The sequence below is a fragment of the Vibrio sp. 1167 genome, assembly GCF_033340375.1.
In the GTDB taxonomy this organism is placed as follows: Bacteria; Pseudomonadota; Gammaproteobacteria; order Enterobacterales; family Vibrionaceae; genus Vibrio; species Vibrio alginolyticus.
Genome location: NZ_JAWOWK010000014.1, coordinates 1 through 57,671 on the forward strand (window position 1 = coordinate 1; position 57,671 = coordinate 57,671).

Here is a 57,671-nt window from a genome sequence, read left to right on the forward strand (position 1 = left end):
CGAGGTCTGCCGCGCTTGCCTTGTTTGTTTTGCTTCCACTCGGCTATCGCTTCCTCATCAATCCAAAAGGTCAGAGAGCCACGGTTTATTAAGGCTTTGTTGTACTGCGTCCAGTTAGTTGTTTTGTAACGAGGTTTAGGCATGAGGCTACGACGATTAATGGGTGTAGCCGATCAGATCGTAGCTTCTTGATTTAGTTCCATCGATTTAAGCAACAAAGCCGATATCAAAAGTCAATTTGAAGGTTTGGAACGTAGTGGATATCGAATCATAAAGTCGGGAAAATCAGTAAACATAGAAACACCATTACCTCAAATATCAATCGCAGAACAGAGTTTTGACTCAGTATTGGAAGAAATTAGTATCGCACTAAATAAAGCCCAGCAGTTGCATTCGTGGATGGTAAATCACCCTTCTGTGTGACGTTAAAGAAACGATGCTCAGGAAAACTTATATCTAGAGGCTTGCTGATGGGGCATGAAACACAGAAATGCCCCATTATTGGTTTCGTCTAACAAATTTGCGATTTCAATCAGTCGTAATTTACCCAAATATAACTCATGTGACGTTAATAATAGTTATGCGGTGAGAGTGAAATTTTAATTGGATTGGTAAGTCGCTTCTGGACAGAAGTGGTTTAGAGTTTGTGTCCTAAATCGTGCGGTTCAGATTAGTTGAGTTTGGGGAAATCTAATCGCTGACTTTATTATTCCCGATCTTTTGGCTGCGTCAACAGCCAAAAGAATACTATTTATTATTTATCGCATAAGGACTCTTATGTTTTTAAAGCTTCCCTTCTACTATTTGACCGCTACACAGCTTGTCAGCAACCTTTTTCATGAGTAACGCTCTTTCCGTTAAGAACTCTTCATAGTTATTATTCATTAACTTCACGACCGGAATTAAATGTGACTCGAGGCGCCTCTCGACTTCTGGTTGGCCAAGTGAAGATGCCTCCATTCTTTCTGAAATATAATCTGACGGCGTTTTTGCAGATATATTTCTATTTGTTCTCCACGAAATCAGTGCACAGTTTAGGGCTCTGTTGATTTGATAATCTTTGTAGTCCTTATCCTTAAGCCAAGCCTGTGGAAAGACATGGTGATACTCTCTTACTAAAACGTTTTCATACGAGGCAGGAGCACCATCAGCAAAATCAAAACCTCCAGATTTTAATCCAACAGCTAGAATAGCTCTAGCCAAACGATCTTTCCTGTACGGCCAACCCGCTGACTTAATTTCTTCTTCGCCAGCTATTGGATACAGTGCTTCGTCAAATATTTCTGGTGCTCCCTTACCAGTAGTGATGACATTCAATAACTCTTTATAATCGGCAAATGCTCTACTATTGGTTGTACGATCATATCTTTCTGTAAAAAAAGAGCGCCAAATATACTTTCTAAGAGTCGAACGAATTTCCCCTTCTTTATCTAGTCCTTCATCTGCTTTTCCCCATAGAGCCGCAAGTACGTAAACTACGACATCACTAGGGAGGCGCCTAGAATCCAAAATCTTTTCATCAGTAAGAAATGAGACCGCCTTTTTGATTCCTGTTTTAATCGTCAACCAGTTTTCATCGAACGAAGTCGCAAACTCACTCATCAGGTAAGTACCTTTGGAAGGTAGCTTATTGCTCACCAAGGCAGCAACTGCGAGAACAATATCTTCGGGTGCGTTATATCGGCTCAAATAAGGAACATCTTTTTTAAGTTCTTCTATATAACCATGAAGAGATTTTCCGGACGCAGCTTCAATTTGTGCGACAACTATATCAAACGGTGTAAGCGGTGAAGATGATGTGTTCATTTGAATAAACACATCTAACGCGACTTCTGGCTTTGTTGATACAGGTAAAGACAGGAATGGAATGTTGAATATTGAGAATTTGCTACGAAGCTTGTTTCCAAGATCATTGATTTCAAGAAGTGAGTCCATGTCTCCATTTGAAGCTTCTTTGGCCCAACCTTTGAACAATTTTTCCGCGTCGGTATCAGGGCGCAAAAGGTATACTGGTATAAGCCTTCTACTCCACATTTCGCTAGGGGAGTTTGCCCACAAAGGGTATCTCTCTCCATTCTTCTCGTATCGAGATATTGAGGTCGCAAAAAATGGAAGTTCTAGCTCCTCATCTTCCTCAATTTTAATTAAATAAGTTCTATCTTCGTATAGATCGTTCAAAGCCCTCCAAAAGGAGGTTAATCGTTGCTGGCCGTCCAAAAGATGCTCAATAATTTTCTCACCTTCCGCTGGCGCACCTACAATCGGTCGAGATATGAATGGTTCTTTCTCGCCAATCTCGAGAGTTAAAATTGCGCCGGCTGGAAGCTGTTTTAGAACGGTGTTTAGTAAAGAAGTAATTTGCCCATAACTCCAAGCTTCAAATCTTTGAAAGCGAGGAAGGACAATTTGCCTTGTTCGAATTCGTGTCATCCAATCGGGGAGTGCTCTATTTCTTGCTTCCATCATTTTTCCTTGTCTAATCGTCAAGCAGGATGCTTTTACTCTATTTATCACCGATAATGCCAAATTGATTGCATAAGACAATGATTTAATCAGCGTATCTTCAAATTTGAGCTACCCAAAAGCAGGAAAAATGACAAAACGTATATTCCTATATACGTCGCATTTAGCATTAGTAAATCTATCGAAAACTTTTGAAATGAGGCTGAAGAGGTTTGCTTTCCGTAACGCAAAACGGGGCAAATTTGAGTTGCGCTGCCCTACTAGTGCTTGTGCACTGTGAAGGGGCTGGACAAAACGGGTTTGATGATTTGCTAAGTTAGCATTTGGAGCATTAACTGTGTCCAATTGCAAAATAGTATTCAACGTGACTAGATTATAAAAACTGGGATGCATCACGTTCCAAATTGGCATTTATTGATTATTTCTCCAATACAGACTTGATTGCGACCATTTTCTTTTGCTGTATACAAAGCCTTGTCAGCTAGTTTGAAAACCTCATCAGCACTATTAGCTTGAGATAAACTAGAACAACCAATTGATACCGAAATGTGTGTGTGTGAAGTTACTTCCAAGATAGGACTCAAGTTTTTTTCAAATACTTTCTTTCTAAGCTTCTCCGCTATCTGGGCAGCTTTATGTAATTCGCATTTTAATAACACTACGACAAACTCCTCACCACCGTAGCGATATACAGCATCTGTATTACGTATATTAGCCTTTAAGGTCTGAGCAACTGTTTTAAGCACGTTATCACCGACTAAGTGACCATATGTGTCATTAAATGTCTTAAAATGATCGACATCTATCAATAAAACTGAAATTTCCTTTTTTTGCTCTGGACGCCTGTTTACGAGAAGGCTCATATCTTTATCTAAGGCCATTCTATTATTTACATTCGTTAGCTTATCCGTAATAGCGCTAACAGAAAGCTCTTCTTCTAATGCTCTCCGTTGCTTGTCATACTGCTCATATGACACCGCACTTACTAACATAATGAGAATGAAACAAAAACATACTGAAACGACATATAGAGCAATCGCCTTTTCTTGTTCTTGTATATGAGTGATTGTGTACCCACCAACTAAGAATATCCCCCCACCTATAATCAATTGCCAACGAACAATACGGGCACCAAAAGTAGGAGCAAGCAATGCGTGTACAATGCCTTTGTTAGACTCTAAGCATATGGTTGAAATACTCAGCACCATTCCTAATACAGTCGTTGTAGGAGACATTTGGCCATAAAAATTATCAACGTTGTAGAGGTATCCGATCACCGATAGTAGTGGTAAAAAAATGGAGCAAATCGCTATCACTTGTGTGAGGTAGCAAAACCGTCGCCTTAACATGAAAACCAATGCAATGAAGATGGAGCTAAGCATGTATGTGGTGTTACTACCCATTTTCATCGGTGCAGACATGTTTAGTAAGTGGGAAAAAGTAGCATTCAGGCTAAGGATTTCATCGACAATGTTATTTCCCGTCAATTCTTGCTGAAGACGTGTAACCAAACAAATACCAGCAAAGACTAATAAAAATCCAGCCCACTTAGTCGATGTTCTTATTAAAACACCAGCTAGTGACAACACTAGTAGCATTATAGTGGTCAAGGGATGAGTCGCGGGACCATTAGCGACTGGACGATAAATCCATTCCAACTCAAGAAAGTAAGAAAGGATAAGTAGAGAACAAACAAGCAATACGCAACCATACCCAATAATACTGAGCTTCAACGCTTTGCTAATAAGATTCTGTTTTTTGGACTGCATGTGTAGTCGCTCGTTTAGTGTAAGCTGCATTTTAAGTAGCTTAGTTTAATAATTAGCCCACGATATGCAACCAGGCGGAACATACCAATGTGCTGTTTCACCCATTGTGAACGAATTTATGAGTCTCATTTACAACTCATCAAAGATCATTATGACATTAGGAAAAGTAAGCTGAAGAGCGACTGGCGGCATTATTTAAGAAACAAGCTCTGACAAACTTTGGGGCATAAGTGATTTATGAAACAAGCTGTTTCCCAATTGTGCAGTAGCATGCTGCACAAATAGGTTTTGGACAATTTGGCAACAAGCTGTTGCCAAAATAATTCTCATGATGGCTTCATGTGTTCTAAACACGTTTTGGGGCGTGCGACGTGAAGTCGTATGAAGCGCTGTTCACCGCTTAATGTGTGAACCATCTGTATCACCAGATGAACCTAGGACTCTGAATAAAGTAGCGAGTCTGACAATGTAACGAAGACTGGTCATGTACCAGTCGGGATCTAAATCGTGAGAGGACGATCCTCCTGATAACCACAAAATTGGGTGAGTGCTAGGTAGTCAGCATGATGAACATACGTGAATTCGCATAAGGTGCGTTATACGTTGAAACAGCGGAAGTGGTTAATACGCTGTAGCCAAAAGGCAAGAGAGTCGGAAAGAGATTGCCCCATGCTCTTTCGTGATCATTGAACTCTCCGCACCATAGCGAGCATCTACCCTGACATTGCGTAACATACGGAACACGGTAAGCCTGTATTACTCCCTCTGGGAAAGCCTCTGTGGCCGATAGTGATGCAGGTAGAGGATGTTGGAAAAAGCGAAGGCTGCATTGTAACGATGCAGATACAGATTCATATCTGATCACGAAAGTGGGCTGACTTCCGACTGGTCTTCCATTGCAAGATAATTTGAAGAACTTTATTCAAGGAGAAACGCAAATGATGATTTCAAAAGAGATTAGTGCCTCTCCTGACAGTGCTCAATGGCAATCCATCAATTGGAAAGCCGTTGAATCCCATGTTTTAAAGCTTCAGATGCGTATTGCAAAGGCAACACGAGAAGGTAAACACGGCAAAGCGAAAGCATTGCAGTGGATATTGACTCACTCGCGTTCAGCAAAACTTCTTGCTGTTAAGCGAGTATCACAAAATAAAGGCAGTAAAACGCCTGGAATAGACGGCGCTATCTGGAATACGGATACGCGCCGCATGAAAGCAGTCAATCAATTGAGCAGGAAAGCTTATCAAGCCAAACCACTCAAGCGTATCTACATCCCCAAGAAAAACGGTAAACTCAGGCCGCTGGGTATCCCGTGCATGGTTGATAGAGCACAGCAAGCGCTTCATCTTCTTGCACTGGAGCCAGTATCAGAAACACTTGCCGATCCCAATAGCTACGGTTTTCGACCCAATAGAAGTACTGCTGATGCAATTGCTCAGTGTTTCATCTGTTTAAGTCAAAAGAGATCCGCGCAATGGGTGCTTGAGGGAGACATCAAAGCCTGTTTCGATAAAATCGGACATCAATGGCTTATGAATAACATTGCCGTAGATAAACGCATGTTGGAACAATGGTTAAAGTCTGGTTTTATGGACAAAGGACTGTTCTATCGCACTGACGAGGGAACACCACAAGGCGGGGTCATATCTCCGACCTTGATGTTAATGACACTTGCAGGGCTTGAACAGCGCATAAAGTCTACCGCACTAAAAAAGGGTGCGAGAGCCAACTTTATTGGATACGCCGACGATTTCGTCGTCACCTGTGCTTCAAAGGAAGTGCTGGAGAACGATATCAAACCGTTGATTGCTGATTTCTTAGCAGAAAGAGGCTTAACACTCTCCGAAGAGAAAACGCACATTACCCACATCAGCCGTGGTTTTGACTTCCTAGGTTTTAATCATCGGAAGTACAAAGGAAAACTGCTCATTAAACCGAGCAAATCCAACACATTGATGCTCTTGAGTAACTTGCGCGAACTCATCAAGAAGCACGCAACCATCCCTGTTAACGATCTAATCAAGTTGATAAATCCGAAACTCAGGGGTTGGTCGAATTACTATCGACACTGCGTTGCTAAACAGGTATTCGGATATGTAGGTCACAAGCTATTCCATGCGTTATGGCACTGGGCTAAAAGGCGTCATCCGACTAAGTCTAGAACTTGGATTGCCCTTAAATACTTCATCAACCGTCAAGGTCAATGGCAGTTTCACGGTTGGCAGAAGATCATGGATATGGATTGTCAGTTCAATCTGTTTCAAATAGCTAAGGTGCCGATTGAGAGGCATGTGAAAATCAGGAGTGCTGTAACGCCTTTTGATCCTCAATACCAAGAATACTTGGCAAAGAGAAAATCAAAGAAGTTATGTCGTAACTCTTGGCGTGAGCCTACTCTCGCTGCTTTATAAGTTGCTGGGTACCAACTGGTGCCTTCGTGAAGGCTTGAGCCTAGTGCGGTGAAAGTTGCACGCTGGGTTCTTAGAGGGGCGACACTTGGTAACAGGTGTCGTCTACTCGACAAAATCGTCTCAGAGAAGAAGGCAAACTACGACAAATGGCACCGAAAAGTTTCGTACTTTATTGTCATAGTTCTAATCTTTATTGTTCGAGTTTCAAACTTTGTTGTCCACCGACAAATGATGCTCTTGCCATCGCTAATGCGGCGCTCCAGATAGGAATAAAATACAGCAAGCCCAAATAAATGGAGCAACAAACCTTGATGTCTCTTGAAGCAAATCGCCAGTTTCTATCAAAAACCATAGTGTCATTGGGGGCTGCACATCCGAGGCATCATTAACGAGTACGGTATCGTCAAAGCAAAAGGTACTAAAACACTTTTGTCCATTTCCGGTAACCGTTCACCCTTGATGAGATGATGAACAACGAAAAGATAAACCATGTTAGTAACAGTCCAAATAGGACTGTCGTGTGACTTCTCACCGCCTTATCAGGCGATGCTTCTTGTTTCGCAGGCTATAGCTCAAAATATCGAGTCTTACGTAAGCCTCCACAAGCAGACACGACCGTCCAGCCGCGTTGATAACTTTAAACTGCTGCGCCATAACGGTTCCCTTGCCACAATCTGCTACTAGGCTATGTGGGGTCTTCTTGGTCAGTCAGTTGAAAATTGGTTTTATCTTCTGCACTTGGTTTTCGTTACAGATAATTAAGAGTATAGCATTTAAATTGCTATCGCAATTTCGACTTATATCACCGCCCGTACTGGGCGATGGTTTACGTCGATTTTGCTAAAATTTTTAAATTCCAATTACGCTATCACGACATTTAAAAAATCCAAAACTTTGGAGTTTAAAAAAGATAATCGAGTCATCGTCTGCTGTATATTTGATGTGTTAATAATTAACACAGGTGGTTTTATGGGCAGAACAACAAGTGTCACCATTGGCGGATCGCTCGATGGTTTTATTGAACGAATGATCGCAACAGGCCGCTACTGCTCAACAAGTGAAGTGATGAGAAGTGCATTACGATTGCTTGAACAACAAGACTTATTGAGAAAAGCTCTTGATGAAGGCGAGGCAAGTGGAGAGTGCTCTTTGTCTTTAAAAGACATTGCAGCAAAAAGAAAGGCTCGACTGCATGTATAAACTCTCCCAGAAAGCGGCAGATGATTTTGGAGATATTTACGAATACATGAGATTTGATATTTATTCCACATTACAGGGAGAAGTACAAAGTCATAAACTTTATTTAAGTGACAGTGTAACCAGTGAGTGAGTTTTACAAATAAAAATGATTAAGCTAATGCGCTGCGCTTGTAGCATCCATACACCAATAAAAACGACTGTATCGATTTTTTCCTGATGTGTGGATATCCAGTTTGGAAATTTAAATCTCATGGTACGTTAGATGATAAAACCAATGACAAAGAGGCTTGTATGCTTTTTCGAATTATTTTTATTGTACTTTCATGTAGTGCGCTTTTCATCGTGATCAGTGACAACGTGGCCAACTGGATGAGTGTTATGGCTTGGATATACATTTTTGCAATGATGGCTGTCGGTGTAATGACATTGAAAGCAGATAAAATTATTACATGGTGTGATAAACTGCTTACTAAGAAAGATGACAAAAACGCTCCTTAGATGGCAATATCGATCTGTTAAGAAATTTTCGAGAGCATTTGATCGATCTTTAAAAGACTTAAGAATCCGATATTAGCTATCTGATATCGGATTTTTTATGCGTTTTGAAAGATAGTTAGTTACACCTTTCTGAACAACCATCTACACCATTCGTTTCAAATGATTCGTATGAATCGAATGATTCGTTTATAATGAACAAAAAAGGAGCACACTATGCAATCGTTAACCGCAAACACAGCAAAAACCAAGTTTGGTGATTTACTGATGAAAGTACAGCGAGAACCTGTACAAATTAGTAAAAATGGATCACCGGTGGCCGTCGTCATGTCATGTGAAGAGTACGAACAACTTGAAGCTTTGAAGATGGCAATGGTGAGATCACGCTTTGAACAAGCTGAGCGAGATATCGCAAATGGTGATTTGGTCGATGGCGAAACATTTATGAACGACTTGGACCAGGGCAAGTTTGACTAATGGCACAATATAAACTGGCGCCAGCCGCACAAACTGACCTGGTTGATATTCGTCGTTACACCCTTGAAAATTGGGGTAGTGTGCAGTGGACTAGTTATTTCGGGGAGCTAAAACGTTCAATGACGCTGTTGGCCAACAACGAGTTGATTGGGATCGATATGCCCGAGCTGGGAATTGGTTACTGCCGCTTTCCATTAAAACATCATGTGATTTACTACATTAAAAAATCTGACCATATCGTGATTGCTGCGGTTCTTGGCCGAAATATGTCTCCTGCTAAACATTTCCAGCAACAGATATAGCTTTTATCCTTTTTCGCTTAATCTAAATACGACACTTTCACTTAACTCAAATGTATTAAGCCGAGTTTCCTTGTGGTTTGCTTTTAAGTCGCACAGTGCGCTTAGCCAGATTCTATCTGATCTGCTCCAGCCAGACTGGACACTCCATTAAGCGACATTTTGTTGTTCAAAGTTAACTGGGCTTAGATACCCGAGAGCACTGTGCCTTCTCGTCTGATTATAATCAACCTCTATGTATTCGAAGATCGCTTGGCGCATCTCGTCTCGCGTCATGATCGGCTCATATTGGATCGCTTCAACTTTCATTGAATGGAAGAAGCTCTCAACACAAGCGTTGTCCCAGCAGTTTCCTTTTCTACTCATACTTTGCTTTAGATTATAAGCGGTCATGAGGTCTCGATAGTCTTTTGAGCAATACTGGCTACCTCGATCACTGTGAACGATAACTTGCTCAGGGAATCCGCGACGGAACAAGGCCATTGATAGCGCATCGCAGACCAGCGTAGCAGTCATTCTGGTATCCATAGACCAGCCGACTACTTGTCTTGAGTAAAGATCAATAATTACCGCCAAGTACAGCCAACCTTCGCTTGTGGCAACGTAGGTGATGTCACCCGCCCACTTTTGATTCGGAGCCGCTGCGTTGAAGTCCTGAGCCAGCAGGTTCGGAGCAACAGGCATTTTATGCTTGCTGTCTGTTGTACACTTAAACTTGCGTGCGGCTTTCGGAGTCAAATCCTGACGCTTCATGCTGGCTGCAATGGTTTTAACATTATGACTATTACCGTTCTCAGCCAGTTCTTTTTGAATGCGCCTCGCACCATCTCGGCCTTTGCTGCTGTCAAACGCCTCCTTGACCTTGATATCAAGCTCTTGGCGACTTGCCTCGCGCTGGATAGCCTTGTGGCGGTGCTTAATCCAGTAATAAAACCCACTTCGAGATACCCCGAACACCTTAGCCATACGGACAACATTGAAGCACAGCAGGTGTTCGAGCATAAATTCGTAGCAATCTACTTTAGATTTTTCGCGATGTATGGAATCCACTCATTCTCTGCAAAACTTAAGCATAGGCAGGAACATGAAAACGAGGTGTCATCATGCTAAGAACGAACGTCATCGGTATAGATTTAGCAAAAAACGTGTTACAGGTTTGCCATATTAGCCGCCAAGGAGAACTGCTCAGTAACAAAGCAGTAAGCAGGCAGAAACTTAAGGAGTTACTCGCTAAATCCAAGCCATCTCTTGTTGCTCTAGAAGGCTGCGCTAGTTGCCACTACTGGGGCAGATACGCTGAGTCTTTCGGACACGAAGTACGGATAATCAATCCGAAAAAGGTAAAGGCATATGTTGATGGCCATAAAACTGATGCCAATGATGCTCTTGCCATCGCTAATGCGGCGCTCCAGATGGGAATAAAATACAGCAAGCCCAAATCAATGGAGCAACAAACCTTGATGTCTCTTGAAGCAAATCGTCAGTTTCTATCAAAAACCATAGTGTCATTGGGGCTGCACATCCGAGGCATTATTAACGAGTACGGTATCGTCAAAGCCAAAGGTACTAAAGGGCTGGCTGAATTGGTCACTTCAACACTCTATGAAAGTGATGTTTTGCCAGCAAGCTTGGTCACAACCTTGTCGATGCTATGGCAGCAATACCTTAACCTGAAAGATGAACTGAGCAAGCTCCAGAAATCCATGAACTCGACAACTCGTCAGATAGAACCTTGCAAAAGACTCATGGCACTGGAAGGTGTCGGTGAAACAACAGCTTCCATGCTCTACGCTACTTTAGGTAACGGAACGCAATTTACCAATGGACGGCAAGCTTCAGCGTTTGTTGGGCTAACACCGAAACAATACAGTTCAGGCGGTAAAGTGACGATGCTGGGCATAGATAAATTTGGCGGTGTCAAAGATCTCCGTTCAATGCTATACCTTGGTGCCATGGCATATATTTACCGATTGCCCGAATCGCCAAAAAACCAGAAGCAGGCATGGCTTATCAAGTTGGTCGATAGGGTTGGGTTCAAAAGAGCCTGTATCGCTTTGGCAAACAAGACGGTCAGGACAGCTTGGGCAATGCTCCACTATGAAACGGCTTATCAGCCAAAGCCATTATCTATTTAGCTATATGAATTAACAGATTACAAATAATGATGTTCAATGGTTAGACCAGCCTACTGAGACCCTGACTACTTCGCAATGCTTTTAAAAGCTTCTTTCGCGACAAGGACAGTAGGTGCGTACACATCAAAGGTTAGAAGGTAGCTTTCAATAAGAAACCGAATATACGACCGCATCTTATCCATTGCACATTTTTATCTTGTAAAACCCGTGGATTCCATATACGAAGTAGGTGGCGGCCTTTTTTACTATATCTAGCTCTTCAGCTTGCTCAGCCAATTGCCTTTTAAGCTTGGCGACTTCAGCGGCTAGATCTTTTTCCCGCTGACTGGTACTGGTGTCTTTCTTCGCGGCCTTACGCCAACCGTAGATCTGAGATTCGTGTAACGAGAGTTGCCTCGCTGCCGCAGCGACTCCCACTTTATCTGCTAGCTTCAGTGCTTCTGCTTTAAATTCAGGAGAATGGATAATACGTTTTTTCTTGCTTGTCATGCTTCACCTCGTTAGTGATTGTACTCACTTAACTCGGTGTCCAAAACTGCTGGTGCGGATCAAAATTGGCCAATGCAACGGAGATTGCAACCAGTAAGATAACGGACAATAATAAGGTCCTTTTAATGCCATGTTTTTCATTATTTTTTCCATCTCAGATGGTGATTTATGGCAGTACTAACTGGGTATTTTTTATATTAGGAGAGTTTTATATCCAATGGAAATGACCTAAATCATTTTCTTGGAAAAAGAGAAGCACTCACATTATCTGAGTGCTTAGCTTCTCACGACATCTAGTGAATTTTTATAACCAACAATGGAGAGAAAATGAGTAGCGATAACGGTGGTGTTCCCCACCCTAGTGGCAAAGCAAACCCAATCGATACGGATTATACCGTTGGTCAGGACAACGTCGTTCTTTCCGCCGGTCCGTTTGGCCTGGACATTCATAACCGGGTTTTCGCCGTCTCAGGCTTAGCGATTGTCATCTTTGTATTTGCAACCCTAATCTTTCGCGAACAAGTCGAACCCCTGTTTCTTCACTTAAGATCTTGGCTCACCTCAAGTCTTGATTGGTTCTTCTTGTTATCAGGTAACATTTTTGTTGTCGTCTGTCTCGGACTGGCCATATCACCGTTAGGCCGGGTCAGAATCGGCGGTACCGATGCCACTCCGGATTATTCCTATTCAGGATGGCTGGCGATGTTATTTGCGGCCGGCATGGGGATTGGCCTGGTCTTCTTTGGCGTTTCTGAACCCATGACCCATTTCACTACCGCGCTGGGCGGCACCACACTGGAAAATGGTGTGCGTACCGACTGGGCACCACTGGGTGGTGCGATGGGTGATACCGAAGCCGCACGTTCGCTCGGTATGGCAGCGACGATTTACCATTGGGCACTTCACCCTTGGGCAATATACGCATTGCTGGCTCTGGGACTGGCTATTTTCTCGTTCAACAAAGGGTTACCACTGACTATGCGTTCAGTGTTCTATCCGCTGTTTGGCGAACGAGTCTGGGGCTGGACTGGTCATATCATCGATATTCTGGCAATTGTGGCGACGGTCTTCGGTCTGGCGACATCTCTGGGCTACGGCGCGTCTCAGGCTGCGACCGGGTTAAACTTCCTGTTTGATATCCCATTGACTGACACCACGCAAATTATTCTGATCATTGTGATCACTGCATTTGCACTGCTGTCTGTACTGGCTGGCCTTGATGGCGGCGTAAAACGCCTGTCAGAAATGAACATGCTGCTGGCTGCACTGCTGCTGTTTTTCGTGGTAGTCATCGGTCCGACAGCCGCGATTCTGCTCGGATTTTTCGATAATATCGGTGCTTATCTGACCAACTTCCCTGCACTGTCGATGCCATTTGGCCGTGAAGATGTGAACTATTCTCAAGGCTGGACATCGTTCTACTGGGCGTGGTGGATTTCATGGTCACCATTCGTCGGTATGTTCATTGCTCGTGTATCACGTGGCCGAACCGTACGCGAGTTTATCGTCTGTGTGCTGATTGTTCCGTCAACCGTGTGTGTGTTCTGGATGACGGCGTTCGGTGGTACCGCGATCAGTCAATACGTCAACGATGGTTATAAAGCCGTGATGGACGCAGACCTGCCATTGAAACTGTTCGAAATGCTTGAAGTTATGCCTCTGCATGAAATTACATCATTCATCGGTATCGTACTGGTCGTTGTGTTCTTTATCACATCATCGGATTCAGGTTCGCTGGTTATCGATACCATTGCTGCCGGCGGTAAAGTGGATGCACCGACACCACAGCGCGTGTTCTGGTGTACCTTCGAAGGCTTAGTAGCGATAGCATTGCTGCTGGGTGGTGGTTTGGCTGCGGCGCAGGCGATGGCGGTAACAACCGGCTTCCCGTTCACTATCGTCTTGTTGATAGCGACAATATCGCTGATTAAAGGCCTGATGAGTGAACCGCGGGTTAAGAAAGCCAAATAACGGTTTACTTTAAAAGACAATGGGTAGGCTCCGTGTCCGAGTTTGTGTAACGGAGCCACTCATTGACAAAGTGACTATTCAGTCTCTCGTCATCAATATGTAAACACATTTCAGGACGAGACACTGATACGAAAAAGCCTCGCAGTGATAACTGCGAGGCTTTTTTATGTAGCATTAAACGCTAATGGCTGAGCATCAGGCCTTGTTCTGACCCAGCAATTCCTGCGCTTGAGGCTGAGTCATCGTAATGTGCAGATCACGTTGCGGGAACGGAATGGTCATACCCGCTTCCTCAATCTTACCTTTCACCTGACGCTGAATGCTCCAGTAGGTTTCCCAGTATTTATCCGTGGTACACCAGGCGCGTAGTTGCAGATTCACTGAGCTGTCCGCCAGCATCTGAACCATCACCTGCGGTTTCGGATCCAGCATGACTGCTTCATGGCTGAGCGCTAAATCCTGAAGCACTTTCAGGCCGGTTTCAATTGAATCCTCGTAAGAGATACCTACCACGATTTCCATACGACGACGGCCGTTACGGCTGAAGTTACGAATGGTTGCGTTCCAGACGGTGCGATTCGGGCTGGAAATATACAGGCCGTCACCGGTTTCAAATACTGAGGTGAACAAACCAATATCTTTTACCGTACCGCTGTAACCGGCAAACTCAACGAATTCACCTTTTTTTATCGGTTTCAGGAACAAAATCATAATCCCCGCAGCAATATTGCTCAGGGTATCTTTTAATGCCAGGCCAATCGCCAAACCGGCTGCACCGACTAAGGCAACCAAACTGGTGGTATTGACACCAAACAGGTCGAGAATAATGACCAGAGCGAGAATGTAGACAATATAACCACCGACTTTAGACATCAGAGACGCGACAATCTCATCACCATTGCTCACTTTCATAATGGCTTTCTGAATACCGGCACGCATCAGTTTTGATGCGATAGAAGCAATCACTAAAATAAGCAGGGTTAAAATTGAGTTCTGGATGATATCCAGAATCAACGCCTGATGTGTCTCGTAAAAGCTGACGAGTAACTCCATTTTTATCTCCGTAACGGGTTATGGATGTTGTAAAACGGTACCCGGATATCTCAACCAGGCACCAGCATTAAGCAGCGCTAACCAACACTGCCTTGAATCAAGTAAATGTTATAACTTAAATAACACAGAACGAACACTCCCCCTTCCAGGCGGGAAATAGTTTTTGCTTTACCAATTTTTACCGCAGTGAAGAGCAGCAAGGCCGTACAGAACAGGACCGATGACCAGTCACGCCAGAAAATTTCCGCTCCAACATCGGAAATCGGCTCAATGGCACCGGCAATACCGACCACGGCCAGCGAATTAAACATGTTTGAGCCTACCACGTTACCGACAGCCAAGTCATGCTCACCTTTACGCGCTGCCGCAAGCGATGCCGCCAGTTCCGGCAATGAAGTCCCCAGAGCGACAATCGTCAGACCAATCGTCAGTTCACTGACACCCAGTTCCTGAGCAATATTGACCGCTCCCCACACTAAAGTGTGAGAGCTCGCGACCAGCAACACCAAACCGGTAACGAGCCAGAAAATAGCGCGGGATAAGGTCATAGATTGCGGCATCACCTGTTGTTCTACTTCAGGCGGTAGCTGGCTTTTCCGTGGCATTCGTTCACTGGATGAGCAACAACAGAAGTTTATTACGCGTGTTCCAATGACCATTAAATCAGCCAAAGAGGCCTTAATGAACCTTGAGCCAGAGCAGCTGAGCCATATCGGCAATGGCTACTCGGGTTGTTGGGTTGACGCTGATTATGGCTCGGTATCTCAGAAGTGGCTGTTGATTCATAGTGAACAAGCAACCAAGCGAGAACAGGTAACGTTTTATAAGAACTTAGACAAAAATATCACCAAAGAGCTGAAAGCGCTGGGACAACTAAAGAAAAAGCAGTTTGCTTGCGCAGTGGATGCCGAGCAAGCAATGAGCGACTTCGCCAACCAGTGTCATTTGCTTGGCTTCGCGCAATCAACCATCGTTAAAGAGCCAATTTATTCAGGTCGTGGTCGGCCGAAGAAAGATGAAAAGCCGACGGGATACCACTATTTGATAGATGCTACGCCTTATACCGATCTAGAAAAGGTGAAACTGGCCAAGCTTAAAGTAGGTATGTTTATTCTCGCCACCAACGATACTGACAACACCGACCTAACAATGGTTGCATTGCTTGAACATTACAAGTCTCAGCAAAAGGTCGAACGCGGCTTTCGCTTTTTGAAAAGCCCTGAGTTCTTAACATCATCAATTTTCCTGAAGAAACCTCAGCGAATCGAGGCACTACTGATGATCATGACGCTGAGCCTACTCGTCTACGCAAGCTTAGAGCACAAAATCCGAGAGAGTCTCACTAAGACCGAGGAATTCTTTCCTAGCATGGTAAAGAACAAGACGACAACTAAACCGATGGCACGTTGGGTATTCTTAAAATTCGAAGGTATCGACACACTCGAATTTGGCGGCCAAAGCTTCATAACGGGTGTTCAAGAGCATCAGACTCGGCTGCTTAAGCTTCTTGGTGTTCTGTATGAAGCAGTTTATTCCTATACCGAATCAACTTGAAGATGCAGGCTTGAGAACCTGAAAATTATCATTAATTCGAGATATCAAAGAGCCTGCGATCTCTGGAAGAGTCACAGCAAAAAATTGGTCTATTGCCGCCTTGAAGTCCCGTTTTCTTTTGAAGTAAACGTTGTTCCTCGACTTCTCATCCATTACTTTCCATAGCCGCTCTATTGGGTTGAGGTTTGGACTGTAAGGTGGAAGATAATGCAGTTCAATATTCAGGACAAACGCCGCATCTTTGACTAAGTCACTTCGGTGATATCCCGCACCATCTAAGATGATATGAAGCTTATGGGTTAACGGATAACTCTCTCTTAACTTACAGAAAAAACGAACAATCGATTCACTGTTAATGCTCTCATAATCGTGAACAATGGTTGCTCCAATATCCGAAAGGTTCAGTGCGCCAATAATGTTCAATCGGCTACGATTACCCGTTGTTTCAATCACTTTATCCTGACCAGTTCGTATCCAGCCATGAGATATTTTTGTTGATAGTGTTGGGTGAACTGCGTCGATAAAGACTATCGATTCATCCTTGCCACAGCTTGCCTTTAGCGCTTCATAAGCCTTTATGAATGCTTGCTGTTTTGTCTCATCAAACTTGTGTGGGATACCTTTTGGTTGCTTGTAGCTGAAACCATTGTGGTGAAGCCATTTATTCATGCCTGAAACCGTATAGCTAAGACCAAATTCCTCTTTAACATAAGCGACAATTTGATGAGTGTGAGAATAGGTATGCTCAGTCAAATGTTCGATAAGGTGCATGGTTTGAGTGGCTGAAAGTTTGCTTTGGCTGCCCCCATTTTCAGGCTTAAGCTTTTCTGAAAGCACATAGTCGCTGAGATGGCGAGCGACACTCGATTCATGAATACGAAGAGCTTGAGAAATCATAGCCTGACTCCAACCTTCAGAAGCAAGTAAAACTGCTTTAATGCGGTCACGCACTCGACCCCCCAATTTTATAGCCCAACTCCTGATAATCGAACGATAAAATGAGTAACTGATAGGTTGACCTTTGCGACGACGGCTTGGAAACAAAAAACTGCTTGATTCTAGGGATGCAAAGTAAATCCATCGACTGATGCTTTGCTGTGTTCGAGGAGTGATTTCACAGTGATTTAATCGACATGATTATTACTCATGTTCTTACTTGTTGCACCATTAGTTTGGTACATCGGAGCTAGAAGGGAGGAGTGTCCATCACATCAAAGCCTAAAAAATTACAACGCACAAACTAGTTAAACTTACGCAAAAAGCTGCACTTAAATGATAATGATAATGATTATTGATTAACTAGTGTAACTATGTCAATATGACGGCATCATAATCATAACACTGCTAAATGTTAACATTTGTTAAATGGATCAATGCTTTATTTGTATAAATAATAGTCATTGATGAGTCTTAATCGGGGGAAGGGATAATGTAACAACATTGAGGCTAGAACGGCATAACAGTTGAAATTTTATTGTGTTTCGCGCCTTTAAATAATACCTAATTTAATTAACCGTATATTATATCATTAATTTTTAAGTTTAAGTAATATTTCCATAATAAAGTTTTTAATAGATTGATATAATCCGTACGAAATTACACGGTTTCAGTTTTGTATCTAAATACTAATTTTACAAATGAGGAGGACGTCTAAAAACTTCTTTTTTTGAAGATAGATGTCAGAAGTTTAATGAAAAATTTATTATTTATTTTAGTGCCTTTGAGTTTTAATCTTTATGCAGAAGATGACAGTCAATTTTCCGAAGTTTTAGTTTTAGGTGCAAAAGATGCTGTTTTAAAGGAGTCTGATGTTAGCATTGGACAAGATGAAATCAATGCTAATTTAGTATCAGATGTAAATGACCTTGTAAGTAATGAACCTGGCGTTAGTGTTGTCCAAAAGTCTAACTCTGGAACAAGTGGATTCAATATTCGAGGTGTTGAACAGGACAGGGTCGCAATTCTTGTAGATGGTATCCATCAAGGTGAAACCTTCGAAAATGACATTTACGTTGGATACGGATATTTCGATGGTTCGATTAATGAAATAGAATTGGATTCTGTTAAAACTGTCAATATTAACAAAGGGACTGATTCTCTCTTCACCGGTTCCGGTAGTTTAGGTGGTGCAGTGTCTTACGAAACCAAAGACGCGAGTGATCTTATTTCATCTGATAAGGATTTCGGTTTGTATAATAAGACTATTTACAGTAGTAGTCGCTCGGAGTTTAAAACGACTTCAGGTATTGCTCTGCAGCAAGATTATGGTGACTTACTGCTTCTGTATACATATACAAAAGGACGTGAGCAAAAGACGAAAGATAGTGGTGATGATATTTATGGAAGAGCACGTTCGAAACCTGATCCACTCCGAAAAAAATCTGACAATATTTTAGTAAAGTCAAATATCATACTTAACGATAATCATATCTTGAAATTAGCTTACGAAAACTTCTCTGTTGATAAGTCTGTTGATGAACGTTCTTGGGATTTATTTGGGTTTAACCATAGGCTATATACTAGTGAAGGAGAACGAACGAGATACTCTATAGATTGGAATTATGATAAAGATGGTAAATACATACAAAACATTGACACAAAAATCTTTTATCAAAAAATAAAACAAAAAAAAACAAGCTCTGTTTATGAATTTGATAATGATGAATTAGAACAAATATACGACCGTTCTCAAGACCAAAAATCGATTGGATTCAATCAGAATTTTGAATTTTCTAAGATGAACGTTATATCATTACCGTTTACACAAACATTGATTTACGGGTTCGATAAAAAAAACTTTGAAAATAATAATACGGATATTTTATTCCTGGATAAAACTTACGTTACAAATAGTAGTATTATTGAGCCAGTGGATACGAAACATTATCACTTTGCTTATCTAAATGAGTTGGATGTTTCTGACTTTCAAACGTTTTCGATGGGTGTAAGGTACGACAACTACAGAAACAAAGTGAAAACTAACGGAAAATCAATATCGACACGTCATTACAGTAAGTCTTTCCCCAAACCGGAAGATACTAGTTTTGATGGAATTAGTGCTTCAGTGAGATATGATTTACAGGTAAACGATCCTTTGCGATTGTCATATAAAGTCAGTTCTGGATTTAGAGCACCTAACCCAAATGAACTGTATTTTTCTTTTGGTAATGAAATTGCCGCCAATAGAGTTGAGCCAAACCCCGATCTAAAGGATGAGAAGGGGATCACTAATGAAATACTCATTCGATATAGCAAAGAGGATCTTGCTTGGTCGGTTAGTCCATTTTATACAACTTACAAAGATTTTATCGACTTGAAAGCAGAGCAAAAACTGGTGCCTAACCCATGGTATGATCCAATTACTTTCCCAAAGAAGTACCTCGAACAAAATCATCTCCAGTACAAAAACGTTGACTCTGCATACATTTACGGCATCGATCTGAGATTCAAAGTGGATCTATCGACATATTTGCTTTTAGACAATCAACTTTGGTTTAATTCCGCGTTTAACTACAGTAAGGGTAAGGGCAGCGATGGTGATTCATTAATTAGTGTACAACCTTGGCAGGTCAATGGCAGCTTTAAATACGTCTCCAATAACTATGATTTGAATTTGCGTTCAATGTATATAAGTGAGAAGAAAGCGGAAGATACCATCCGAGATGGAAAAGAGTGGGGCTACGTTAACGACAGCGTCTTTCTGCTTGACTTAATCGCAAACTACAGAATAACTAAAAACTTCACTATGAACGCAGGCATTTTTAATATCTTGGATAAAAAATACAAGACTTGGGATTCAGTACGTAGCATACCAAAGTTCGGTTCTACCAACATGGTAGATCAGGATGGACTTGGCTTAAATAGATTCACTGCCCCTGGCATAAACTGGAAAATTGGACTTGAAGTTAAGTTATAGAGTTGTCGTAATTTGGGGCTCAGAAGTGGCCCCCAATTTTCGGACATGACTTTAAGTGATTGATCTGTTTTGATAGTACCTAACAATACTGGAACAGATTATGACTAGGGCGTGTTGATCTTTGCTGTACATTTCGTGTTCAACAATACATCGGTAGCCACATTAACATGAATGCCAGCGATAACATGCTGGCATAATTCCTTTCTAGCTTGTCATATCTACTTGAAATAGCTCGATAATGCTTAATTCTCCCAAAGGCATTTTCGACCAAGTGACGATACTTGTATAGACACCAATCCATGCTGTCTTTGTCTATATCTTGTCCGTAATTGCGTTTAGCAATTACCGTTTCTCCGCCACGTTCTGCGTTCCTTAACAAAAGTACGGAAAGGTTCGCTGTCATATCCTTTATCACAAACGATGGTATTAACTTCATCGAGTTGCTCAACTAAGCTTTCGGCATGTAATGGGGTCTGAAGCCCAATGGAACGAAAACGTACGCTAAGCAAAATCTTCCTGTTCTGACGGCTGTTTAAGCGGTCTTAACTCACCATTTAAAACCTGTTCGGTCAATGTAAATGAGTAATGCCCCAACATATTCACATGTTTATGGCTGAGTGGTGATAGTCTTGCAATGTCTTCATCTTTTAGTGTTTCACCTTGTCGTTCTACGTGCTCTAATGCAGCTTGCATATAGATGGTATTCCACAGCACAACGGCATTAGTGACTAAGCCAAGCGAACCCAATTGATCTTCTTGCCCTTCTCGGTAACGTTTGCGGATTTCACCGCGTTGACCGTGACAAATAGCTCTGGCAACGGCATGACGACTTTCGCCTCGGTTTAATTGGGTTAGTATTCTGCGTCGATAGTCTTCATCATCGATGTAATTCAGTAAATATAATGTCTTATTGATACGACCAGCTTCGATAATGGCCTGAGCAAGACTCGATGGTCGGTCACTTTTGAGCAACGACCGAATCAGTTCTGATGCCTGCACTTTTCCCAGTTTAAGAGAGCCTGCTATACGCATCATGTCATCCCAGTGAAGCTCTATTTTTTGTGGATTTACGCAGTTTCGTGCTAGCTCATCGAGTACACCGTAATCCGCTTCTTTATCTACGCGCCAAAATACCGATTCGCCTGCATCGGCTAACCTTGGCGAGAACTGATATCCCAATAACCAGAATAAGCCGAAGACCATGTCACTGGCTCCTGCTGTATCTGTCATGATTTCAGTAGGGTTTAATCCGGTTTGCTGTTCCAATAACCCTTCGAGTACGAATATGGAATCTCGTAGTGTTCCTGGTATAACGATTCCGTGAAATCCAGAAAACTGATCGGAGACGAAGTTATACCATGTGATACCACGGCTGGAGCCAAAGTATTTTCGGTTCGCACCTGAATTGACGGTTCTTATTGGTGTGATAAATCGCATCCCATCAGCAGAGGCAACTTCACCTCCGCCCCAATGCTTAGCTAGTGCAAGAGTAGACTGAAAATCGACCAGTTTCGCGTTGGCTTTTACTAACGTTTCAGCACGTAAATAATTTTGTTTAACCCAACTGAGTCGGTGTCTGGTTAAAGCAGGGATATGAGACTTTATCAGTGGCTCAAGGCCGATATTGCAAGCTTCGGACAGTAACACGGCGCAGATACTTACCGTTAAATCATTGGCACGTGCGTTAGATTCGCTAATATGAGTGAATTCATCGGCAAAGCCAGTATGAGCATTGACTTCAAGTAGTAGTTCTGTGAGGTCTACGGCAGGAAGTAACGCCTCAACTTGTTTGGATAATCCCTGTAAGCTCGGAGGGTTATCTAGTCTATCAATATTTGTGATGGTCAGAGCTGGTCGTTTCCCCGAGATATCAATATCCACCGAACCATTATCGTCAAAATTTGCGGCAACCTGATGATAGGTTGTATCCAGTTGCCTGACTAACGCATCGATGGCTTCTTTTGCGTTTAGCGGATGTCCCAGTGATCGACAGACCTGAATTCGGTTGGACTGCCACTCTTGCCCCTGCAAAAGTTTGGCTCTCGGATCGCCCCAGCGATCGCTGTTTTCGACATAGATATCTCGTCGGCGCAAGCTATCCTGTAATTTATCCAAAAAACACAGTGTGTAGCCTCGTTTAGTCACCCGACCACCTTTATCTAATACCAATCGCTTCCATGGATTAGATACGATATCCACTGGCGCATCATCAAGAATTTGTTTTTTTGAGTCGAGTAATTGCGCTAAGTACTGGTGAACTTCAAGCGTTTTGTCTCCCGCAGGAGCGGCGGAAAATTCGATATCACGGAGCAGTTTTGGTAGAAAACGCCGAACTCGCCCGTACTGTTCAACCATCTCTTCATGAAAATTGTCATCATAAGGTCGGGCTAACTCGTGTACGGTAGAAATAGATTGCGCTAGCTTTTCCCGTGAAAATTTAGCAAAGATTGACGGACGTAGCGACTCATCATCTAAGTTGTCGTCTAGCAGCAGAGCACAAACTTTAGCTAAAGCCAGTGCAGATTTATCCAAATCTTTTAGAGTACGAAGACGCTTTTTCTGTCCTAATTTCTTCGCTTCGCCAGCGATATTTGTAATCAAAAGATCCAGTACATCCAACGCTTCATCTAATGCAATAATTTCATAGGCTTTCACAAAAGCCACGAGTATCGCAGTACGCTTAGTCTCCGGCATACGGCCTATTTTGTATGCCGAGATCATTCCAGCATGACGGGCAATATGTTTAAACCGGACGGGAGGAATACCAGTAAAATCCAGTTCAGTTATTCCATAGGTTTGAAGTGCTTTGTAACGTTCAATAGCCTCATTAAATGCAGGGCCACTGACATTGACCGGCCCCTTACGAAAACGGTCGAAGTGTGTTGTTCTGGCTGCTTCAGGAATTTGTAGTAAGGAATCCAACCTAGCTTGCTGATCCGAATTTGGGAGACTGGATAGTTGCTGCCACAATCGGTTTTCTGCTCGGTCTCTGATTTGTGAAATTAAACGGGTTAAAGTTGATGCGCCTGGTAAAAGGATTTTATGTTGGATCAGCCATCCGGTCGCTAAATCAAACAGTAAACTCGGGCGTTCATTACTGATCCAACTCCGGCTATAGAGAAGGCGGGATAACCGGAATGACCACGGCCAAACAAACTCACGATAACCATACTGATTGCGGATCAGAGCGGTATGCTCGCGGCGTGTGGTTTCGCGCTGAGAATAGTCAGACAAAATACCAATATTGGTTATATTCAGTTGCCTTGCGACAAACCATTGGGTATTCGTTGGGATTTGATTTAAATCGATCAAGAAAGTACCAAGAAAGCGAACACAACCTAATTGCAGCGCAACTCCAAATCGATTGTGTTCACCACGTCTTTGTGTAACAAAAGCTAAGTCAGCCTCGTCCAAATGGAAGTACCGCGCCAATTGAACATCATTCGGCTCCCCATTAAATTGCCCGTAACTATTTTTTTGTTCAGTGGTTAAAAAATCTACGGGCATAGCCAAAACCTCTTATTGGTTACACAAACTCAAATCAGTGACGTATTGTTTTCCCATTTCCGGCATGTAAGCCATGAGGAATTTTAATAAATATCTGGATGGAAATGCCGCAATGGTTCCATCTGCTGATGAAGAATACGGATTATGTAAATACTATGAGGTTGTGGGCGATAAAAAATAGCATGTTTATGGTGATCGTGGCGGCGAAGCCCTTCGGCAATTTCGGGGCACTCGTAACCCATCAAAGGTTGTTCTGCAAGCGTTAGCAAAACGTCATGCATACTGTCTGTATAAGCATCCGCTTGCTCTATGCCAAAGTTCAATAGGGTGTATTCAAAGATATGCTCAAAGTCTTCTGCGGCGAGGTTGGAAAGTTTATACATTGTGTCTCTGCTTTACTTTAGTCGCAATGTCATGAAGTGATAATGAGCATTGACCACTCTGCTCTCCGGCTTCAATCGCCATTTTTAGAGCCGTGGTTTGTTTCTCTTGCCTTTCGAGTAGCCGCAATGCAGAACGAACTACTTCGCTTGTTGAGCCATAGCGACCAGTCGCTATGAGTTGGCCGACAAACTCATCTAGCTGAGACCCAATCGTAACACTAGTTGTGCGTGACATATTTCCACCTACATGTGTGAATAATTAACACACCAATAATAGGTCAACTAAAATTCAAAATCAAATCACGATCTTCGTATGACAATGAAGTATACTTATAAGTCACACGTAAAAATTGACACGAAAAGTAGATTTGTCATAACCTATTTGTCACACTTGTTTAGATCATAATCTAAATGTCACTTTGAGGGGCTTATGTACATCTTTGGATACTTAAGAGCATCAACCTCTGATCAGAATGCAAAACGTGCTCAAGGTGCTTTACAGGAGTTTGCACAGCAAAAGGGCTTTCGAATAGCAGGTTGGTATATTGAGAATGAATCGGGAGCCTCATTACAAAGACCTGAATTACTCCGATTACTTGATGATGCTGCAATTGGTGATGCGATCATAATAGAGCAAATTGATCGTCTTTCTCGACTTGATGAAGAAAGTTGGTTCAAATTAAAAGAAATGCTGAACCAAAAGGAACTTAAGGTAATCAGTATCGATTTACCAACTAGCCATATCGCTTTTGCGCCACACATTCCCGACGAGTTCACTCGTTCGATGATCAGGGCTATTAATGGGATGATGATGGATATGCTCGCTGCAATTGCACGAAAAGATTACCAAGATCGACGGCGGCGGCAAGCTGAAGGGATCATGAAGGCTCGAGAAGAGGGAAAATATCGAGGAAGACAAGCAGATCTCCAGCTTCATGAAAAAATCTATCAGTTAAGAGTTATCAATGGGTTAAGTATCAGTGATACCGCTAAATTGACGAATGTGTCCACTAGAACGGTAATTCGGGTGGCTAAGAAGTTAGCAAGTGAGCGTTCATTGGGATAAGAAGCTTAACGTTTCTGTTCCTTATGGGCTCTAGTCCCCTAAACAAGAAATGCCCCATTCGGTGTTAAAGTAATTACTCAGTGGCAAACCAGTTCCACTGAAATTACATTACTTTGGTTAATGGTTACCAGCAAGCTAATAACAAACTGCGCTGCGCCGATGCGCATAACCTCCAAAAAGTGTTCAATAAACGATGTTTTGAACGAGTTATTTCTGCCTGCATGGTTAAGCTAGTTTGTTTGTAGTTTCTTCTCACTTGTGGACATTTCGAGTTAGAGATTGTAGTCGCCAACACCTTCAGTAAAATTACATTTTCGGTAAAGCTTGAGCTATAACCAACAGAATCAGCCAACCAACTATTGTCCAGCCAAACGCTAAATTTAATATAAACATGACTGTTGGCAATTTCGCTCCTGGCCAATGTTCTCTTTTTTTAGCCACAATAGCGTATGGCAAAAAAATAGCTGAAGCCCAAGCAAAATGATCACAATTGGCAGTGAAATGATAAACTTAAGAAACTTCATTTTAACCCCCTTAAATACAAATGACGATTCATATTAATAGTCAATTTTTTCATTTGCTTGTGTTAAGCAGTGTTCTAAAATGCCTAATATTTTGTATATACTCAAGCTCTTACAGATTTGGCAATATGAGCGCAGCGTAATTCTGGTTCTTACTATAACTACAGTTATCATAAACTCAGCTATTAGTTCCGTAATTGAGTAGTAATTGCACTAAGGCTCTTTCGGAGCGAGTAGTTAAGAGGTTGTTCGTGTTTTGCATGTATAGCGAAAAATGCCGCATAAAGTGAACCAGATATTTCAGATCGATGATGAGCAGTTTTGTCCAAAGTTTGCACCTTGAGAAGTGGAGACGCATTGCCATACGAACGATGAATATCTCGCTCATGGGTAGATTTCGACCAACAAGCAAAAAGCAGTGACCTTTTACTCGGGTTCTTTAAACATATTAGCCATACTTTCATTACACCTCATCGCAGAGGCAAACAAGAAGTCAGACTGACTGGTGGCAGCATTGTGCGCTAGATCCATTTCACTATCCGTGCTGAGCTTGTTTCCTGACATGCACATACTAATAGCTTCAGCCGCTAAATCGGAGTGGCCGAATATATCCAAACACAAGGTAGCCACTTCGCTATTTGTTAGCTGTCGACCTGCTATCTGGTATCCTCTGAGCGCAACATATGCGACGCTCGCGGCTGTTATGGCACCAGAATAATTCAGATATACACCATCGTTGGTGCTCAGTCCTGAGTTAAATTTTTGCTGAAGCGCAGCAACGTCAGATGCCAGTAGGGGCTTCAGCTCTGCTGATACATCTCCGATAGTGGCTTTCTTTTTGAAGATTCCTAATATTTTGCTAATCATCGCGTTATCATCTTTTTGTTTATTGTCTACTGAGTCGCTATAAAGCTGTTAATCAATACTATTACGGTAGCCATTCGATTGATCTTCGACGGAGTTATTGAGCCTTTAGGCATGTAGGGTCCAGAAGAGCTTAGCGGCTTTACCACTACAATCATATTCATTTGCTTGCATTAAGCTGAAGTTTTCTAGCTTAACTCGTGCTGAAACACTTTTGAACAAAATCTTTTTAGATCATCGACGAACCTGCTCATTCGATATGAACTTCTAAAGCATATGTCGTGAGGAAAATGCACCTTCTATGATTAATTTTAAACATAGAAGATAATTACAAGTAACTTTTAAGTGGCTTGAAAGTTTATTTAAATTGAGGTAATATAATTCGAAAGGTATACAATTGAATTAGAAATCACTTCTGTTTCACTTCTATTTCTTTTGTTCGGTTTTAGTTTGACCTCTAGGGGTGTTATATGACTATTGAATTACTTATTAGGTTTAAAAACGAAGATTTGTCTAACGCTACGTTAATTGCAGATAAGCTAGGAGTATCTATCGAGGATGCACTAAATGTATCTCTTAAAAATCAGGTGAAATTTTTAGATAAAAAGGAAGATGAGGATAAAAAAATGGAACAAAGTAGATTAATGAACAGCGCATTGCATAATGCATTTATGTTAGAGGAAGGGAGCGAGTTCTCTCTTACTGATTTACTTGGTGATGCATGGTCTCAGGTGGAGAGTCCTCGTGCATTTGGCCGCTACTTCAGGAAAGAGCTTGAGTCATTAGAAATTGGCATTTTATCGCATAAAACAATTGAGAATAAAGCTATTTATAAGCGAACAGATAAAGGTGTAAAACCAGATTTAAATTAAGAGCAGTTGTATGTGCTCACACGTCGATTATGCTGAGCTATTAATGATACTGCACACTCACGTAAGCGACTTTTTCCATACTTTTAATAATTCATGCTTTGCTAAATTAGCCTTTTCGCTAAAACGAAATTGTCCCGAAGCGACTTACCAATCCAATTAAAATTTCACTCTCACCGCATAACTATTATTAACGTCACATGAGTTATATTTGGGTAAATTACGACTGATTGAAATCGCAAATTTGTTAGACGAAACCAATAATGGGGCAAAAACGTTTTAGAAATGGCAGCGTACCGATGCGATCGCTGCCATTTTAGTATGATAGTTTAATACTTGGTATACAAACTTTATTCTACTCACACAACTGCAACCTGATAGGCTCACTGCTAGAACGCTAGCAGCTACGGAAAGTTTTACTTTCTTCAAATTTTTATTCCTTTTAAAAAAAGAGGAGCGTCCCTGATTGGATACTCCTCGTTGATAAGCTTAACAATTTTGAATCAATTTCCAAAACATTGTTGAATGTTGATGAGTAACATGTTTTTTGCCATCAACGAAAAGAGAGTGGTGTTTCTCTAACTCTCGAACCATGTTTAACTGGTTTTCAAGCTCCTGTTTCGTTTTGGTGTTTAGAAGTTGCTCAACATCTTTGCTCTTTGGGTTGTTGAGGCGGTGAGCTATCCACGCTGTCATGTAATCGCTATAGCTATTCTCACTAGTTTGGAAGTGGTCTAGTCCCTGAGTTGACAATAGGCACCCTACCCCAAACTCTCGCCCTTCTTTGAGTATTTTTCGCAAGCTCGGAAAGTTATTCGCCATGAAGTTGTCCGCCTCGTCTACGAGCACTAGTTTTTTCAACGCTCGATTCTGACCAATTGGGCTTGGTTTTGGGGCTAGATGCATTTGTGTGTAGAACTGGTCTAAAAGTACCGCAACGATGAGATTTTGTAAGTTTGGAACAATACCACCCAATGTCACGACTACAACATTCCCATCAAGGAGATCATAGAGCGTTTTACACTTTCTTCCGTTGCTCTCAAATATCTCGAAGTCATACAGGTCAGAAAGCGCAGAGGTAAGGGAATCTTGAGGAATCTTACGCTGACCATTATAAACTGCGATAACGTCCCTCAGAGTCGGTGGAGTGTTGCTATAGGTACTGACATCACCATTGTCTATGTTTTTGTTCTCGTAGGCTGCGAGGATGCAGTTCTTTAGCATTTGCTCCTGCTTTACTCCCAAACGGAAAACTTTGCTCAATGTGGAGATGAAGACCTTAGCATTGTTCATTAACGCTAAGCGGTGGTCTGAGTGTAAAGCAAACGGGTTAATCGGTAGATTGTTCGCTTCTAACACGGTTGCACCTGTTGCGTTAACGAACTCATCATCAACGTAGTCTGACTTGTAATCAAAGATAAGGATGCCAAGTGACTCGCCACCGGTGTTGAGTTCTTTCTGTCTTCGAAGCTGCGTGACGATACTTTTCACCGTCTGCGTCTTACCGGTTCCCATTGTACCGGCGACAGCAAGGTTAGGGTTTAAGTACAAACTGGTATCCGTTGGACACCAAAGCATATTCTCACCCGTTTCCTTTGATTGCCCCACCACGATAGCCATTTCCTTGTTCGGTGCATTGTTTGATGAGCTGACCAAAAGAGAGGACTTTTCATCAGGCTTAGTGCTCTTAGCCTGGTTCTCGCTATCCGAAGCTGGTTTGTTAGAAGCTGCGCGGTTTGAATTTGATTGTTCCGGTTGGACGCTGTGAGTTTCTGCAGCGAGGTTGCTTTCTGCTGACTGTGCAGGTTCGACTGGCTGTTTAGGTTTTGATTTGGCTTTTTTGCCCTTCACTTGGTAAGACTCAGGAATGAGGTTGTCAGACATACACTTCGCGGGTTTATGGCGCTTGAGTGTGAATGCCAGGCTCTTATTCAAAGCATCGTACAGCGTATCAGACAAAATGAGCTTCTTCTTCGCCCTGGTTACAGCAACATAAATCAGATTCAATTCATCTTCAGCAAGTGGCTGTCCATCACCGAACGCAGCTTCAACGGCACTAAAGTCATCAGCCAACATCACCACATCAGATTCCAAGCCTTTACTTCCATGTGCGGTGCATAATTTCACAAACGCTTTGTCAGGAATAATATCGAGCGTCCATCTTAATGCCATTATTAGATCCATGAACTTTTCACGGTCTTCTTTAAACCACTCGATAATTACCTTTGTTTCCAAATCGCGCTGTTCGGCAATTAGCTTGTCAATGTTGTCGTACTTTTTATAAAATCCTATACCTTCTCCATTTTGTGAAATGTTCAAAATGGACTCTGCTTTCATTAATGTAAAGCTGGCTTTGTTGTCCGTAACAAACACCGTTGGAATCTTAGATTTATAGCAATCAATCAGAATATCCAATAAGTGAATATTGGTGTGTGCAATGTACAACATATTGTCAGAGTCATCATAGTCGGAGCCTTTTATAATCTCCGTATCAAACCCTCTACCCGTAATTTTTACGCTAGTATCGTAGTGTTTTAATATCTTGCTGGCTAAGTCTGCTAAATCTTGTCCATATCGAAATGAAACAGATAATGGAAATGACTCACACGGAATCACAGTCATTGCATTAACGCCGCCTTTGAACTGATATATATTTTGGTATTTATCACCGACAAATACTTTCTGAATCTTTTGAGACATTATTACGTTGACAAGAACTGGCGGTGCATCTTGTGTCTCATCAAACATAACATAGTCATAGTTAATAACTGGCTTTGAAAGCTGCCAATATTTAACGTATCCATCATGTGAGCAATAACACTCATTGCTCGTATCAAACATCGACTTTAGCAATAAGTTAGCGTGATTAACCAAGTACAATACAGCTACTTGCTTTTGGTTCGCTTTTATTGCCTTGCTGTTAACTTTACTGGTGATTAGTTTTTTAGCTTTTTCAGTAAGATGTAGCTCTGTTAGTTCAAGTGATGCGGTCTGAATAAAACAATCGCAGATATCAATTAATACACGCCAATTCTTTTTCATGTCGAGTGCATTGAATAATGGATTGTCCAAATTGAACTCTGAATGGTCTAGTACCATTTTCATGTTAGGTTTCAAATTAACTTTTCTTAAAAAGCCTGTTTTTACTTCCTTACTGAACGTTGATAAAGCATAAGAGTGAGATGTATATATGTGAACATGAGTGCCAACAAACAAACTTCTAGCTTCACGCTCAAGAGATTTGTTATAGCAAAGGTAAATGCCCATCTTATTTTTTTGATATTTCTCGACAGCTCTTAGGAATGTACTTTTCCCTGAGCCAGCATAAGCGAATCCCTTAACATCTTCTTTCGCTTCAATTGCATCCATTAAAGCATTCATTTCATCTGTTAAATCATGTTCGCCAATTGTTCTCACTTTTATTTCCATCAACTACATCCTATTTTTTCAATGACTCTTTAATCGCTTTGATAGAACGATTTGTTTTCTCAACACGATGTTTAATTTCTATTGTCTTGATTTTTTGCTTAGAACGTTTGGAAGCCCAAACGACTGCATTATGAGCTTTGCCTAAATGCTTTAATTGGTAACGGATTTCTGATAGAGCATCTTCCATTCTTGTTATAAGAAGAAGCTCCCATTCTTGAGCCTTACCAAATTGTGATGCCTTATATTTACCGCTTTCAGGTACAGCAATAGACTTTATTAACCGTAGAGTTTTATTTCCATTCTTAACAAACCGAACTTCATGCCAACGAACACGGAAACTAAACCCTACAAACTCGACTCGCATTTCATAATTTGTTGACTCAATGTTTCTCTTATCTGAATAGTCCCTATTGAACTCTCTCTCTGCTATAGCCCTTCGCCAAACACCTTGAATCGCTTCTGTCTTTTTATACAAGCCATCTATTTCTTCGTAGATAGCATCGACTATCGCTTGCATGTAATCTCCAATACCAGTGATCATGATATAAGTTGATTTCATCAAATCATACCATAACAAATGTAGTAACCAAAAAGGTAGGTTTTTGGCACTATAAGATACATAGCCAAAAAAGCTGGTTTTTGGCTCTAGGGTAAATCGCTTGCCAAAGTGAAGACTTTTATGGAGGTTTTTGGCTCTATGTGAACGATCTTGTGATTTCTAATTATGAATACTGTACTATGGTGCTGTTCTATTTTTTCTTATGCGCTCTATGTTTTGGAAGTTATATTTATTTGTTACTATATCAGTAAATGGAGGTGGTTATGAAAGACAGGTCAATCAACATATTATGGAAAATTGGGGACATTACCGTTTTCATAATTATATTCGCAATTCTTTCTTTTGGATATATAAATTATGGATTTGGTTTGTTTGACGCTTTTATAGGTGTTTGTTGTTACCTTGTTTATAGAGCATATTTTGTTGAAGTAGATAAGAGTGTGGTTTTTAATAAGAGTGTTGGCACTTATGATGATGCGCCAATTAAAATTCGACGTTAGGAGTTAGTTTATGTTTTTGTGTATTGCTATATCGTTTTTTGTCTACATTATATATAAGCTCATTAAAGGTGATATTCAATGTGTTTATGGTTCAGTCTTAGGTAATTCTAGTCCTAGTTATCCTGATGTGAAATTCAAAGGTGATGCAACTATAGATAAGGATGGTTTTAACACTATTAAAAACAAATATGATGAAAGCTTATAAAAAAACCTCGGAAATATCCGAGGTTTTTTCTTTTCTATCGAGGTATGTCATCGACCCCTACTGGATTATAGTTGTCATCTATTGACTGTAATCTTTCAAGTTCATTTCTACTATTTTCATCTCTCCTTTCTTCTTTTTCTATTTCTTCCTGTCTGTCATTTGCTATTTTTTCGTAGTGGGGATAATTGGTACTGTATTCAGGCGCACTATCATTGCCCTGTCTAAACGGTTCGTTGTTTGAGTTTAAATTATCACTCACTATAGGTGAACTATTTTCGCCTATAGTACTTTCCTCCGATTGGTTTCCATTCTCATCAACTAGAGGGGAAATAATTTCGTTATCGCTAGTCTGTGATGTTGAGGTGTGATTATCATCTTCAGATTGTTCAGGTTCTTTAGGTACAATTGGCGTATTAGATTCATTTTCGTATGTGAATAGATTAGCCATTTCTCCACTAACATCATCAATAAACCCACTAACTGTTTCATTTAATTGCTGTGGGTTATCTAACGCTTCACTGCTGTCCAAATATTCATTTAGTGCATTGAACTTTTCAGAAATAACCTCAGTCGCTTCTGTCTCTGCTTGTCCTACTGGTGATTCATAAAAGGCAGCTCTCATTGTGTTATATGCATTCGATACGGCTTCTTTTGCATTATCTACCTGTTCAGATATTGGGTTTGCAACGTGTCCAACTTTCTGTGAAATATCGTCAAATAAACCGTCAGATAGCATGCTAGCAATTGAGTCCTTTATATTCTCTTGTGTATGTTCTAGAGGAACAATATTGGTATCATCGTCAATTCCTAGCCTTTGCTTCATATCATCAACTTTGTCTTGATACTGTTTAAATTGGTCACTGTTGAAAAAGTCATCCCCAAATTGTTCAACGTCATTAGCATTCTTGGTGAAATTACCCATCAAGTTAGCTCTATTTCCTGATAGCGGATCATTTTCATCGACATTAAGACTATCTGGTACTACACCTTGCGTTGGAGCAACAATTGGTTGCCTATCCAAATCACCATATTTTGGATTATTCGGTAGTCCTTCAGATATATTTGGATTGACTCCATTGGTTCTGATTTCTTCTGGTGTAGATGGTTGTTGTCCGTGATATTGACTAAGAACAGCTTGGTTATCTTCCATATTTCCTAGTTCGTTATTCGTTACCATAAACGCTGCTAGTTTGGCGCTGTCAGAGTCTAAATCTGTACCATTTACGCCACCATCCATTTCCTGATAGTTCTGAGAAAATCTTCTTAACCACTCAGGGTTATCTCTGTTTTCGTTAATCTGTTTATCGAGGCTACGTTGAACATTTTCGTCTTGTCCAATCATGGCTAGTCCCATTCTTACGTCGTCGTTCATGATTGACGCTGTATCTGTAGCACTCACTGCATTTTGGTATTGGTCAGTGCTGGCTTCTACCTCTTGTCTAGCTTGCGATACTCTCTCTGCTCGTGAGTCCATTTCACTGTTATTTGTGGTAACAGACTCGCCATTTTCGTAGGCTGCATTTTTCGCTTCATCGAACTTAGCTTGTAGGGCAATACCCTTTTCACCTGATGTCGCGTCTTGATATGCTTTGGCTACATTTGACGATAGAGATTCTGCAAATTGCTCAGCCGTTTTCCCACCAGTGCCAACTAATTGGAGTCCGGCAGACATAGCCTGAATGAAGTCATTCTTTTCTTGTCCTTGTAGACCATATGAGTCAGCAAGAGATGTGAGGTGTTTCTCAGCGAAGTTTTGCATGGTGCTTGAGCCGGAATTAATAGACTGACCTGCCTTTAGTATCTCGTTAGTGCTGAAAGCATTACCGTTCGAATTGGTTAGGGCATTCTCGACTGCTTGCTGGTAATTCGCTTGTGCTGTTTGCATCCTAGTTTGGGCATCCGATACAGAACTTGAGTTCGCCAAATTTCTTGAAATGTTGCCGACACGCGATTCCGCGCTCTGAGTCATGGTGTTTCCATACGCATCACGAGTACCGCTGTTTAATGATCCCCAATCTTCAATAGCGCCACCCTGTTTCGATATTTCCGGTGTGGCATCTGTGTCTTTAGCGGTTGCTGCTGCACCTTTCATTGCTCCCATCATCGCCATGCCAGAGCCGGTAACGAGCGACATAGCCATAGCCGGTACGATAGTAGCCGCAATCATTCCCCCTAAACCTAAGAGATCTTTTGCTTGCTCAAATATTGCTTGTATCCATTCAATTGAGCCAGTTTCATATTGCAATCCTATCTCTGTGACTGCTCTAGCCATCTGCCCCATAACAACACTCTGAGCGACAACCAGTAGCATCGGGATTAATTGAATGACCGCAAGCATCTGTAGGAATAGAAGTAGCGTCTTGGAGCCTACAGAGCCACATAGCGCCATCAAGCCAATGAACGGTGTGAGGGCGTATAGCAAACATTCCATTATGGCAATGAACTTGTTTACGATTTGTACCCACATCTCTCCTTGGATGATCCAGCCGTAGTTTCTCTGTTCTACGGAGCTTTGTAGGTTTTCTGCGTAGTCGGAAGCATTGTTTTTGTAGTAGAACGATAGCTCACCTTCTTCAGCGAGTTTGCTTGCCATCATCGTCTTCATCAGATTACGATTCATAGCAGCATCAGCGCCAATTGAAGCGAGGACATCACTAGTAACGCTCTCTACGTCCTCGCCAGTACGTACCCCCATTCTTTCGTTGAAGTGGGCATACATGGTGCTGAAATCACCAGAGTTGATCATGGTGATAATTTTTGCGTATGCGTCCCTACAGGCTTGTTCTTCGATAACTCCGCTTGAGCGCACTAAAAATGTTGCGAATGACGATGAATTGAACTGAATGTTAGTAAAAAAGTCCCCTTCTTTCATGGTTCGAGTCAAACCATCTCGCTTTGCTTTAACCATCGCACAGTCACGCATGTAATTGTGGAAACTAGGACAAAATCTATAGCCGGATAATACAGAGTTACCATCCCCCTGCCGGACAGGACTTATACGCGATATCTCTATATGCAGCCAATGCTTTTAAGGGGCTTAGATAGCCCCTCTCCGTAACACGTTCCTGCGGGTTGGTACTGCCGAATGCGGTTTCAGTCAGTTCAGCTAGCTCTAACCCAATATTACTGATTAGCGAAGCTGGTACAGCGATGGCAATAGGAATGTTGTCTATGGTGGTGGTAGTGCCATCATATCTATTCTCAATGCCGACTGTACCCAATGTATTGAATCCAGCAACGTATATGAAAAACGCCGCTAGTAGTCGTGGTATGGGTAACTCCTGCTTTCCATCTGACACTGAAGAAAGCATAGCGATAACGAACACTAACAAAGCAACAGCCGCCGCTGCTGCTTTGTAAGTTGAGTTAGCCGATATTGCACCAACAGCGTTAAAAACGGTTTGAAGTGTTACCACATCCCCAAAGCTTACAATGTTCCAAACCATAATTACTTACCTGTCAGTGTATTGGTTTCACCTTCACCAAAGTTGACACTATCAAGCTTCGCTTTGATATCTTGGAAATCAGAGTCTTTAGATAGAAGGTTATATTCTTCCAGATAGTACTTAGAGCTATCTAGGAGCACCTTTTCAGCTTGCGTTTTCGCTGATTCTTGACTGTCAGTAGTGAAAAGGTTTTTAAGAGCAGCTTGTGTAACTTGGATGTAGGACGTTACTTGCATGTATGCGAGGTCAAGAGCCAAACGCTCCGCACAGGTATTGGCTATGTAAGTACCAACCGTAGCCACTGTGCCGTTAACCGCGGCTTGGTAGATTTTTTGATTACAAAGCTGACCAATCATCGTTGGGAACTTGAGAGTTTGTTTTGCGTTAGTACTCCACTCAGTGTCATTTTGGTAGGCAACAATGACACCATCGCTTCCAAGCAAGGCATCATATACACGCTCACGTAACCCTTTGATAGTGACAGATTTAGATGGTGCAAGCGGTGCATTTAGACAGCCGTTTTTATCCGATGTATCACAGTCATAAATTTTGAATGTGCCACCGTCTATTAAGTCGATTAGTCTAATGGTACGTCCCTGGTACACCGTAGGCTTAGGATCTGATTCTGGATCGCTACTTCCGTTTTTGATTACTACTGTACCAATCATGGTCATAAGTAACTCTAGGAACTCGTCATCTCCACCGTATAGGCTATGAACTTCGCTTTCCTTCATCGCTTTCCATGTCGCATTGATAGTGATTTTTTCTTTCGTGGTTGTAGGATCAGCTGTAGCCAAAACTTTAGATGGAGAGCGACCAGCTTCATTAGCCCATCCCCATGCTTCGTTTAGGTCTTCCCATTGACCGCTGTTGACACCGAGAGTCTTCGCTGATGTATCGGCTTTTGCCGTTGTCGCAAAGTCTATTCCCGCATTAACAATGCCTTGCGCCGCTTGGCAGCTATCAATATTCATGTCGTTGACAAACTGCGCTGTTTTTTCCAGAGAAGTCATGATCTGTTCACAGGTTGGACACGCTGATTGCAAAGCCAGTTTTACACCATATCCAAGAGCATTTGCGCCAATTGCCTGAAATGTTTGAATAAATTCATCTTTGTTAATGAACGAGAAGCTACCGCCATACAGATTTATCCCACCACACCCTGCGGATACTGATGGCGCGGTTGCAGATACTAAGTTTGAGCGTTTGATAGGAGCTTTCATAAACAAGCTACCACCGGATATCACGCCTCGACGAGCAGTGTTATAGGCATTAGGATCTGTTGTGTTGGTTAGCATATTGAAGGTATCGCGCATTTGGTCATCTAAGCTTGCAGTAGCAAGTGGTGTATTTAATAAGCCGACCATAAACAAGCTGCCCGTTAATAGATTTAGTTTCATTACAGTAATCTCCTTGTTTATTGCGCTGATAAGCTTTGTTGATAAAGTTTTTGAAATTCTTGTGGGGCATTCTCAGGAACTTGAAGTCCACCGGTTACGTAGCCATTTGGATCAACATACAGACCGCTTGGTTTGGTTAATTGGTACTGTTGTTCGTCAATCAGACCTGAACGCAATGCAGCAAACAAAATGCGATCCTTTAGGTCGGTTATGGAGTGCATCCCCTGACCTACTAGTTCAATTGCTCTGGTGTTTGGGTTGAACAGGTACGTAGCGGGTAGGACTTGAATACCTAGTGATTGGGCTTGTGTTGTGTTGACTTCAAAGGCTTCACCAAGAACGGTTGGTGGAGGTGTGCCATCCATTGAAACAGGGAATACAGTGAAGCCAAATTCCGACTGTAACTGTGCCACTAGCTCTGCTTGCTGTTCACTGAATACATCTTCACTACGGTAGAAGAAATATAAGCCGGACTCGTTACCCATTTCCTCTAGTAGCGCATGCTTATTTTGAGATGCTTGTACATTCATAGTCTTCATCCCAAAGTTAGCGATTGGGCGAGATGAGGTTTGGTCAAGGAACGGTTCAGCCATTACCGCTTTTTGTCGTTCCATACCAAACGCAACGGCGCGATCACGCATAAACTTTTCTAAATACAGATAAGTTCGCATTGCCTCCTGGTCATATGGATTGTTCATCGCGGCATCAGCATATTTTTGAAAATTCTCTCTAAACCATGCGCTTGATAGTGGCTGTTCTTCTGGCTTGGTTTTGGCTGGCTTGGGTGTAGGTTGCGGTTGTTCCTGCTTTAGTTTTTCTAGGAACTTTTCTTTCTCATCTTGCGGTAGTTGTTCATACCAATACCAACCTCTTTCACTATCTGCGAAGTATTTGTTATCGCTGCCACTTTCGTTAGCTAATGTTTGTTTCTTGGTTTGCGTTGGTTGGTTTTGCGCGTGAGCAAAACTGGAAATGACTACACCTACAGCTATAGGTAGTAAGAGTTTGTTCATTTAATAATCCCTTAGTCTTAATTCGACGGAATGTGTTTCATCTCTTATTGACTCACACTTTTCGAATTTCCAAAGTCAGCGAGAAATGAGGCTAGATTGCGTTGCGGGTATTATTAGAACAGTGTGATAAGCGAACAACTTAACAATGTTAAGACGTTTGGTGTTGGGTGTCGGGTAGTAGGTGTTCAGAGGGAAATGTATCAAAGGAGTAAGTGTGTTTAGGTATAAGTTAAAGACATCCCACACGCCTTTGGCGTGTGGGTTATCTCAATTAAATTTCTGTTGAACCAACAAATTGATCACCAAGTAGAGCATCTGCCCCGCAATATTCCCACTGCTGAGGGAATAGCTGCGATAGGCTGACTAGAACATCGTGTGTCCAGCCACTCATTGGCGCATTATAGCTAGCTAACAGTTGACCCTCTAAGCTCACAATTAACAACCGGTTGAACCGGTTCGGCGTGAGAATATCAGGCTCTTGTTGAGATTGAATATCTGTAATGAAACGAATCATTAGCAAGCCCCCTTCCATATTTGTGTATGGTGATGAGGAAATTTGCTTGTGCCGTGTTCAACTAAGACATCATTCCAATCAATAGATTTAACTCCGGTTGGGATATCCCAGGTCGGATACATAATCACGACCCATTCATCGCTATCTTCTAGGCGTTCTGCAAGCCCCATAGCAGCATCTAATCCAGCTTCTACGGTTTTGCCATGAACAACACGTTTAGTGTCTTTATCAGCCCAAACAAAGATGTACTTGACCCCTTTAGGTGGCTGAAAGCTTTCCAAGATAGTTGATGATATACACGCCCATACGGGTTCATTTTGACAACCTCTGTCAGCAAGCATTTGCTTTACTGACAATGCTGTTTCTATACCTTCAGTTACGTGCAGGATTTCTCCATTGATTTCTGCCAAGTGTATTGCGCTTCCCGTTAAAGGACGAGACTCACATCGAGACATCAGTTTTTTAGCATTAACCTCGATACCTTCCACAGCCATCTTTAGCTTATTGCCTTGATGATCCAAGAAGGTTCGATGAATTGTTGCTGCCTTACCATCGGGATAAGTGACCAGCGAAACGAGAGCTGGAAACTTGCCAATGAAAAGGTTCTTCTTAATGCCGTTGACTTTACGTGTTTCATACAAGGGCATTGCAGGGTTAAAGCGCATAGTTTTACTTAAACCATAGAGGTTTAGCTTTTTTAAGTCTAAGCCTCTACGAGACAAGTAAATCCGAGCTAGCTTGGCTTCCGGTGCAGTCAAGTCATATGCGGTTTGCCATGCTTTTCGCAATGAATACCGGCATTTTCTGAGATGACTGGCATCCACTTTTGGTTGTGGCTGTGTTTGTTGTGTTTGGATACTAGCACCCTTCCACTCCTTGCCACTAAGACCAAGATAGTCTGCAACTTCATTTAGAACGTACTGAAAATCTCGATCTAAAACCCACATAAGTAGGTCAAAACCATTGCGAAATACACCGTGTTGGTTTGAAACCCCACCGCCAGTTTCCTTTGCATCTTTAAAAAGTCTAAATCCATCAGTACCACCATTTATTGGACAAGGTACGTGGTTCTCAACGTTTTTTGTTGCTTCGGAAAGACTTGGCGCGACAGCCTCAAGAACCTCTAACCAGCGACCCTTTGCCGCTGCTTTTACTACAGCTACTTTAGATTGATTCATAGTGGAATCTCCCTTGTAGTAGACGGCTAAGCATTGAACGTAAAAGCTCAGCGTCTAAACCTAATGAACGGCAACAATTGCAAAATGACAGAGGATGAACATAGTCATCTTCTAGTAGCCATTTGGTTGCTTCTTGCCGCATTAACTTGGATTTCCGACCATCCCGAATATCGTCAATAGCACTTTTGATCATGCCGTATTGAAGATCTTCAATCATTTGGTCAGTCCAAGTTGGATTTGAAATGTCATCTACAAGGCTTTGATTTTGCTGTGCCTGTAAATGATGTTTTTGATTGGTTGGTTGTGTAGTAATGCCTATCATGATGCTTCTCCTATAGTCCTTGAGGCTTTTCGAAGCCCGCAAGGGACAGGCAAGGCTTTGAAAAGCCCCAAGTAGAAGAAGTCGATAGAATTACTTGCCTGAACTCTCAGGTATCGGAGTGCCATATACCTGCAACGCATAAGCGATAACAGATACCTTGATAGCAATAACAATAGCGAGAGGGATAGAAATGCTCATGTAGCCTCCTGATTAACAGGGACTATCCCCATACGGGGAAATAGCCCCGTTTGGGTGTATGAGTGATAACCCATAAATTTGTGCCCAATAGTTAGACGCAAATTTATGCCCTATCACCAAATCATGACCTTTAAGCACAAGGCTTAAATTGAGTTTGGTGTGGGCGGGTATCAAATTAGAAGTGGATTGTTAAGAGTAGTATTTCCGAACAATTGGGCGTAGATAAGCACGTAAGGTGTTTATGTCATAGCCACAACTTAATGCGCAGATATCGGCACTAAATGGTTCATCACTTTCGTTCATTAACCATTCGATTGCTTCTTTCCGCATTGTGCTAGATTTGCGTCCGTCATTAATTTCATTAAGAGCTTGAATTAACATGCCCTCTTGCATCATAACGATTTCGCTTTCAGTCCATACACCATAAAACTCGGTTTGGCTCTGAACCTCTAGTGGAGTTAATAGCTGTTCCATGATGTTGTTCCTTAAAAAAGGGCAACACCATTCCCTACGGGCAGTATTGCCCGATTGGGTTGGATTAATTTTCAGTAAGCTTGGCTACGCAGTCTTTGTGACCAAAAGTGTCATTGCACCCATGATGAGTTAAAGATTCTGCTTTTTTTAGTGCGCTGTAATAAACACGTTGTTTGACCAGAAGGTATCCGGTGTCAAAGTGCCTATTGCAAGCCTCACAATTGCCATACTTATCCGAGCCGCCATTTAGCTTTCGTAACCGAAAAGCAAAACGGATTTGACTCTTTTTTGTACTCATAGTGTTTTCCTTTAAATAGTTAGAGGACAAACACTGCGCCCAGGGGCAAAAGTAATTGCCCTCTTGGGTTTGATATTAATAAGTTACCGAGTCACTAAAATATCTTTAGCTACTTTGAATAACTCTGATTTGAGTTCTCTAATGTCCTGAATGAACAGTGCGTTAGGGAAGTATTGGTAGAACGCTTGTTTGTTACTAGAAATGGTGCCAATGGCAACGCCTATAACAGTAATGCCACTTTGGGTAGCTTTACTGACCAAACGAGCAAGTTCTTCTCTTTGACCACCATTCGGATAACCATCAGTGATAATGATGATGACCTTGTGATGTTTTCTGCTGCTACATACTTTGCGTATGCAATGCCACAATGCAGAAGCGGTTGGGGTGGAATCTCCCCTACCATCTACTTTGTGGTAACGCATGGCTAGTTTGCTGACGCTTTCACCTTCGTCTAACAAGTTAAGTATGTTGCTATCGCAATCGGAGTCAGGAAACGCAGATGCACCGATGCCTACCCCATTGATTCGAGATAGAGCCTTTGCAAGAGCTAGCTGTGCTTCCCTTGCTGTGCTCATCAGATTACGAGATGTCATCGAGCCTGAGTTATCTACACAGACTTCAACAACTGTATCGATCTGAAGCTTTTTGCTTTTCTGTTTGAAAAGCCGAGCATCATTTACAGCGTAACGGTGTAAAGTTTTAGAATTCAGTTTTAAACCTGAAGACTTCGTTCTACAGCGCACTCTCATTTCATGTTCAACGATGGATTGCAGTTTTGCAGTAATCTGCGATGAAGTGCTATTCACATTTGACTCAATCCCCCAACGTATTCCGCTTATGGGATCAACGTTGATGACTTCTGGTAGCGACACTCTGGATTGCTCTGGATTGGCTTCTGCCAATACTTCGAGCGATTGAGCGAAACTACTCATATCGTCAAACGTTTCAGTTGAATCATTTGCTGCTTGTATTGCTGCTCTGATTTGCTCTGACGTTGGTTGATTTAAGTCGTGCTGACCAGAACTTGTCGAATTTGAGCTAGAGTTATTTCCTTCGCTCTCCATCGACTGTTCAGGATCTACACTGCTAGATTGTGAATTGTCCGACCCTTGCGAGTTGGATTCTTCACTTTCAGCATCATTAGCTTGCCCTGCTCCCTCATCTGTTTCATCTGAACTGTCAGGTTCATTTGATTCATCAGGAGATGCCGAGTCACCTGGATTACTTTCCTCCGGTGTTTGGCTCGAACTGTTTGGACTAGGCTCATCTGTCTCATCCGGTTCATCTTCATCAGGATCAAACTCATTGATAAGGGTATTTACCTTTACCGCTAAGTCGTAAGCATCTTTAGATGAAGATAGGTTAGGAAGTTCATTGCTTAACAAGTTATTGACTTGCATATAAAGCTTGAACCCAAGGTTGAGACAAAATGCGTCTTCAGCAGCATCTAAGTAAGGCTGTAAGTGCGTTTGCCCCCGATGATTAACACGACAAGTCATCAGTAATAATTCACAAATACAGCTTGCCGGTTCTGCGTCAGTTTGGATTGGTGGTCGGCTACCGTCATTTTGACGGTTGATCCAGATTTGGTTAATCCAGTTCTTAGTACCTACCATGCTTTCAATCATTGCATTCTCAATTCGCAAGTCTTCAAAGATATTCCAATAGTTTTGCAACGCTGCGGAACTGAAGTCACCTTGCAGGTTGAAAGAATCAAATTTGAGGTGTGCAGCTTCATGAGACACAAAGCCAAGTACCGCATCTTTGTGTTCTTTCGATTTGATATTGAAATCTGGAATGTTGATGGTTTTACCATCGGTCCACGCCTGATTACCCGATACCGTTATACGAACACCTAACTTGTCTCCAAGTCCGGCTGCGATTAATGGTAGGGAATTGTGTATAAGCTGATTTTGCTTGTTCATAGTGTTTTCCTTTACGGGCAAACACTAGACCCCAAGGGCAGTATTTGCCCTAGTGGGAGTATTTAAAGTGGATTAGTTGATTACATGCACATGAACGTATTGGCAATTATCCAGTTCGTTCAAAGTGTAACTCTCAGTGCAGTTTGCATTGATAAGTGTAAGTAGTTCGTCCAACTCGCCATTCATTTCTTTTGTCGCTATTACATCGACCAAAAAATCTGAGCAGGAGTCGTTGGTGTACTTGAATAGACGGAGTTCATCTATCCAATCTCGAACCATGTTATTTACGTTGGCGATAATGAAGAAATTTAGTTCCATTATTACGCCTCCACCATGTCTTTATGCAGCAGTAAGTGACCGCCGATAAAGCTAACTTTAATTTCGTCATACATACCTAAGCTAGCGTATGAGAGAGTGTTCTTTACAAACATCTCAAACGTTTCGCCTACTTCGTCGTTCAGTGGAATTAGACCCATGAACTCTGAATAGTAGGTATTCAGCGATAAATCGAAGTCATTTGACTTACAAAGTTGGGCATAGCTGCCTTGTCCCTCATAAGCAAATTCAGTGTAGTAGTGCAAAGCAACATAGTTGCCGAGCTTTTCAACCATGATTTCAACAGGACGGAAGCCACCTGTACTTGGGTGGTACTTTGTGTCGTTGAAGCTAATGATTGATATACCGTCCCGTTGTACATGTTCAGAAATAAACTCAATGAGCTCGTTTGGAACAGTAATCGGTAGGTTTTGTTTAAGAGTAAGCATGATGTACCTCATTGAAATAAAATGGGTACAACTACCCTACGGATGGTTGCACCCGTAGGTTTGATAGGATTCCACGTTAAGCGGAACTATTAGGTTATGTTTTAAAAGCAGATTTTGTGGTGTCGCTGCTTTCGCCGCTTGCGCGATCTATGACGATTCTCGTCCGACATCATACCGTTACCGGCAACCACTTTTTTGCCTCATCAAGAGGACTTGGTTTTGCTCCAAGTGGAGCATTTAGTGAAAGTCCAAATAGGACTCTCGGCTAAAATCTAACTTGCTTTGATTCTATAACACTCTGTTTAGTTTTCAAAATAATGTGTATCTCAATGCGTCCAAAGTCAGCATTGAGATACACACTAACGTAGGGTTAGTGTGTATCGTGCTTAGTCTAATAGAAGAAACCTTGGTGTGGACAATCATCACTTTCTGGTAACTCATCATAGATAGCATCTTGATCAAATGAGAATTTTAAGGGCAACGAAATTCGGCTATGTGCCTCATATTGCAGCTCTATTCCCAACGTTCTTAGCTCGTTTTCATCATCATACAAACAAAGATGTTCAACATCGCTTCCAAGGTTTTGCTTTGCAAGCCATGCATATGCGTCAACACCGCCAAAACGCCCATATCCGCCATATGCCCGTTCCTCGATGTGATTACCATCAGGACTCAGAAGATAAACGCTGACGCCTTTATGTTTTCCAGAGCTGATGTTTGCAATTGATTCTGATGTATCTGCTGTTTTCCAAGAGAAAAAACCCATGATTGCTCTCCGATTTCATTGTTGATAAACGGAACGCAATCACCCCAAAACGGGCAATTGCGCCCGTTAGGGGTAGGTTACTGTGCTAAGCACATTTCTTGATTGGTATTACATTTAAGTTTTGGTTTTGTCTATTCCTTTTGGACTGCCAAGTTAGCAAGTCAGAGGAAAGCTGCATTCCCAATATATCAAAGACAGAGTAAATGACTGACTGACCTAAAATTTCATGAGCGACAGTTTCAGATAGCCCGAAAACCTTTGCTTCTGGAATATTCTTAACTCGTGCATGTTCATTTTTTGTCAAAATCCGGCTCAATTCATTATTGGTCGAGTGTTGTAGAAATGGTTCGGTACTGCGGCACTTAGCGTACCCTCTACCTATTGTTCCTAAACAACTTTCGTAACCCGTAAGAATTTGACGAGCGAATCCTTTGCCAGCAGCTTTGTCTCTCTTTTCCTTATCCGCTAAATAACTAAACGTTTTCCAGCGAGGTGAATCAGGTTCAACATCTTCCAATATGTCATTAACTGAGTCCGGCTTAGGATAAAGTTGACCTTTAATCACCTTATCTATATCAAACGTATCTATCCCGTTTGATAACGCGACCACAACTAACCGATCCCTACTTTCCAAAGCTCCAAATTCTAGACCTGAGAAGATTCGCTCTTGGACTGTGTAGCCGAGGCTATCCAGTACGCTACGAATTACAGACATAGATGCGCTGGAAGAGTATTGGGGTACGTTTTCAATTAGAACTGCACTAGGATTCAACTGCACAATCATTTCTAGAGTGTAAAAGAACATACTGCCAGCTTCCGAGTGATCTTCAGCTTGCTTGAGTTTGTTCTTAGTGCGGCCACTTAACGATGCGCCGGTACAAGGCGTTGAAGCGTAAAGCAAATCGCATTCGTGCGCTTGTTTACTGCGTTGTACGTTTATCAGTTCTATTGGTGATTCAATAACAATTGAATCGCTATTCCATAACTCAGGGTTGTTTCGTAATGAGCTTTCCAAATAACGGCTTTCACGTTCCACTGCGATAGCCACTTTGGTTTTTACATTGTTGCGTTTAAATCCATGATGCATCGCGGCATCTAAGATTCCCCCACCATGAAACACCGAACAAACATCTAGTGGCTTACCAGACTCTAATTTGTCCAAAAGCCTCTGTTCACGCCTGTTCGCGTTCTCAGTTAAATGATGTTTTGAAACAACAATCTTTCCCTGTTTAATCAGAACTCTGACAGTTTCGCTTTCTTCGAACAGTTCAGCTAGAGCGTTAGCAGTAATATCAATTACTGGCAGTTCTTCACCACTTGTTCGATTTGTGCGCCGACTAATTTTGTATTTACCGGCTTCAGAAAGCTCGATGTGCAGTTGATTGTCAGTGATGCTCAAGTTGTACATCATGCCAGGTTTATAACCAGCGCAAGAGAGCTTTCTACCTTCGAGGAAGACGCGCTTGCGCCCACGATTTAAACCGATTTTTGTATTTACAATAGTTGCCATTTGATTTTCCTTCTCAATAAATAAGAAGGGACTACTCCCAATGGGGAGTAGTCCCCATTGGGTTTAATTGAATGGCTTATCAAGCCGCTTGAAGACTTTCAGCAAAGAGCTGAGCGACTTCGGGTATGTGTTTATCGCGTTTTATTCCATCGTGGGGCAATATTCCTTCTGCTATCCAATTGCAGATATAGACCCCTCGATTCCATGAATCAGTACCAACCAGAGCATCTAACGCCCCTTCTTTCGCAGAATATTTTCTGTGAGCAAGGACGTTGAGTGCTTCTGATCTTGAGTCATAGGTTTCATGATAACGCGCCCCGTTTTCTCCATAGAAGGACAACCGATAGGGTTTCTTGCCATACGTATCCGGTAAGAACGCTGCCACTTGCCCATCTTCAGTTATCGCTTCAAAAAAGCCATCGGGGTATTTATCTACAAGATATTGTGTTCGAGTTACACGCTCAAAATGGCGAGTAAAAAACTGCCAAGTTCGTTCTGGTAATTCGAGGTCACATAGTTTGATAGTGCAATTCTCACCGTACCGCTTAATGAACATGCGTTGGCGCTTCAGCCAGCGTTCAAAAGTGGTTTCGTGACAACCGTACTGTTCGACATCAAGAAAAAAGTCTTCGTGCTCATAGGTAAGAGTCCATTGTGACTTGTATTCTTGAAAGCTAACATCTCTAGGATTCATAGTGCTTCCTTAATCAGAAAAGGCGCACTATGCCCCTGCGGGCAAAGTACGCCCTTTGGGGTAGTTTTGATAGAGGCTAAATCAAGCCTCAGTTATCGGTGTTAGAACCATTCTTTTTTCATCGCAAGCGCCATCGCTAGGAACGGGGAACTACCTAGTAGGCAATATCCAAGTAAGACAATGAATTGCCTTACATCCCGTACAAACGCGCTCGGTTCTTCGAAAAATGATTTCCACTCATACGTGAATGCGGTAATTACCGGAAACAGCACAATTAGAACACCAAGAGTAAGCACTGACCAAAATACGATTGATCTAGCTTGAGGGTTATAACGAAATAACATAGTTGAAACTCCAAATGAAAGTATGAAGCGCACTATGCCCCCTGTTGGGCAAAGTACGCCCATAGGGGTTAAATCTGTATTTGACGCTCTCAGTCGTCTATACAGGGATTGTTAATCTACTAAATGGTAAGTGAAGTAGCTATGTGAACCATTTTGCCTGAGAACTCGCTGTACTTTGTGCCGACTCCATGAGTGTGACGCTAAAACACAGAAATATTCGTAGGTTATTTGGTTAGCAGTACAAGCAGGAAAAGACATGTAATCTCCCTCCAAACTATGAGCATTGTTCTAGAGTGAGTAAGAAGTCCACCGGATAACCGAATGATTCTTCAAACCACTTCAAAACTTCAAAGCGGTCATTTCCTTTATCAAAATGCGCCCAGCTTTGCTCGATCTCATCTTCATTGTTTACAGGTATATCCGCGAACTCTGAAAACAGATCTTGTACTGTTTGTAAATGCGTAGATTCTTTTGCGTATACGCATCCGGCGTTCATTTGCATGAACGAATGCACCTTTCTGTTTAGTTCAATGTTGACCTGAAAAGGTACTCCTTCAGCTACAACACCATACTTAACCAAAAGCTTACCAATATCAGTAACAAATTGGTCGCCGGAGAATGTGAATCTACGTGATTTGTACGTATAAAACGCCATGATATCAGGACGTTCTATCTTACAAATTTCAATTGAATATCGAATATTCTCATCCATTAGCGTTCCCCATTCATTCTGAGATACGTGGACTTCAACGGAGAAGTAAGAGTCCATATCATGAAGGTTAGAGGATGGCTTTCTGAAATGAGCAACGTAGCGATACGGGGATCGAGATTCGAAAGTGATTTGATGAAACATAGTAGAACTCCATATATTAAAAATGGAGCAACCCCCTGACGGGAATTGCTCCCGTCTAGGGTTTGTTTTGAACTTAGAAGAATGTAGCTTTCGTTGCAGATTGTTGTGTGCTCGACGTTGAAATATCGCTGAACTCAAAACTAAAATCTGCCTCGCTTAGTCCCAAATCTGACTCATCATAATCAGGTTCACCGAAACTAAAGTCTGCATCACCCAACCCAAACACATCGTCTGATTCAAAATCGACACTTGCAGGTTCTAAGGTTGACTCTAAGCTTGCAGGTTGTGGCTGCTCAACGGCTGGTTGAGTAGCGGCAACCGGTACTGGCTCGTTTTCTAAGTTGCTCATTAACGCTTGCAACCTATCTTCATCACTCATTTGATACAGTAAACCAGACAGTCTATGTACTTCATCAGTGTTGAGCTTACCAGTAATAGGCATGGCACTTTCTACTTGCTTAATCTTATTGACTAGCTTCAAAAAGCGACCATTTAGGAAAGCCAAACCTTGTACTTTCTCGCGGAGTTTCCGCAATGAAGCTACATTGGTTTGGTTCGGTTGAATTGCACCCGTTAAGCTATCAAGTAGCTTATTGGAGCTTTTCAAGATGTCTGCATCCAATGTCTCTCCCAAACTATCAACTTGATTTGATAGTCCAGCATCGACAGTAACGGCAGACTGTGCGGATTGAACTTTAAACATTGAGAAAGAGGCATTAATACGTTTCTCAACATCTGAAGTAGGAGTCAATGCTTTCACAAGAATACGCTCGTATTGAGGGAAATTCTTGATCCAGTCTTGTTGAATTGACTCATGCTTTTGAAGATAAGCAGTTTTCTCTAGCTCAAACTGACCAACGATTTTTGTTAGTCGTTTGGCTAGTTCATCTGCCTTATCTGAAGGTACTGCATATCCACCAAGGAACGGGATGCCGATGGTCAGGCAAGCTCGTTCCATTTGACGTTTCAAAGTATTGAATACTTTTAGAGCCTTGGGATCTGTAGTGTGTTTACTGCCGAGGTTAATGATCTCTTTTGGTGGAACTTCACCTTGTAGTGAGAGGTCATTTTCTGCCAGTTTTTTCCGTCCTGTCCATTGGTTAACGTTCAGTTGAACAGCAACAATGTCATTCAGAACAGAGGTAGGTTGTGTAGTCATAATGGTATCTCCAATTTTATGTATAAAAAAAGGACATACCATTCGCCCCAGGGCTAATTGATATGCCCTTTGGCGGTTTTCAAATTTAGATAAGAGTGCTTACGCTACTTCTTATCGTTGTTTCTTAGTGCTTTTTTGCTAGCTGCTTATCGCACCATTTCTCGATATTGGGTGCATACATTGTTAGCAACCCAATAGCGATAGCAATACCACTAATTATGTAGATAGCTGTCATTGCAGTTCTCCTTGATTAAGTGAACCTAAGTTTATGTTACTACCGATTAAGCTTTTCTGCTAATGCTACAACGAGTATACCGATTACAGTTAGCTTCAACACGTTGAAGTCTAAACCTTTCTCGATAGCGTACACGAATGCAGCAGTATAGGATGCAGTGCCAAGCAGTTTTAGTTGAACAGCTACCTCTTTTTTCCGCTTATGTGCGAAGTGCACAACAGCTTTTAGATACTTGATAAACAAGTAATAGATTAAATAAAAATCAAACATTTATACCTCTTTAAGTTTTTTGTACCAACAAGAGGCATATGTACCAACGGGACACATACCCCGTTGGGATTGATTTAATTACGCTTCAGGATCAAAGCTGCTACCAAATAGGGCTATCGCCCAGGTATTAATAGCTTCCTTTTCTTCAGCGTTAGAGCAACGATTCAGTAATGCACGATCAAGTGCATAGCTTAAAGCGCAAGGTGCTCCCATGTTTCGTTGGATTTGAATAGCCCAACGAATTAGTGTTCGAGTAGAAAAAGTGACACTTAGCTCAATGCTAGTATCTTCCTCTCCTTTAAACACGGTTCTTACTTTATTCGCTAATGCGACCATACGTTCACGAATGGTGTTCGGGATATTCGGAGCAATTTTGCCCAAGATATCCTTCTCAACATCTGCATCTGCATAGTCAACTTCAATAACGATAAATCGGTCTAGGAACGCGAGATTCTGACGCTGGACGCCAGCATACATCCCATCGCTACCTGAGCCATTTGAATTTGAAGTAGCAATCAAACGGAAATTTTCGTGTGGATACACTATTTCGCCGTTCTTTTGCGATAACACTAATGGTGAACCTTCTAGCACTCCATTTAGGTTTGCTAATTCAGCCGGATCGACAAGGTCAATTTCATTAAGAATGAGAATGTGACCTTCACGCATCGCTTTGGTTAACACACCATCCATCCAGACGGTTGAACCATTTTGAAGTGTCCATTGCCCTACCAAATCCATAAATTCGGTTGAGCCACCACAAGTGTAGTTTTGAACAGGGTAATGTAGCCGAGCGCAAACTTGTTCTGCCAATGATGTTTTGCCGCAGCCGGTTGGACCGACAATCAGTAACCCATCACCAAAAGAACAATCAATAAAGTTCACGACATCTCTTAACGTTTCCCGACGAAACACATACTCTTTTTTTAGCATCGGCACATTAGGGTGGTTACATGGTTCAAAACCTTTAACGCCCATACCTGTACCTTGAAAACCAAAAATTTCGAGTGGGTAAGTTTTTTCAATTAATTTAGCCATAGCTGCTTTCCTTCAAATAATAAAAAGGGCAACTACAGCTCCCCTACGGGCTGTGTTGCCCGTATTGGGTTGGATAATGTCAGATTCAGATCACAGTAGTTTTTCTACTGATAGCTGTTCTCTGATGTCTTCTGATACTAACAAAGTGACAAAGTCACCAAAGTAAGCGTCGAAGATGTTGACTGCACTGTAATAATTACCAGTCATCATACGTTTTTGAATTTTTTCTCCATCTAAACCAAGCTGAGCTGATAGCTTTCTAGCAAGATTTATTAGTTGAAAAACATTTCCTTGTTCACCCCGCAAATCTAGTGTGATTTGAGGTACTTTGGGTTTGAAAGGTACTTTGATCGCCATTATTCCACCTCGCTTTCTGTGTAGCTGAAAACGTATTGCGGATTAGCAACCTTGTACTCTCCAATCAAGTAATTATCTTGGTCACGTTCAAACGATGGCATGTCAGGGTTATAAACCTTTATGGCATGTACAATGCGTTTGTCGTTTTCGATAATGCGAACCTTTGGCAGAGTTTGTTCTAGTTTGTAACCATCAGGGTTGTCACTCGAAAATGAGAGAATTTTTACACCGTCAGGTTGGAACTCGAATTTTACTGTCCAAACGCTATCAATAAGCCGATCAACGGCAAGATATGTTTCACCGAAGTTAAACATACACTCTCCTTAGAAGTAGTGGTTTTGAGCTGATTTTTCGAAGAAGTTACCTGGTGCCAGCGGCTTAATTGGCGCTGTTATAGGTGTAGGTTCTTCAGGTTCGGTATGGGTTTCAACGTCACTTATAAGCGAGGACGGAACAGCTTGTTCTGCCGGAGTCACTGAAAGTGGTGTTGCTTCTTGCTTAGGCTGTTCTGCTTCAACTTTCGGTTGATATTGTTCAATTGGAACGTCAGCTTGATTGCTTGATTCTTCTTGAATGGTCACACGGAAGTAAGTAGAGCCTTTGTTACGGTGTTTTTCGATAAGTGAAGATGGAATAACCACATTCATCGTATCTTCAATTTCCGCTAGCAAGTTTTGGTAGTTCACATTACCGGTCTTATCGACACGGGTTGCGCGAATACCATCTTTATTGAAGGTTTGAACGTCACTTGGTATTTGTTCGGTGAAATACGATTCAAGCTGTTTAAGATCAGCTTTTACCGCATCGCATTGACGAACGAGTTCAGCATGACGCGCTGACTTTTCTTTGTACTGTTCTACTCTTTCTTGCCAAGAGTTATCCTGATTAGAAATTGGAGTGTCATAGACAACCTTATCTCGACCCTCGATCATCTCTGGAGGTGTGTTCGACTGAACTCGTTTCCAGAAATCAATCGCTGCTTTTTCTGCTTTTTTAATAAAAGCGTCATTGCGACGAATGCGAGTTGAAATAGGGCGTTTACCCCGCAAGTAGAAGTACAATCTACCAATGTCAGCTCCCGAACAGTTCAATTGCCACTGCACTTGCGCAGCGTACATTTGAAACGTTGGTGCTTGTCCTTGCATTGCTAAAATCTCGTTGTAGATTTTTTCGCAAGGACATTTGATTTCCAATACTTCTTTATCTGAGCCTAGTATGTATAAACCATCTAAAGATGCTCGGAAAAGGTGCTCATGGTCAGCTTCAACACACACTGGCATGTAAGGCTTACCATATTCGTTTTCAACGGCTTCACGCGCTTCGGGTTCTTGTTCTACACCCCTTTGCACATGGTAGTTTTTGGACAAATCATCCGGTTCTTTCAAGCCGACCAATTCTGCCCAAAGTTGGTAAGGTGTTTGATATGGAGATAACCCCATGATCACCGGAATCATTGAGGCTGTAATGCCTTGCTTCCGCCACTCAAACCACTTTTCACTACGTTGAACGATATCTACTACAGGCATAATGCCCTCCTTAAATTTTAAAAATATAAGGGTGCATCACGCCTATAAGGGCAGGATACGCCCTTATAGGGTTGGATAAATTTATTCAGCAAACTCTTTGTCGAACGCTTCGTTAAGAGTGCTTAATGCATACTCTAACGTTGCGCCATCATAGCGTTCTTTGAAACTATCTTTTGTTGTGTCCCATGCGCCGGTATCCACAGTAAATGACACCATCTGGTCAATCATATTGACATCCTTAGATGCCAACATGCCAAATTGTGTTTTTACAATGTCATCTTCACTAGATTGAAAATGGCTAGTTGCATTGGCTTGTTGAGTCGGTGTGTTTTCTTCATCAACAGGGACGTATTGAGCATCTTCAAAGGTATCAAAATCAGCTTGATTCAAGTCACTCATCAGTTCTGATTGTGCTTGAGGTTTTGGTAAAGGCTGAGTTTGTTCTTCGAACTCGATGGGCTGCTTTGTGGTTGCTTGGCTTTGGCTCTCTATGATTCGACTTGCTTCGTCTTCGTCATAAATACCCACGTAACCTAATGCTATACGAGCAGTTTGGATCATTGCCTTATGGCGCAACATGCGCTTTGTATGGCTTTTCCAAGGGTTGTTATAGTTTAAGCTTCGGAATACTTCATCGAGGTATTCCCGCACTATCGTTGGACGAGTTCTATCCTTGCGGTAAACGATGCATTCACACCACTCAGGACACTCTTTGGCATTAGGCATTGACACCTTTTCAGATGAAAACCTAAATTCTAACCCATCAAACTGAGGATGAGTGTTTATGATCCGTGACCATCCATCAACACCAACAATTGGAATTATTCCATTGTTTTGGTCGGGGAAAGCGTAGATCTCTTTAGTGAAAGGGTTCAAACCGTACTGGTCTGCCACAATCAAAAGAGCCATCATTTGTTCATTGGTAGGTGCATCGCCGTTGCGTTGCTTAAAGGCTGTAGATTTCAGTGTGTCCCAAAAACCTCTTGGATCTACACCAAACTTCTCAGCAATTTTCCCGACCAACTTCTTTTTGTTAGCATCTTCCTTTTGTGTACTTTGAGTTTGATTACTTGTTTGAGGATGTGTCATTTGTAACTCCAAAGACGGAGCTACACCCATAGGGACATAGCCCCATCGGGTTTGATTTAAAGAAAGCTAACCAAAAATTAGCCTCGTGCTACGACAACGTGACCATTTAGAACGTCTGTTGTCATTGGGTAATGGATACCTTTCTGTTTACGAGCGTAAGCAGGGATATTCATTAGTTCTGCGCCAGAGATTGCTTTTGCCTGGTTAGCATTTGCGATCCGCTGTTCTACTTCGTCTTTAGTCATACGAACGTTACGTTTGATTTGAGATGAAGAACGGTTAAGGAGCAGTTTGCCAATTCGAATAGCGGCATATGCAATAGTTACGGGAACTAAAACAAAAATTGCCATTGCTACGAATTGAGCTGCTGAATCTGAAACTTTATACATTGCAATAATGAATGCACATACAAGTACAGATGTTAGCGTTTGTTGAGTTGAGTTCATGATTTACTCCAATTTTAAATAAAAAAGGGTAAATCTATGCCCCACTTTGGGTAAAAGATTACCCTTGGGGTTTGATAGGATTCCACGTTAAGCGGAACTATTAGGTTATGTCTTAAAAGCAGATTTTGTGGTGTCGCTGCTTTCGCCGCTTGCGCGATCTATGACGATTCTCGTCCGACATCATACCGTTACCGGCAACCACTTTTTTGCCTCATAAAGAGGACTTGGTTTTGCTCCAAGTTGGAGCATTTAGTGAAAGTCCAAATAGGACTCTCGGCTAAAACTGAGTTAACAATATCATAGAGTAAAAAATTTCCAAATAAAAAAAGCGCACCTTTGGTGCGCTACTGTTCTTGCCAAATTTGTCATAACTATCAATTCATTGGACTTGAGGCGAAAGTAAGTTGAAGTATTTTTCAGACAGAATTAGCTCTTTGAAGTCGTCTATCCATGCTGTCTCATCATCACAATTAGCGGATTCCTGTAACCCTTGCCAGTACGCATTTATCACTTCAGGTTTAGAAATTACGCCGTACATAGAAACCATGAACGGGTAGATTTTTGATTCTGTCATCAGCTTTGCTAAGTTCTCTTTACTCATTGGTTCTCCGCAAGATTCATGTCGAATTGTCATAGCTCTTTCGGAAATTTCAGCGCAGCTCGGACACGAGGATTGTAGTGCTTGCAGCTTCATATCGTATGACTCAGAAGCGTTCGCCTTGAACCCCCACAGATAGAATCATAATAGCTGTTAGGCATACTGTTGAACCAAATTTCGTCATTGCGCGATCCATTAGTTAGTAAACTTGGCTTTTAATTGCTGTGCAGACCACCCGCCATGAGCACGTTCAGCTCCTATAAACACGGTTGGTGTACCAGTCACTTGTAATTGTGCACCTAAGCCTCTGACCTTCTCAATCTGCTTTCTAGCTGTTTCCATATGCGGTTGAAGCTTGTCTTTGTCGATACCGTAGTTTACTAAGATTTCGTCAATACCTTCACGAGTTAGTTTGCTGCCCATAAATGCATGGTGAATGTCGCCATATACTTCAGGTTTGTAGTAGAACACAGCCGTTGCCACCATCGCGGAATATGCAGATGTTGGCTGATTGGTGAAGATAGGATATTCCTTCACGATAACCTTGGCTTCAGGATCAATAGCAACGAATTCTTTTAGCGTTGGAGCCAAACGCTTACAGTACCCACAGTTATAGTCAACAAACTCAACCACTACATGCTTACCATTTGGATTGCCAATAAATGGATCGTTCTTGTCGTTGTATAAAGCATCCATAGAGGTTTCAACCTTTTTGGCTTCTTGGGCTTTGGTTGCTTGCTCTTGCTCAAAGCGATACTTAGCAAGGGATTTCACTACGACATCAGGGTTGTCCATAATATAGTTTTTAACGTCTTCAGCAGCGAACGAGGAAGGAGCCTGAAGCATATTGGTTTCAACATTGATCATTGCATCGGACAGCTTTGTTATAACTTCACTTTTTTCTTGTAGCGAGTTGTACAAAGTTACATTCGAAATGATTAATGCTAGGCATACACCACCTAGTCCGAGGTTGATTTTCTTCTGTTCCATTAAATATTGCTCCTGATCGATTAGTGCTTGGTAGACAAAACTTGGGAATTGGTCATTGTAAAGTCAGCTTGATTATTGTGTGACTTAACATTGTTAAGCGGATTTGACTGTTCTGGTAGCTTGCATAAGCTGAGTAAGAAATCAGTCACATCGCCTTTTGATTCGTGAAGGGTTTTTATGTTTTCGAATTGCTCTTTGCCTGAACACTGATCATTTGAAACTAGTTCAACGTTATCATTCAACTCAAAAGCAATAGATAGCGGGATATTTAGTTCGTTAGAATACTTTAGGATTTCGCCAATTTGATTGTTCAAATCATTGAATTTGTTATTTTTATCTAGTGTTGTCATTTAGGACTGTCCCCTTGTTTCTCTCTAATATCGAGTATATGAGGACAGTTAAAATTTCCTAAACGTGATTTATTCAAAAAGACTCATTTCACTGATAATTGGAGCTAGCTGCTCATCAAATGTGCTTAGGTAATGGTTGGTGCTGTTAAGGCTAGATTGACCTAAGAAGTCTCTGATTTTCTCGACAGTTACGCCTTTTTCAATCATTTTCTTAGCAAAGTATTTTCGCCACGAGTGAGTACCAAACGCATAGCCGAGCTTAAACTTTTCTTTTACTTTTGCGTGATGCCAGTTCGCACTTTGTACTGACATAGGGCGAGGAATGATAGTGCCATCGGGTTGCTTTAAGCTGCTTCTTGAATTGGCGAATAGAAGTTCGTCAGAACAACTTAGGTAGCGGCATTCTTCTACGATCTCTTTGATACCATCATTGATGTACACGCGCACAAGTGAGGCATTGTAAGCGGTGGCTCTATCTGTTCCTTCACGAGCAATCCGCATGTTGAAAGCTTTTTGTTGGCACAGGTCGAAATGTTTTTTCCACTGACCAAATTCATCAAAGAAGTCCGAAAACTCTAGCCAAGAAGCATCACTGTATCGCAGTCCTGTAAGCGCACTCATTGAGGCGGTAAGGCTTAGCAGTGGGCTGCGTTCATACAGTTCCTCAATAAGTGCTCTTGCTTCATCTGCACTCTTTGGCGGCTTCGTTGGCTCCTTTCGACGCTTTTTAGTGCCTTGCACCGTTAGCCCTAAATTGTCGTTGGATATATCAATTCTTTGATTAATTCGCTTTGGTTGGCTCACCTTGCTACCCCTTTGCACACAAGTTTCAAAGTTTTAATGAAACATTAAGTATGACATCACCTAATTGCTCATCTAGAATAATAAGATATTAACCTATGAAACGCACATCCAAAATGACCGACCAAATTGAGAATGACCTACTTGATTCGAAGAAACAGGATCAAAAAAGTGACACCGTCACCATACGAAAGCAGAGAAGTAGATTGTGGAGTGCGTTTTATGAAGATGAAAAGCAGTTTTATGCTTGGCTGTGTAAGAACGCAATAACTCTGCTCGATATCAACGCAAGTTCAGATATGTACGATGTTGAAGGTCAACCCGTTCCTTTTGGATATTCAATGCAGATTATGAAGGTTGGCGTTCGTTACCGTCCACCGAGATTTATAAGAAAAATCATCACTTTTAGGACGCTTGAGCTATTTGACGAATGTAAAGAGAGGCACAACGTTCTAACGGAACTTTATGATAAAGCAGTGTCTTTCATGAATGAGGATAGCAAAAAGCCACGATACCCTAATCGTTTCCCTGTGTTCCATGAGCGTGTAGCGCAAATAAATCACAGCCGCGACGATGCGTATAGTGCCAGGATTTTACCCGATGAAGGGCAATTTACTTTGTACACTGGCAGTGTGGATGCGGAGTTGAATGCAGATGTCCATTCTGCATTTAAAGCTCATGGGTTTGATTCAGTTGAAACGAACTATGACAAGTTTGGGGAGCTAATGACTATTCGTGTTGCTATTGATGAGTTACGCCAGTATTTAGAGTGTTCAGATTATAGTCGTGTTCATGTAAGACATTTTACCGGCTCACAGTACACTTGCCGGATTAGCTTTGATAACGGCGAAAGCAAGGCTGTCCGGTCTAAATTTGGTTTAATCGTGGTTCATCCTGATGATTGTCCTTCAATATATGCTACGCCGCCGAGAAAGAAACGGGCTGATAAACTTGAGTTGACCGCGAGACAGGTTGAGATGC

General features: G+C 41.9%; 51 protein-coding genes and 7 pseudogenes (1 of these 58 running past the window's edge). 14 read left to right on the forward strand and 44 right to left on the reverse strand.

The annotated features are described in order from the left end of the window. The 3 genes from R7Z78_RS20625 to R7Z78_RS20635 form a co-directional block, all read right to left on the reverse strand. On the reverse strand, nucleotides 1–143 hold a 143-nt coding region (locus R7Z78_RS20625; protein WP_169643946.1), incomplete at its 3' end, for a transposase. Between the two features lie 640 nt (nucleotides 144–783). After that, complete coding sequence (locus tag R7Z78_RS20630) at nucleotides 784–2,463, reverse strand: DUF262 domain-containing protein (protein ID WP_140301969.1); 1,680 nt, start codon at nucleotides 2,461–2,463, stop codon at nucleotides 784–786. Nucleotides 2,464–2,855: 392 nt separating this feature from the next. Next, on the reverse strand, nucleotides 2,856–4,232 hold the full coding sequence (locus tag R7Z78_RS20635; RefSeq protein ID WP_169643948.1) for a GGDEF domain-containing protein: 1,377 nt from the start codon (nucleotides 4,230–4,232) through the stop codon (nucleotides 2,856–2,858). A 938-nt stretch (nucleotides 4,233–5,170) separates the two neighbouring features. Between R7Z78_RS20635 and ltrA the strand changes: the two genes are divergently transcribed. The 6 genes and pseudogenes from ltrA (at nucleotide 5,171) to R7Z78_RS20665 (ending at nucleotide 9,117) form a co-directional block, all read left to right on the forward strand. Further along, complete coding sequence (ltrA, locus tag R7Z78_RS20640) at nucleotides 5,171–6,643, forward strand: group II intron reverse transcriptase/maturase (protein ID WP_064376328.1); 1,473 nt, start codon at nucleotides 5,171–5,173, stop codon at nucleotides 6,641–6,643. A gap of 227 nt (nucleotides 6,644–6,870) precedes the next feature. Further along, nucleotides 6,871–7,072: pseudogene (locus R7Z78_RS20645) on the forward strand (IS110 family transposase); the annotation flags it as partial. A 540-nt stretch (nucleotides 7,073–7,612) separates the two neighbouring features. After that, on the forward strand, nucleotides 7,613–7,843 hold the full coding sequence (locus R7Z78_RS20650) for a type II toxin-antitoxin system ParD family antitoxin (RefSeq protein WP_116920665.1): 231 nt from the start codon (nucleotides 7,613–7,615) through the stop codon (nucleotides 7,841–7,843). A 291-nt stretch (nucleotides 7,844–8,134) separates the two neighbouring features. Further along, nucleotides 8,135–8,341 (forward strand): hypothetical protein, encoded by a 207-nt coding sequence (locus tag R7Z78_RS20655; RefSeq protein ID WP_169643950.1) that lies wholly within the window; start codon nucleotides 8,135–8,137, stop codon nucleotides 8,339–8,341. 213 nt (nucleotides 8,342–8,554) lie between these two features. After that, entirely contained in the window at nucleotides 8,555–8,815 is a 261-nt protein-coding gene (locus R7Z78_RS20660; RefSeq protein WP_025589569.1) for a type II toxin-antitoxin system Phd/YefM family antitoxin, read from the forward strand. After that, complete coding sequence (locus tag R7Z78_RS20665) at nucleotides 8,815–9,117, forward strand: type II toxin-antitoxin system RelE/ParE family toxin (protein ID WP_025589567.1); 303 nt, start codon at nucleotides 8,815–8,817, stop codon at nucleotides 9,115–9,117. The genes R7Z78_RS20660 and R7Z78_RS20665 overlap by 1 nt, the downstream gene beginning before the upstream one ends. Before the next feature lie 147 nt (nucleotides 9,118–9,264). Here the strand turns inward: R7Z78_RS20665 and R7Z78_RS20670 are convergent. Next, nucleotides 9,265–10,149 (reverse strand): annotated as a pseudogene (locus R7Z78_RS20670) (IS3 family transposase); the annotation flags it as partial. A gap of 68 nt (nucleotides 10,150–10,217) precedes the next feature. Between R7Z78_RS20670 and R7Z78_RS20675 the strand changes: the two are divergent. Next, nucleotides 10,218–11,249, forward strand: a complete 1,032-nt coding sequence (locus R7Z78_RS20675) for an IS110 family transposase (RefSeq protein ID WP_140301987.1) — start codon at nucleotides 10,218–10,220, stop codon at nucleotides 11,247–11,249. Nucleotides 11,250–11,469: 220 nt separating this feature from the next. On the opposite strand, the pseudogene R7Z78_RS20680 reads toward R7Z78_RS20675, so the two are convergent. Further along, nucleotides 11,470–11,738: pseudogene (locus tag R7Z78_RS20680) on the reverse strand (transposase); the annotation flags it as partial. A 327-nt stretch (nucleotides 11,739–12,065) separates the two neighbouring features. On the opposite strand from R7Z78_RS20680, the gene R7Z78_RS20685 reads away from it, so the two are divergent. Continuing rightward, on the forward strand, nucleotides 12,066–13,709 hold the full coding sequence (locus R7Z78_RS20685) for a BCCT family transporter (protein ID WP_005491666.1): 1,644 nt from the start codon (nucleotides 12,066–12,068) through the stop codon (nucleotides 13,707–13,709). A gap of 195 nt (nucleotides 13,710–13,904) precedes the next feature. On the opposite strand, the gene R7Z78_RS20690 is transcribed toward R7Z78_RS20685, so the two are convergent. Continuing rightward, nucleotides 13,905–14,762 (reverse strand): mechanosensitive ion channel family protein, encoded by an 858-nt coding sequence (locus R7Z78_RS20690; RefSeq protein ID WP_004729635.1) that lies wholly within the window; start codon nucleotides 14,760–14,762, stop codon nucleotides 13,905–13,907. Nucleotides 14,763–14,839: 77 nt separating this feature from the next. Continuing rightward, nucleotides 14,840–15,367: a sodium:calcium antiporter gene (locus R7Z78_RS20695; RefSeq protein ID WP_318116989.1), complete on the reverse strand. Its 528-nt coding sequence runs from the start codon at nucleotides 15,365–15,367 to the stop codon at nucleotides 14,840–14,842. Between R7Z78_RS20695 and R7Z78_RS20700 the strand changes: the two are divergent. Continuing rightward, nucleotides 15,366–16,316 (forward strand): annotated as a pseudogene (locus tag R7Z78_RS20700) (IS1634 family transposase); the annotation flags it as partial. The gene R7Z78_RS20695 and the pseudogene R7Z78_RS20700 sit on opposite strands and share 2 nt — an antisense overlap. Here the strand turns inward: R7Z78_RS20700 and R7Z78_RS20705 are convergent. Together R7Z78_RS20705 and R7Z78_RS20710 are read right to left on the reverse strand one after the other, a co-directional pair. After that, on the reverse strand, nucleotides 16,308–17,300 hold the full coding sequence (locus tag R7Z78_RS20705; RefSeq protein ID WP_373417170.1) for an IS630 family transposase: 993 nt from the start codon (nucleotides 17,298–17,300) through the stop codon (nucleotides 16,308–16,310). The pseudogene R7Z78_RS20700 and the gene R7Z78_RS20705 overlap by 9 nt on opposite strands. Beyond that, nucleotides 17,274–17,438 (reverse strand): annotated as a pseudogene (locus R7Z78_RS20710) (integrase); the annotation flags it as partial. The gene R7Z78_RS20705 and the pseudogene R7Z78_RS20710, both read right to left, overlap by 27 nt. 568 nt (nucleotides 17,439–18,006) lie before the next feature. Between R7Z78_RS20710 and R7Z78_RS20715 the strand changes: the two are divergent. Beyond that, on the forward strand, nucleotides 18,007–20,232 hold the full coding sequence (locus R7Z78_RS20715) for a TonB-dependent hemoglobin/transferrin/lactoferrin family receptor (protein WP_169643952.1): 2,226 nt from the start codon (nucleotides 18,007–18,009) through the stop codon (nucleotides 20,230–20,232). A gap of 139 nt (nucleotides 20,233–20,371) precedes the next feature. On the opposite strand, the pseudogene R7Z78_RS20720 reads toward R7Z78_RS20715, so the two are convergent. The 4 genes and pseudogenes from R7Z78_RS20720 to R7Z78_RS20735 form a co-directional block, all read right to left on the reverse strand. Then, a pseudogene (locus R7Z78_RS20720) lies at nucleotides 20,372–20,699 on the reverse strand (transposase); the annotation flags it as partial. Nucleotides 20,700–20,733: 34 nt separating this feature from the next. Further along, a complete protein-coding gene (locus tag R7Z78_RS20725; RefSeq protein WP_140116173.1) occupies nucleotides 20,734–23,739 on the reverse strand; it encodes a Tn3 family transposase in 3,006 nt (1,001 codons plus the stop codon). A gap of 83 nt (nucleotides 23,740–23,822) precedes the next feature. After that, entirely contained in the window at nucleotides 23,823–24,122 is a 300-nt protein-coding gene (locus R7Z78_RS20730; protein WP_016151372.1) for a type II toxin-antitoxin system RelE/ParE family toxin, read from the reverse strand. After that, nucleotides 24,115–24,357, reverse strand: a complete 243-nt coding sequence (locus R7Z78_RS20735) for a type II toxin-antitoxin system ParD family antitoxin (RefSeq protein ID WP_016151373.1) — start codon at nucleotides 24,355–24,357, stop codon at nucleotides 24,115–24,117. Before R7Z78_RS20735 ends, R7Z78_RS20730 begins: the two co-directional genes overlap by 8 nt. Before the next feature lie 195 nt (nucleotides 24,358–24,552). On the opposite strand from R7Z78_RS20735, the gene R7Z78_RS20740 reads away from it, so the two are divergent. Continuing rightward, complete coding sequence (locus R7Z78_RS20740; RefSeq protein ID WP_031847521.1) at nucleotides 24,553–25,188, forward strand: recombinase family protein; 636 nt, start codon at nucleotides 24,553–24,555, stop codon at nucleotides 25,186–25,188. Nucleotides 25,189–26,135: 947 nt separating this feature from the next. On the opposite strand, the gene R7Z78_RS20745 is transcribed toward R7Z78_RS20740, so the two are convergent. After that, nucleotides 26,136–26,576 carry a hypothetical protein gene (locus tag R7Z78_RS20745; RefSeq protein WP_140301990.1) on the reverse strand — a complete coding sequence of 147 codons (441 nt, stop codon included), beginning with the start codon at nucleotides 26,574–26,576 and terminating at the stop codon, nucleotides 26,136–26,138. Between the two features lie 467 nt (nucleotides 26,577–27,043). Here R7Z78_RS20745 and R7Z78_RS20750 point away from each other — a divergent pair, with 467 nt between their 5' ends. Next, the gene (locus tag R7Z78_RS20750) at nucleotides 27,044–27,445 is read left to right on the forward strand and encodes a DUF1413 domain-containing protein (protein ID WP_104975178.1); all 402 of its coding nucleotides are present in this window, start codon (nucleotides 27,044–27,046) and stop codon (nucleotides 27,443–27,445) included. Nucleotides 27,446–27,931: 486 nt separating this feature from the next. On the opposite strand, the gene R7Z78_RS20755 is transcribed toward R7Z78_RS20750, so the two are convergent. Beyond that, nucleotides 27,932–30,871 carry a 3'-5' exonuclease gene (locus R7Z78_RS20755; RefSeq protein WP_140301991.1) on the reverse strand — a complete coding sequence of 980 codons (2,940 nt, stop codon included), beginning with the start codon at nucleotides 30,869–30,871 and terminating at the stop codon, nucleotides 27,932–27,934. A 10-nt stretch (nucleotides 30,872–30,881) separates the two neighbouring features. After that, nucleotides 30,882–31,430, reverse strand: a complete 549-nt coding sequence (gene mobI / locus R7Z78_RS20760; protein WP_140301992.1) for a conjugative transfer protein MobI(A/C) — start codon at nucleotides 31,428–31,430, stop codon at nucleotides 30,882–30,884. 263 nt (nucleotides 31,431–31,693) lie between these two features. Between mobI and R7Z78_RS20765 the strand changes: the two genes are divergently transcribed. Beyond that, nucleotides 31,694–31,930: a hypothetical protein gene (locus R7Z78_RS20765; RefSeq protein WP_140301993.1), complete on the forward strand. Its 237-nt coding sequence runs from the start codon at nucleotides 31,694–31,696 to the stop codon at nucleotides 31,928–31,930. Between the two features lie 239 nt (nucleotides 31,931–32,169). Here R7Z78_RS20765 and R7Z78_RS20770 read toward each other — a convergent pair whose 3' ends face one another. The 28 genes and pseudogenes from R7Z78_RS20770 to R7Z78_RS20905 form a co-directional block, all read right to left on the reverse strand. Then, the gene (locus tag R7Z78_RS20770) at nucleotides 32,170–35,154 is read right to left on the reverse strand and encodes a conjugal transfer protein TraG N-terminal domain-containing protein (RefSeq protein WP_318116996.1); all 2,985 of its coding nucleotides are present in this window, start codon (nucleotides 35,152–35,154) and stop codon (nucleotides 32,170–32,172) included. After that, nucleotides 35,105–35,581, reverse strand: a complete 477-nt coding sequence (locus R7Z78_RS20775; protein ID WP_169643956.1) for a conjugal transfer protein TraG N-terminal domain-containing protein — start codon at nucleotides 35,579–35,581, stop codon at nucleotides 35,105–35,107. Before R7Z78_RS20775 ends, R7Z78_RS20770 begins: the two co-directional genes overlap by 50 nt. A 2-nt stretch (nucleotides 35,582–35,583) precedes the next feature. After that, nucleotides 35,584–36,981, reverse strand: a complete 1,398-nt coding sequence (locus tag R7Z78_RS20780; RefSeq protein WP_025624991.1) for a conjugal transfer protein TraH — start codon at nucleotides 36,979–36,981, stop codon at nucleotides 35,584–35,586. Nucleotides 36,982–36,998: 17 nt separating this feature from the next. Then, nucleotides 36,999–37,994 carry a conjugal transfer protein TraF gene (gene traF / locus R7Z78_RS20785; protein ID WP_025624992.1) on the reverse strand — a complete coding sequence of 332 codons (996 nt, stop codon included), beginning with the start codon at nucleotides 37,992–37,994 and terminating at the stop codon, nucleotides 36,999–37,001. Between the two features lie 271 nt (nucleotides 37,995–38,265). Continuing rightward, the gene (locus R7Z78_RS20790) at nucleotides 38,266–38,508 is read right to left on the reverse strand and encodes a hypothetical protein (RefSeq protein WP_025624993.1); all 243 of its coding nucleotides are present in this window, start codon (nucleotides 38,506–38,508) and stop codon (nucleotides 38,266–38,268) included. Next, nucleotides 38,508–39,686, reverse strand: a complete 1,179-nt coding sequence (locus R7Z78_RS20795) for a toprim domain-containing protein (RefSeq protein ID WP_140301902.1) — start codon at nucleotides 39,684–39,686, stop codon at nucleotides 38,508–38,510. Before R7Z78_RS20795 ends, R7Z78_RS20790 begins: the two co-directional genes overlap by 1 nt. After that, a complete protein-coding gene (locus R7Z78_RS20800; RefSeq protein WP_025624995.1) occupies nucleotides 39,673–40,008 on the reverse strand; it encodes a hypothetical protein in 336 nt (111 codons plus the stop codon). The genes R7Z78_RS20795 and R7Z78_RS20800 overlap by 14 nt, the downstream gene beginning before the upstream one ends. A 387-nt stretch (nucleotides 40,009–40,395) precedes the next feature. Continuing rightward, nucleotides 40,396–40,680, reverse strand: a complete 285-nt coding sequence (locus R7Z78_RS20805) for a hypothetical protein (protein WP_140301903.1) — start codon at nucleotides 40,678–40,680, stop codon at nucleotides 40,396–40,398. 381 nt (nucleotides 40,681–41,061) lie between these two features. Then, a complete protein-coding gene (locus R7Z78_RS20810; RefSeq protein WP_169643958.1) occupies nucleotides 41,062–42,903 on the reverse strand; it encodes a VWA domain-containing protein in 1,842 nt (613 codons plus the stop codon). A gap of 72 nt (nucleotides 42,904–42,975) precedes the next feature. After that, complete coding sequence (locus tag R7Z78_RS20815; RefSeq protein ID WP_025624734.1) at nucleotides 42,976–43,221, reverse strand: hypothetical protein; 246 nt, start codon at nucleotides 43,219–43,221, stop codon at nucleotides 42,976–42,978. Between the two features lie 2 nt (nucleotides 43,222–43,223). Beyond that, nucleotides 43,224–43,667, reverse strand: a complete 444-nt coding sequence (locus tag R7Z78_RS20820) for a DUF2787 family protein (RefSeq protein WP_169643960.1) — start codon at nucleotides 43,665–43,667, stop codon at nucleotides 43,224–43,226. Nucleotides 43,668–44,058: 391 nt separating this feature from the next. Further along, the gene (locus R7Z78_RS20825) at nucleotides 44,059–44,433 is read right to left on the reverse strand and encodes a hypothetical protein (protein WP_140301906.1); all 375 of its coding nucleotides are present in this window, start codon (nucleotides 44,431–44,433) and stop codon (nucleotides 44,059–44,061) included. Between the two features lie 85 nt (nucleotides 44,434–44,518). After that, entirely contained in the window at nucleotides 44,519–45,943 is a 1,425-nt protein-coding gene (locus R7Z78_RS20830; RefSeq protein WP_140301907.1) for a DNA cytosine methyltransferase, read from the reverse strand. A gap of 79 nt (nucleotides 45,944–46,022) precedes the next feature. Beyond that, nucleotides 46,023–46,637: a hypothetical protein gene (locus R7Z78_RS20835; RefSeq protein ID WP_140301908.1), complete on the reverse strand. Its 615-nt coding sequence runs from the start codon at nucleotides 46,635–46,637 to the stop codon at nucleotides 46,023–46,025. Between the two features lie 101 nt (nucleotides 46,638–46,738). Next, nucleotides 46,739–46,981, reverse strand: a complete 243-nt coding sequence (locus R7Z78_RS20840; RefSeq protein WP_025624725.1) for a hypothetical protein — start codon at nucleotides 46,979–46,981, stop codon at nucleotides 46,739–46,741. Nucleotides 46,982–47,255: 274 nt separating this feature from the next. After that, nucleotides 47,256–47,834, reverse strand: coding sequence for a hypothetical protein (locus R7Z78_RS20845; RefSeq protein WP_212733965.1), 579 nt, complete (start codon nucleotides 47,832–47,834; stop codon nucleotides 47,256–47,258). 73 nt (nucleotides 47,835–47,907) lie between these two features. Beyond that, nucleotides 47,908–48,993 (reverse strand): DUF3150 domain-containing protein, encoded by a 1,086-nt coding sequence (locus R7Z78_RS20850; protein WP_169643962.1) that lies wholly within the window; start codon nucleotides 48,991–48,993, stop codon nucleotides 47,908–47,910. Between the two features lie 274 nt (nucleotides 48,994–49,267). Next, nucleotides 49,268–49,498: a hypothetical protein gene (locus tag R7Z78_RS20855; RefSeq protein ID WP_169643965.1), complete on the reverse strand. Its 231-nt coding sequence runs from the start codon at nucleotides 49,496–49,498 to the stop codon at nucleotides 49,268–49,270. 78 nt (nucleotides 49,499–49,576) lie between these two features. After that, nucleotides 49,577–50,533, reverse strand: a complete 957-nt coding sequence (locus R7Z78_RS20860) for an AAA family ATPase (protein WP_140301910.1) — start codon at nucleotides 50,531–50,533, stop codon at nucleotides 49,577–49,579. Nucleotides 50,534–50,623: 90 nt separating this feature from the next. After that, complete coding sequence (locus R7Z78_RS20865) at nucleotides 50,624–50,890, reverse strand: hypothetical protein (RefSeq protein WP_140301911.1); 267 nt, start codon at nucleotides 50,888–50,890, stop codon at nucleotides 50,624–50,626. Beyond that, nucleotides 50,890–51,204, reverse strand: a complete 315-nt coding sequence (locus tag R7Z78_RS20870) for a hypothetical protein (RefSeq protein WP_140301912.1) — start codon at nucleotides 51,202–51,204, stop codon at nucleotides 50,890–50,892. Before R7Z78_RS20870 ends, R7Z78_RS20865 begins: the two co-directional genes overlap by 1 nt. 9 nt (nucleotides 51,205–51,213) lie before the next feature. Further along, nucleotides 51,214–52,416 carry a lambda-exonuclease family protein gene (locus tag R7Z78_RS20875; RefSeq protein WP_140301913.1) on the reverse strand — a complete coding sequence of 401 codons (1,203 nt, stop codon included), beginning with the start codon at nucleotides 52,414–52,416 and terminating at the stop codon, nucleotides 51,214–51,216. A gap of 426 nt (nucleotides 52,417–52,842) precedes the next feature. Then, nucleotides 52,843–53,505 (reverse strand): annotated as a pseudogene (gene bet, locus R7Z78_RS20880) (phage recombination protein Bet); the annotation flags it as partial. A 77-nt stretch (nucleotides 53,506–53,582) separates the two neighbouring features. After that, nucleotides 53,583–53,951 carry a hypothetical protein gene (locus tag R7Z78_RS20885; RefSeq protein ID WP_025624714.1) on the reverse strand — a complete coding sequence of 123 codons (369 nt, stop codon included), beginning with the start codon at nucleotides 53,949–53,951 and terminating at the stop codon, nucleotides 53,583–53,585. A gap of 379 nt (nucleotides 53,952–54,330) precedes the next feature. Then, on the reverse strand, nucleotides 54,331–54,552 hold the full coding sequence (locus R7Z78_RS20890) for a hypothetical protein (RefSeq protein WP_140301915.1): 222 nt from the start codon (nucleotides 54,550–54,552) through the stop codon (nucleotides 54,331–54,333). A 192-nt stretch (nucleotides 54,553–54,744) separates the two neighbouring features. Further along, the gene (locus R7Z78_RS20895; RefSeq protein WP_140301916.1) at nucleotides 54,745–55,539 is read right to left on the reverse strand and encodes a DsbA family protein; all 795 of its coding nucleotides are present in this window, start codon (nucleotides 55,537–55,539) and stop codon (nucleotides 54,745–54,747) included. A gap of 20 nt (nucleotides 55,540–55,559) precedes the next feature. Next, nucleotides 55,560–55,889 (reverse strand): hypothetical protein, encoded by a 330-nt coding sequence (locus R7Z78_RS20900; protein WP_025624802.1) that lies wholly within the window; start codon nucleotides 55,887–55,889, stop codon nucleotides 55,560–55,562. Between the two features lie 69 nt (nucleotides 55,890–55,958). Beyond that, entirely contained in the window at nucleotides 55,959–56,693 is a 735-nt protein-coding gene (locus R7Z78_RS20905; protein ID WP_025624801.1) for a tyrosine-type recombinase/integrase, read from the reverse strand. Between the two features lie 95 nt (nucleotides 56,694–56,788). Here R7Z78_RS20905 and R7Z78_RS20910 point away from each other — a divergent pair, with 95 nt between their 5' ends. Further along, nucleotides 56,789–57,671 carry the 5' portion of a hypothetical protein gene (locus R7Z78_RS20910; RefSeq protein WP_140301918.1) on the forward strand. Its footprint extends 41 nt past the window's final position, so the window shows 883 of its 924 coding nt (coding positions 1–883); it begins with the start codon at nucleotides 56,789–56,791; the stop codon falls past the right edge of the window.

Bases quoted from the DNA above. Each gene is read 5' to 3' on its own strand.
- R7Z78_RS20805 (WP_140301903.1), bottom strand. From the start codon at position 40,680: ATGGAACAGCTATTAACTCCACTAGAGGTTCAGAGCCAAACCGAGTTT.
- R7Z78_RS20865 (WP_140301911.1), bottom strand. From the start codon at position 50,890: ATGGCGATCAAAGTACCTTTCAAACCCAAAGTACCTCAAATCACACTA.
- R7Z78_RS20630 (WP_140301969.1), bottom strand. From the start codon at position 2,463: ATGGAAGCAAGAAATAGAGCACTCCCCGATTGGATGACACGAATTCGA.
- R7Z78_RS20845 (WP_212733965.1), bottom strand. From the start codon at position 47,834: ATGTTTCATCAAATCACTTTCGAATCTCGATCCCCGTATCGCTACGTT.
- R7Z78_RS20790 (WP_025624993.1), bottom strand. From the start codon at position 38,508: ATGATTCGTTTCATTACAGATATTCAATCTCAACAAGAGCCTGATATT.
- R7Z78_RS20660 (WP_025589569.1), top strand. From the start codon at position 8,555: ATGCAATCGTTAACCGCAAACACAGCAAAAACCAAGTTTGGTGATTTA.
- R7Z78_RS20730 (WP_016151372.1), bottom strand. From the start codon at position 24,122: ATGTATAAACTTTCCAACCTCGCCGCAGAAGACTTTGAGCATATCTTT.
- R7Z78_RS20900 (WP_025624802.1), bottom strand. From the start codon at position 55,889: ATGACAACACTAGATAAAAATAACAAATTCAATGATTTGAACAATCAA.
- R7Z78_RS20690 (WP_004729635.1), bottom strand. From the start codon at position 14,762: ATGGAGTTACTCGTCAGCTTTTACGAGACACATCAGGCGTTGATTCTG.
- R7Z78_RS20890 (WP_140301915.1), bottom strand. From the start codon at position 54,552: ATGAGTAAAGAGAACTTAGCAAAGCTGATGACAGAATCAAAAATCTAC.
- R7Z78_RS20735 (WP_016151373.1), bottom strand. From the start codon at position 24,357: ATGTCACGCACAACTAGTGTTACGATTGGGTCTCAGCTAGATGAGTTT.
- R7Z78_RS20795 (WP_140301902.1), bottom strand. From the start codon at position 39,686: ATGAATCAATCTAAAGTAGCTGTAGTAAAAGCAGCGGCAAAGGGTCGC.
- R7Z78_RS20765 (WP_140301993.1), top strand. From the start codon at position 31,694: ATGAAAGACAGGTCAATCAACATATTATGGAAAATTGGGGACATTACC.
- R7Z78_RS20810 (WP_169643958.1), bottom strand. From the start codon at position 42,903: ATGAACAAGCAAAATCAGCTTATACACAATTCCCTACCATTAATCGCA.
- R7Z78_RS20860 (WP_140301910.1), bottom strand. From the start codon at position 50,533: ATGGCTAAATTAATTGAAAAAACTTACCCACTCGAAATTTTTGGTTTT.
- R7Z78_RS20695 (WP_318116989.1), bottom strand. From the start codon at position 15,367: ATGCCACGGAAAAGCCAGCTACCGCCTGAAGTAGAACAACAGGTGATG.
- R7Z78_RS20820 (WP_169643960.1), bottom strand. From the start codon at position 43,667: ATGCTTACTCTTAAACAAAACCTACCGATTACTGTTCCAAACGAGCTC.
- R7Z78_RS20775 (WP_169643956.1), bottom strand. From the start codon at position 35,581: ATGGTTTGGAACATTGTAAGCTTTGGGGATGTGGTAACACTTCAAACC.
- R7Z78_RS20895 (WP_140301916.1), bottom strand. From the start codon at position 55,539: ATGGAACAGAAGAAAATCAACCTCGGACTAGGTGGTGTATGCCTAGCA.
- R7Z78_RS20830 (WP_140301907.1), bottom strand. From the start codon at position 45,943: ATGGCAACTATTGTAAATACAAAAATCGGTTTAAATCGTGGGCGCAAG.
- R7Z78_RS20750 (WP_104975178.1), top strand. From the start codon at position 27,044: ATGACTATTGAATTACTTATTAGGTTTAAAAACGAAGATTTGTCTAAC.
- R7Z78_RS20740 (WP_031847521.1), top strand. From the start codon at position 24,553: ATGTACATCTTTGGATACTTAAGAGCATCAACCTCTGATCAGAATGCA.
- R7Z78_RS20685 (WP_005491666.1), top strand. From the start codon at position 12,066: ATGAGTAGCGATAACGGTGGTGTTCCCCACCCTAGTGGCAAAGCAAAC.
- R7Z78_RS20635 (WP_169643948.1), bottom strand. From the start codon at position 4,232: ATGCAGTCCAAAAAACAGAATCTTATTAGCAAAGCGTTGAAGCTCAGT.
- R7Z78_RS20825 (WP_140301906.1), bottom strand. From the start codon at position 44,433: ATGGGTTTTTTCTCTTGGAAAACAGCAGATACATCAGAATCAATTGCA.
- R7Z78_RS20745 (WP_140301990.1), bottom strand. From the start codon at position 26,576: ATGATTAGCAAAATATTAGGAATCTTCAAAAAGAAAGCCACTATCGGA.
- R7Z78_RS20850 (WP_169643962.1), bottom strand. From the start codon at position 48,993: ATGACTACACAACCTACCTCTGTTCTGAATGACATTGTTGCTGTTCAA.
- R7Z78_RS20665 (WP_025589567.1), top strand. From the start codon at position 8,815: ATGGCACAATATAAACTGGCGCCAGCCGCACAAACTGACCTGGTTGAT.
- R7Z78_RS20870 (WP_140301912.1), bottom strand. From the start codon at position 51,204: ATGTTTAACTTCGGTGAAACATATCTTGCCGTTGATCGGCTTATTGAT.
- R7Z78_RS20855 (WP_169643965.1), bottom strand. From the start codon at position 49,498: ATGTTTGATTTTTATTTAATCTATTACTTGTTTATCAAGTATCTAAAA.
- R7Z78_RS20725 (WP_140116173.1), bottom strand. From the start codon at position 23,739: ATGCCCGTAGATTTTTTAACCACTGAACAAAAAAATAGTTACGGGCAA.
- mobI (WP_140301992.1), bottom strand. From the start codon at position 31,430: ATGAAATCAACTTATATCATGATCACTGGTATTGGAGATTACATGCAA.
- R7Z78_RS20650 (WP_116920665.1), top strand. From the start codon at position 7,613: ATGGGCAGAACAACAAGTGTCACCATTGGCGGATCGCTCGATGGTTTT.
- R7Z78_RS20840 (WP_025624725.1), bottom strand. From the start codon at position 46,981: ATGTTATTTCGTTATAACCCTCAAGCTAGATCAATCGTATTTTGGTCA.
- ltrA (WP_064376328.1), top strand. From the start codon at position 5,171: ATGATGATTTCAAAAGAGATTAGTGCCTCTCCTGACAGTGCTCAATGG.
- R7Z78_RS20755 (WP_140301991.1), bottom strand. From the start codon at position 30,871: ATGGAAATAAAAGTGAGAACAATTGGCGAACATGATTTAACAGATGAA.
- R7Z78_RS20875 (WP_140301913.1), bottom strand. From the start codon at position 52,416: ATGCCTGTAGTAGATATCGTTCAACGTAGTGAAAAGTGGTTTGAGTGG.
- R7Z78_RS20655 (WP_169643950.1), top strand. From the start codon at position 8,135: ATGCTTTTTCGAATTATTTTTATTGTACTTTCATGTAGTGCGCTTTTC.
- R7Z78_RS20800 (WP_025624995.1), bottom strand. From the start codon at position 40,008: ATGATAGGCATTACTACACAACCAACCAATCAAAAACATCATTTACAG.
- R7Z78_RS20675 (WP_140301987.1), top strand. From the start codon at position 10,218: ATGCTAAGAACGAACGTCATCGGTATAGATTTAGCAAAAAACGTGTTA.
- R7Z78_RS20815 (WP_025624734.1), bottom strand. From the start codon at position 43,221: ATGGAACTAAATTTCTTCATTATCGCCAACGTAAATAACATGGTTCGA.
- R7Z78_RS20885 (WP_025624714.1), bottom strand. From the start codon at position 53,951: ATGAACTCAACTCAACAAACGCTAACATCTGTACTTGTATGTGCATTC.
- traF (WP_025624992.1), bottom strand. From the start codon at position 37,994: ATGAACAAACTCTTACTACCTATAGCTGTAGGTGTAGTCATTTCCAGT.
- R7Z78_RS20715 (WP_169643952.1), top strand. From the start codon at position 18,007: ATGAAAAATTTATTATTTATTTTAGTGCCTTTGAGTTTTAATCTTTAT.
- R7Z78_RS20780 (WP_025624991.1), bottom strand. From the start codon at position 36,981: ATGAAACTAAATCTATTAACGGGCAGCTTGTTTATGGTCGGCTTATTA.
- R7Z78_RS20835 (WP_140301908.1), bottom strand. From the start codon at position 46,637: ATGAATCCTAGAGATGTTAGCTTTCAAGAATACAAGTCACAATGGACT.